This is a genomic window from Streptomyces sp. NPDC054786, assembly GCF_053611685.1.
In genome coordinates this window covers 165,656-216,007 of the sequence record NZ_JBSHAW010000007.1, presented here as the reverse complement: position 1 = coordinate 216,007, position 50,352 = coordinate 165,656, and the positions used below count along the sequence as shown (strand labels likewise).

The 50,352-nt window shown below is 67.3% G+C and carries 37 protein-coding genes and 17 pseudogenes; 25 read left to right on the top strand and 29 right to left on the bottom strand.

The features are described 5' to 3' along the window. Window positions 1–603 precede the first annotated feature (603 nt). Together ACWGI6_RS09025 and ACWGI6_RS09020 are read right to left on the bottom strand one after the other, a co-directional pair. Window positions 604–1,926 (bottom strand): VanZ family protein, encoded by a 1,323-nt coding sequence (locus tag ACWGI6_RS09025; protein ID WP_453266859.1) that lies wholly within the window; start codon window positions 1,924–1,926, stop codon window positions 604–606. 636 nt (window positions 1,927–2,562) lie between these two features. Continuing rightward, complete coding sequence (locus ACWGI6_RS09020; RefSeq protein WP_453266858.1) at window positions 2,563–2,823, bottom strand: hypothetical protein; 261 nt, start codon at window positions 2,821–2,823, stop codon at window positions 2,563–2,565. Between the two features lie 428 nt (window positions 2,824–3,251). Here ACWGI6_RS09020 and ACWGI6_RS09015 point away from each other — a divergent pair. Beyond that, a pseudogene (locus ACWGI6_RS09015) lies at window positions 3,252–3,986 on the top strand (NF041680 family putative transposase); the annotation flags it as partial. A gap of 8 nt (window positions 3,987–3,994) precedes the next feature. Here ACWGI6_RS09015 and ACWGI6_RS09010 read toward each other — a convergent pair. The 3 genes and pseudogenes from ACWGI6_RS09010 to ACWGI6_RS09000 all read right to left on the bottom strand — a co-directional run bounded on the left by ACWGI6_RS09010 (window position 3,995) and on the right by ACWGI6_RS09000 (window position 6,535). Beyond that, the gene (locus ACWGI6_RS09010; RefSeq protein WP_453266857.1) at window positions 3,995–4,270 is read right to left on the bottom strand and encodes a hypothetical protein; all 276 of its coding nucleotides are present in this window, start codon (window positions 4,268–4,270) and stop codon (window positions 3,995–3,997) included. Between the two features lie 84 nt (window positions 4,271–4,354). Next, window positions 4,355–4,750, bottom strand: a pseudogene (locus ACWGI6_RS09005) (transposase); the annotation flags it as partial. A 285-nt stretch (window positions 4,751–5,035) separates the two neighbouring features. Beyond that, complete coding sequence (locus tag ACWGI6_RS09000) at window positions 5,036–6,535, bottom strand: MFS transporter (RefSeq protein ID WP_453266856.1); 1,500 nt, start codon at window positions 6,533–6,535, stop codon at window positions 5,036–5,038. Window positions 6,536–6,910: 375 nt separating this feature from the next. Between ACWGI6_RS09000 and ACWGI6_RS08995 the strand changes: the two genes are divergently transcribed. Together ACWGI6_RS08995 and ACWGI6_RS08990 are read left to right on the top strand one after the other, a co-directional pair. Continuing rightward, window positions 6,911–7,069, top strand: a complete 159-nt coding sequence (locus ACWGI6_RS08995) for a hypothetical protein (RefSeq protein WP_453266855.1) — start codon at window positions 6,911–6,913, stop codon at window positions 7,067–7,069. Between the two features lie 388 nt (window positions 7,070–7,457). After that, window positions 7,458–7,892, top strand: coding sequence for a hypothetical protein (locus ACWGI6_RS08990; RefSeq protein WP_453266854.1), 435 nt, complete (start codon window positions 7,458–7,460; stop codon window positions 7,890–7,892). 125 nt (window positions 7,893–8,017) lie between these two features. Here ACWGI6_RS08990 and ACWGI6_RS08985 read toward each other — a convergent pair whose 3' ends face one another. From ACWGI6_RS08985 to ACWGI6_RS08970, 4 genes are all read right to left on the bottom strand, one after another. Beyond that, entirely contained in the window at window positions 8,018–8,968 is a 951-nt protein-coding gene (locus ACWGI6_RS08985; RefSeq protein WP_453266853.1) for an NAD(P)-dependent oxidoreductase, read from the bottom strand. 228 nt (window positions 8,969–9,196) lie between these two features. Further along, entirely contained in the window at window positions 9,197–10,528 is a 1,332-nt protein-coding gene (locus ACWGI6_RS08980; RefSeq protein WP_453266852.1) for a multicopper oxidase family protein, read from the bottom strand. Window positions 10,529–11,432: 904 nt separating this feature from the next. Continuing rightward, window positions 11,433–12,047, bottom strand: coding sequence for a hypothetical protein (locus ACWGI6_RS08975; protein ID WP_453266851.1), 615 nt, complete (start codon window positions 12,045–12,047; stop codon window positions 11,433–11,435). Window positions 12,048–13,141: 1,094 nt separating this feature from the next. After that, entirely contained in the window at window positions 13,142–14,059 is a 918-nt protein-coding gene (locus ACWGI6_RS08970) for an endo-beta-N-acetylglucosaminidase H (protein ID WP_453266872.1), read from the bottom strand. A gap of 596 nt (window positions 14,060–14,655) precedes the next feature. Between ACWGI6_RS08970 and ACWGI6_RS08965 the strand changes: the two are divergent. Continuing rightward, window positions 14,656–14,784, top strand: a pseudogene (locus ACWGI6_RS08965) (Lrp/AsnC ligand binding domain-containing protein); the annotation flags it as partial. A 48-nt stretch (window positions 14,785–14,832) separates the two neighbouring features. Beyond that, window positions 14,833–14,967 (top strand): annotated as a pseudogene (locus ACWGI6_RS08960) (helix-turn-helix domain-containing protein); the annotation flags it as partial. A gap of 369 nt (window positions 14,968–15,336) precedes the next feature. Here ACWGI6_RS08960 and ACWGI6_RS08955 read toward each other — a convergent pair. From ACWGI6_RS08955 to ACWGI6_RS08940, 4 genes and pseudogenes are all read right to left on the bottom strand, one after another. Continuing rightward, complete coding sequence (locus ACWGI6_RS08955) at window positions 15,337–16,164, bottom strand: SCO6745 family protein (protein ID WP_453266850.1); 828 nt, start codon at window positions 16,162–16,164, stop codon at window positions 15,337–15,339. A gap of 273 nt (window positions 16,165–16,437) precedes the next feature. Then, window positions 16,438–16,803 carry a hypothetical protein gene (locus tag ACWGI6_RS08950; RefSeq protein WP_453266849.1) on the bottom strand — a complete coding sequence of 122 codons (366 nt, stop codon included), beginning with the start codon at window positions 16,801–16,803 and terminating at the stop codon, window positions 16,438–16,440. Between the two features lie 127 nt (window positions 16,804–16,930). Continuing rightward, window positions 16,931–17,692, bottom strand: a complete 762-nt coding sequence (locus tag ACWGI6_RS08945; protein ID WP_453266848.1) for a MerR family transcriptional regulator — start codon at window positions 17,690–17,692, stop codon at window positions 16,931–16,933. A 173-nt stretch (window positions 17,693–17,865) separates the two neighbouring features. Beyond that, window positions 17,866–18,043: pseudogene (locus ACWGI6_RS08940) on the bottom strand (helix-turn-helix domain-containing protein); the annotation flags it as partial. 392 nt (window positions 18,044–18,435) lie between these two features. On the opposite strand from ACWGI6_RS08940, the gene ACWGI6_RS08935 reads away from it, so the two are divergent. Then, a complete protein-coding gene (locus ACWGI6_RS08935; protein WP_453266847.1) occupies window positions 18,436–19,011 on the top strand; it encodes a dihydrofolate reductase family protein in 576 nt (191 codons plus the stop codon). Here the strand turns inward: ACWGI6_RS08935 and ACWGI6_RS08930 are convergent. Together ACWGI6_RS08930 and ACWGI6_RS08925 are read right to left on the bottom strand one after the other, a co-directional pair. Next, complete coding sequence (locus tag ACWGI6_RS08930; protein ID WP_453266846.1) at window positions 19,008–19,337, bottom strand: hypothetical protein; 330 nt, start codon at window positions 19,335–19,337, stop codon at window positions 19,008–19,010. The genes ACWGI6_RS08935 and ACWGI6_RS08930 overlap by 4 nt on opposite strands. 15 nt (window positions 19,338–19,352) lie before the next feature. Continuing rightward, window positions 19,353–19,613, bottom strand: a pseudogene (locus tag ACWGI6_RS08925) (hypothetical protein); the annotation flags it as partial. A 536-nt stretch (window positions 19,614–20,149) separates the two neighbouring features. On the opposite strand from ACWGI6_RS08925, the gene ACWGI6_RS08920 reads away from it, so the two are divergent. Continuing rightward, on the top strand, window positions 20,150–21,193 hold the full coding sequence (locus ACWGI6_RS08920; protein ID WP_453266845.1) for a S66 family peptidase: 1,044 nt from the start codon (window positions 20,150–20,152) through the stop codon (window positions 21,191–21,193). A 181-nt stretch (window positions 21,194–21,374) separates the two neighbouring features. On the opposite strand, the gene ACWGI6_RS08915 is transcribed toward ACWGI6_RS08920, so the two are convergent. The 3 genes from ACWGI6_RS08915 to ACWGI6_RS08905 form a co-directional block, all read right to left on the bottom strand. Next, window positions 21,375–24,155 carry an AAA family ATPase gene (locus ACWGI6_RS08915; RefSeq protein ID WP_453266844.1) on the bottom strand — a complete coding sequence of 927 codons (2,781 nt, stop codon included), beginning with the start codon at window positions 24,153–24,155 and terminating at the stop codon, window positions 21,375–21,377. Between the two features lie 72 nt (window positions 24,156–24,227). Continuing rightward, the gene (locus ACWGI6_RS08910; protein ID WP_453266843.1) at window positions 24,228–24,386 is read right to left on the bottom strand and encodes a hypothetical protein; all 159 of its coding nucleotides are present in this window, start codon (window positions 24,384–24,386) and stop codon (window positions 24,228–24,230) included. 1,134 nt (window positions 24,387–25,520) lie between these two features. Continuing rightward, window positions 25,521–26,243 carry an alpha/beta hydrolase gene (locus tag ACWGI6_RS08905; protein WP_453266842.1) on the bottom strand — a complete coding sequence of 241 codons (723 nt, stop codon included), beginning with the start codon at window positions 26,241–26,243 and terminating at the stop codon, window positions 25,521–25,523. Between the two features lie 458 nt (window positions 26,244–26,701). Here ACWGI6_RS08905 and ACWGI6_RS08900 point away from each other — a divergent pair. After that, a pseudogene (locus tag ACWGI6_RS08900) lies at window positions 26,702–28,301 on the top strand (ISL3 family transposase). A 119-nt stretch (window positions 28,302–28,420) separates the two neighbouring features. On the opposite strand, the gene ACWGI6_RS08895 reads toward ACWGI6_RS08900, so the two are convergent. After that, window positions 28,421–29,137: an SDR family NAD(P)-dependent oxidoreductase gene (locus tag ACWGI6_RS08895; protein WP_453266841.1), complete on the bottom strand. Its 717-nt coding sequence runs from the start codon at window positions 29,135–29,137 to the stop codon at window positions 28,421–28,423. Between the two features lie 430 nt (window positions 29,138–29,567). On the opposite strand from ACWGI6_RS08895, the gene ACWGI6_RS08890 reads away from it, so the two are divergent. Further along, window positions 29,568–30,383 carry a class I SAM-dependent methyltransferase gene (locus tag ACWGI6_RS08890; RefSeq protein WP_453266871.1) on the top strand — a complete coding sequence of 272 codons (816 nt, stop codon included), beginning with the start codon at window positions 29,568–29,570 and terminating at the stop codon, window positions 30,381–30,383. A gap of 163 nt (window positions 30,384–30,546) precedes the next feature. Then, window positions 30,547–30,795, top strand: coding sequence for a transposase family protein (locus ACWGI6_RS08885; RefSeq protein WP_453266840.1), 249 nt, complete (start codon window positions 30,547–30,549; stop codon window positions 30,793–30,795). A gap of 24 nt (window positions 30,796–30,819) precedes the next feature. Here the strand turns inward: ACWGI6_RS08885 and ACWGI6_RS08880 are convergent. From ACWGI6_RS08880 to ACWGI6_RS08865, 4 genes and pseudogenes are all read right to left on the bottom strand, one after another. Continuing rightward, window positions 30,820–31,458, bottom strand: a pseudogene (locus ACWGI6_RS08880) (MFS transporter); the annotation flags it as partial. 127 nt (window positions 31,459–31,585) lie between these two features. Then, a pseudogene (locus ACWGI6_RS08875) lies at window positions 31,586–32,056 on the bottom strand (SDR family NAD(P)-dependent oxidoreductase); the annotation flags it as partial. A 188-nt stretch (window positions 32,057–32,244) separates the two neighbouring features. Then, the gene (locus ACWGI6_RS08870; RefSeq protein ID WP_453266839.1) at window positions 32,245–33,660 is read right to left on the bottom strand and encodes an MDR family MFS transporter; all 1,416 of its coding nucleotides are present in this window, start codon (window positions 33,658–33,660) and stop codon (window positions 32,245–32,247) included. Window positions 33,661–34,626: 966 nt separating this feature from the next. Next, window positions 34,627–35,240: pseudogene (locus tag ACWGI6_RS08865) on the bottom strand (histidine phosphatase family protein). Between the two features lie 198 nt (window positions 35,241–35,438). On the opposite strand from ACWGI6_RS08865, the pseudogene ACWGI6_RS08860 reads away from it, so the two are divergent. The 3 genes and pseudogenes from ACWGI6_RS08860 to ACWGI6_RS08850 all read left to right on the top strand — a co-directional run. Continuing rightward, window positions 35,439–35,704: pseudogene (locus ACWGI6_RS08860) on the top strand (IS630 family transposase); the annotation flags it as partial. Window positions 35,705–36,058: 354 nt separating this feature from the next. Continuing rightward, window positions 36,059–36,379, top strand: coding sequence for a hypothetical protein (locus ACWGI6_RS08855; protein ID WP_453266838.1), 321 nt, complete (start codon window positions 36,059–36,061; stop codon window positions 36,377–36,379). Between the two features lie 636 nt (window positions 36,380–37,015). Continuing rightward, window positions 37,016–37,636, top strand: a pseudogene (locus ACWGI6_RS08850) (IS256 family transposase); the annotation flags it as partial. A 60-nt stretch (window positions 37,637–37,696) separates the two neighbouring features. On the opposite strand, the gene ACWGI6_RS08845 reads toward ACWGI6_RS08850, so the two are convergent. Continuing rightward, window positions 37,697–38,437, bottom strand: coding sequence for a class I SAM-dependent methyltransferase (locus tag ACWGI6_RS08845; protein WP_453266837.1), 741 nt, complete (start codon window positions 38,435–38,437; stop codon window positions 37,697–37,699). A gap of 245 nt (window positions 38,438–38,682) precedes the next feature. Here ACWGI6_RS08845 and ACWGI6_RS08840 point away from each other — a divergent pair. The 3 genes and pseudogenes from ACWGI6_RS08840 to ACWGI6_RS08830 all read left to right on the top strand — a co-directional run. Next, window positions 38,683–38,857 (top strand): annotated as a pseudogene (locus ACWGI6_RS08840) (IS5/IS1182 family transposase); the annotation flags it as partial. A gap of 154 nt (window positions 38,858–39,011) precedes the next feature. Next, entirely contained in the window at window positions 39,012–40,556 is a 1,545-nt protein-coding gene (locus ACWGI6_RS08835; RefSeq protein ID WP_453266836.1) for an FMN-binding glutamate synthase family protein, read from the top strand. A gap of 120 nt (window positions 40,557–40,676) precedes the next feature. Further along, window positions 40,677–41,435: an alpha/beta hydrolase family protein gene (locus ACWGI6_RS08830; RefSeq protein ID WP_453266835.1), complete on the top strand. Its 759-nt coding sequence runs from the start codon at window positions 40,677–40,679 to the stop codon at window positions 41,433–41,435. Window positions 41,436–41,499: 64 nt separating this feature from the next. On the opposite strand, the pseudogene ACWGI6_RS08825 reads toward ACWGI6_RS08830, so the two are convergent. Beyond that, window positions 41,500–42,055, bottom strand: a pseudogene (locus tag ACWGI6_RS08825) (IS701 family transposase); the annotation flags it as partial. Between ACWGI6_RS08825 and ACWGI6_RS08820 the strand changes: the two are divergent. Further along, window positions 41,984–42,205, top strand: coding sequence for a hypothetical protein (locus tag ACWGI6_RS08820; protein WP_453266873.1), 222 nt, complete (start codon window positions 41,984–41,986; stop codon window positions 42,203–42,205). The pseudogene ACWGI6_RS08825 and the gene ACWGI6_RS08820 sit on opposite strands and share 72 nt — an antisense overlap. A gap of 203 nt (window positions 42,206–42,408) precedes the next feature. Here the strand turns inward: ACWGI6_RS08820 and ACWGI6_RS08815 are convergent, their stop codons facing one another. Beyond that, window positions 42,409–42,786, bottom strand: coding sequence for a VOC family protein (locus ACWGI6_RS08815; RefSeq protein ID WP_453266834.1), 378 nt, complete (start codon window positions 42,784–42,786; stop codon window positions 42,409–42,411). Between the two features lie 192 nt (window positions 42,787–42,978). Here ACWGI6_RS08815 and ACWGI6_RS08810 point away from each other — a divergent pair, with 192 nt between their 5' ends. From ACWGI6_RS08810 to ACWGI6_RS08795, 4 genes and pseudogenes are all read left to right on the top strand, one after another. After that, complete coding sequence (locus tag ACWGI6_RS08810; RefSeq protein WP_453266833.1) at window positions 42,979–44,019, top strand: vWA domain-containing protein; 1,041 nt, start codon at window positions 42,979–42,981, stop codon at window positions 44,017–44,019. A 611-nt stretch (window positions 44,020–44,630) separates the two neighbouring features. Beyond that, window positions 44,631–44,779, top strand: a pseudogene (locus ACWGI6_RS08805) (transposase); the annotation flags it as partial. Further along, window positions 44,771–44,917: pseudogene (locus ACWGI6_RS08800) on the top strand (IS701 family transposase); the annotation flags it as partial. The pseudogenes ACWGI6_RS08805 and ACWGI6_RS08800, both read left to right, overlap by 9 nt. Before the next feature lie 164 nt (window positions 44,918–45,081). Beyond that, entirely contained in the window at window positions 45,082–45,312 is a 231-nt protein-coding gene (locus ACWGI6_RS08795; RefSeq protein WP_453266832.1) for an e9imm peptide, read from the top strand. A gap of 703 nt (window positions 45,313–46,015) precedes the next feature. Here the strand turns inward: ACWGI6_RS08795 and ACWGI6_RS08790 are convergent. After that, window positions 46,016–46,555, bottom strand: a complete 540-nt coding sequence (locus ACWGI6_RS08790) for a 2'-5' RNA ligase family protein (RefSeq protein ID WP_453266831.1) — start codon at window positions 46,553–46,555, stop codon at window positions 46,016–46,018. A gap of 52 nt (window positions 46,556–46,607) precedes the next feature. Between ACWGI6_RS08790 and ACWGI6_RS08785 the strand changes: the two genes are divergently transcribed. Continuing rightward, complete coding sequence (locus ACWGI6_RS08785; protein ID WP_453266830.1) at window positions 46,608–46,868, top strand: hypothetical protein; 261 nt, start codon at window positions 46,608–46,610, stop codon at window positions 46,866–46,868. Here the strand turns inward: ACWGI6_RS08785 and ACWGI6_RS08780 are convergent. Continuing rightward, window positions 46,852–46,950 carry a hypothetical protein gene (locus ACWGI6_RS08780; RefSeq protein ID WP_453266870.1) on the bottom strand — a complete coding sequence of 33 codons (99 nt, stop codon included), beginning with the start codon at window positions 46,948–46,950 and terminating at the stop codon, window positions 46,852–46,854. The genes ACWGI6_RS08785 and ACWGI6_RS08780 overlap by 17 nt on opposite strands. A 260-nt stretch (window positions 46,951–47,210) precedes the next feature. Here ACWGI6_RS08780 and ACWGI6_RS08775 point away from each other — a divergent pair, with 260 nt between their 5' ends. Beyond that, window positions 47,211–47,390: a hypothetical protein gene (locus ACWGI6_RS08775; protein WP_453266829.1), complete on the top strand. Its 180-nt coding sequence runs from the start codon at window positions 47,211–47,213 to the stop codon at window positions 47,388–47,390. A 188-nt stretch (window positions 47,391–47,578) separates the two neighbouring features. On the opposite strand, the gene ACWGI6_RS08770 is transcribed toward ACWGI6_RS08775, so the two are convergent. Beyond that, entirely contained in the window at window positions 47,579–48,784 is a 1,206-nt protein-coding gene (locus ACWGI6_RS08770) for an MFS transporter (RefSeq protein WP_453266828.1), read from the bottom strand. A 64-nt stretch (window positions 48,785–48,848) separates the two neighbouring features. Between ACWGI6_RS08770 and ACWGI6_RS08765 the strand changes: the two genes are divergently transcribed. Together ACWGI6_RS08765 and ACWGI6_RS08760 are read left to right on the top strand one after the other, a co-directional pair. Then, window positions 48,849–49,226, top strand: a complete 378-nt coding sequence (locus tag ACWGI6_RS08765; RefSeq protein ID WP_453266827.1) for a MerR family transcriptional regulator — start codon at window positions 48,849–48,851, stop codon at window positions 49,224–49,226. 3 nt (window positions 49,227–49,229) lie between these two features. Further along, window positions 49,230–49,427: pseudogene (locus ACWGI6_RS08760) on the top strand (hypothetical protein); the annotation flags it as partial. Window positions 49,428–50,352 lie beyond the last annotated feature (925 nt).

Below are 50,352 nucleotides of genomic sequence, written 5' to 3'. Positions count from 1 at the left end.
AGAGCCGCGCCACACCACGGCCAAAAATCCGGAAATGATCACCAGATCCCAAGGTCAGCGCTTCGCTCATGGAGTGATCGGCAACGGATTTGTCAGAGGGTGGGGCAGTCACCGTCGTCGGATGCCGTGCCGATGAACCTGAGCGTCATGGCCGTGCCCTTCTGTGAATACCCGTCAGGTTTCAGGATGCTGCGCCGTGCGGGCCGCGGATGAAGGTTGCGGGACATTGCGTGAGCACAACCGGATCGCGCGGTTGCGCGCAACCGCCTGCGGCAGGTGCGTCCATCAGCTTGATCGATTTGGATCCGCTGACGTAGTGGGTGCCGCTCCAGGTGCTGTTGCTGTGGGTCGCCGCGCGCATCTGCGCGTCAGCGCGAGAAGGTGCCGCATGATCTTTATCGGCGCATGTTCGCCTGAGCGTCATTCGCCCAGCCCTCCCCTGTACAGGACTTCACCATGCGCCTCCTGGTTTGCTTCCCTCGCCCTCTGCCAAACGCCGGCTTTTGACAGGCTGCCGCCGAACGATGCAAAGCAGTCCCCGCACCGCTCCGGGGTGCGGGGACTGCTGCTGGCCGGGCTGCGGAGTCGCCCGGAGCTCGTTCGTCAGGCCGGATTTTGGTGCTTTTCCTTCATCTCCACGGCGCCGGAGGATGCATTGATATGGACGAGTACGCTTGATCGCTCGCAGGTGACCACGATGCGCCAAACGGCATGCCACTTGGAGCCTTTTTGCACAGCCAGCAATTCTCCCACTTCGGCTTTTTGGCATCCTGGCACAGAACTCTTGGCGAGCTTGAGTGCCTTTTGCTTGTTGATGCGAGTGGGTGGGATTGAGACATCGGATGCTCTGCGCGTCGAGAGTTGAGACACGCGCCCCGTGCGATCGATCTGGACGTCCAATCGCATAGGCATGAGTACGGCATCGCGATGCCTGCGCCAACTAACGAGCCAGCCCAGGGAGGCGTTGTCGCCGACTGGCGAGATTTCTATTTTACTGTCTCGGATAGCCCACGGGAAATGCGCATCGGCGTATGTGGTAGCTGTCTGCTTCGCCTGCATCGAATTTGCGACCTGCGCCGGCGCTCCGGGTACTGGAAAACCGGACGGCTTCCCACTGTCCGACATGTCCAGGCTGGCCGTGATCTCATTACCTTCTGGCCAATTGATTTGGACGAACCCCACAGGCAAACTCGCCATAACAGTTCCACTGTCAGAATCCGGGGAGGATGAGAATTGCACGTTGCCAACCGTGTAGTGATTTCCGAATGCCTCACGGACGGCCTTGGCAACGGCATTGCGCTGATCGCCAGCCGCCGCCCCAACTGCCTCAGTAGCTTTCACGGGATGCGGCTGGATAGAGGTCACCCAGACGGCCCCAAGAATCACAGAGAAGAATACACACGTGATTACTGCCCACGGACCCCGAATTCGCCAGGGCGGCACGTCGCTTTTCTGCCATCGCACGATAAGGAATGCTATAAGTGCACCCAGCAAGCTACCAGTAGAATTAGATACGAAGTCGCTGGTGTCGCATGCTCTTCCGATGGCGGGCAGCGCGCCTTGCGTAGTCTCGATCACGGCTGAAAGGGCCACGCCACAGGCGACGGCGGGAAGAATCTTGCGTGTTACGAGTACGCCCATGAAGCCCACTGGCGCGAACATGAGGCAGTTCAATATGCCCTGCTCGGTTCCGAAGGGTTCAAGGAGCTTGAGATTTACAACGCACCTGCCTGACCCTTGGCTGCCGCCTGTGGTCCACAGCGTCAAGATACTTACACTCAGCATCGAAGTGCACCAGAGCGCCAGCGAAAGCGGGCGATCCGTTCTCTTCTTCGAGGCGAGAAGAACCGCAATAAAGAAGACCAGGCAAATAGCGGTCGCGGTAAGGGTGAATGCTGTATGGCCTTTGAAGACGGCTTCAAGCATGGGCAGCTCCCCTGGGATGGTTCTGTGAACGTGCGGCGCCCCCCGGCGATTTCCGCAAGGGGGCGCGAAAGGCATCACGGCGCAGTCCCGTGAAACCTTGAGCTGGCTGACTAACTCTCGATGAGAATAGGCCGTACCAGCATGAAAAACGTCAGCACTTCCTCGTGGGCGGGGTCTGATAAGTGGTTCCACCGGAAAGGAGAAGGCCAACGTCAGGGCTGCAGGACGCCGAAGGGGACCACTGTGCCGAGGCGGTCAGCGAAGTACTGCACGTCTTGGTCCCACTCCAGTGATTTGTACCACTCCGGAGATAACCGACCTTGCAGGAAACGGAACCGCCTGCAGTCTTGTCGTATGAGACGTCTATATAGGTTCCCTTAGTCGCCGAGTTCATGAGCAGAACACCATTACCGAGCGAGGTACACACGTCCCAGTTCGTGATATACCCGTCGTGCGGGCAGCTGTAGGACGAGGCGGACGCCTTAGCCATCCCCGGCTTTACCTCTGCGGCACTTGCGCTGGCGGCGGTCATGAAAGGCATAAGAGTAACGACGGACGCAATGGCAGCGGCCACGCGATAGCGCGAGTTCACAATTCCCCCTGGTTCTTTACACCGTCTTTACGGCGAGGAGGAGTCTAACATGTGTTCGATCTTGCTGCGGGAGCATTTTCGGCCACCAGGTGTCCCGTACACCTTCCGAGCCAACATTCCCCATCCGGTGCACAGGCGTCGGTCAGCAGGCCGCCGTGCTTCGCCAGCGCGACGGTCAGGACGTCGATCACGGTCAGGGCGTCGCCTGCTCTGAAGGGCGACCAGCCCGGATCGACCGAAGTGTCCAGGACGGCGATAGCGGCGTCGGCCAGCCCGGCGAGCCGGTCGGGCAAGGAGTCACTCACGGTCCGGACAACCCCGGATGCCCGGGCACCACGCCGCACAACGGATACCCGAATGCTCAGATGCTGCCGTCACACCGCCTCGCAGCCTCGGCCGGTATCGGCGCCGGCCTGGAGACGGCAGGCGTCCGTTCCTGCTGCGGTGATGGCCAGAGAAGAAAGGGGCGAGTCGGTGGGGACCCGATGCCGGAAGATGTTTCCACGCACAGGGAGGAAACCGGATGACCAACGTCTTCGAATCGCGGCTGGCAGAGATGGTGAACGCAGCCACAGACAGCATCCGTCAGAGGGTTGCTGCGGCTGTCGCACCGGGACCGAAGGTGCAGATTCCCATGCCGGCGTTGGAGGGCTTGGCCAAGCCCTCGCTCCTTTGCAGGCGGCGCCGGAGCGCGTGGACGCGATGATGCCGGGCAACTGGCGAGGCGAACGCCTCGATTTCACGGCCACAGGGAGGACGCCCGCCGAAGCACGGCAAGGAGTTCCGCTTCGCCAAGCCGGATTCATGGGGCGATCCGTACGCGGAGACCGTGCAGGTCACCGACCGCTACGGCACCGCTCGCGTGATGGCCTGGGACCGCATTCACCCGAGGCTGACCACGCGCTCGGCAGGGATCGACCACAACGGCGAACTCCCCGTCATCGGGGGCACGTTGATCCGTCTGGAGGTCGACCGTCTGCCCGGCGGTCACGATCCACTGCCGGTCTGGCTGTGGTCGTCGGCGACCAGCCTGTCGGGTGAGGACGTCGATCTGCGCCGGCAGTCGTTCTTGCGCAGGTTCGATCTGGAGCACACCTTCCGGATGATCGAGCAGACGCTGGGCTGGACCCACCCGAAGCTCCGCACGCCCGCGGCGGCGGACCGGTGGACCTGGCTGATCATCGCCGCCCACACCCAACTCCGCCTAGCCCGGCCCCTGGTCGCCGACCTTCGCCGTCCGTGGGAGAAGCCGGCCGAGCCCGGCCAGCTCACCCCGGCTCGTGTCCGCCGGGGGTTCAGGAACCTCCGCCCGAACTTGTCCTGCCCGGCCCGTGCGGCAAAACTTAACCGGCCCGGCCCCAGCAGGCCGCTCGGCTCGAAGAACCGGCGCCCAGCCACCCGCTACGGCGTCGGCAAGACCACCAGACGCCCCGAAAGCATCACCGAACGCGACCAGCTCAGACGCTGAACACGGCTTCAGAACGGAACGACCAGCCCGGCTTCCCGCAACCCAAGCAACGCTCTGCCCATGCACTCGGCGGCCGAGGTCCCATCGGCCCTCATCCCGCCATCCAGGGGCCCGCCAGAGGCTGCGAATGTCCACGCCGGCTGACCGTCACGTATGCGCTCCGCGTCGACCCGGATCATGGCACCTACACCCTGCTCGCCGAGCCACTCCAGGATGAGCAGCGTCGCGTCCTCGACGCCGCTGTCCAGATCCACCTTGAGCCGCCGCCCCATTCCCTTGGCCATGGCCACAACCCTACTCAGGGGCTGGATTGGCCTCGTCCCACGCTTTCAGGCGGCAGACCTTAAAGAACAAGCTAAGACAGTGTCCTATGCGGTGAACCGGTCGAGTCGCTTGTAACAGCAGAGTGCGACGGCGAGGCCGAGAAAGGCCAGGTAGTTGCTGGGTTGGACGTTCGTAGCGGGGGCTGAGTCTGCGGTAGCCGGAAAGCCACGACATGGTCCGCTCGATCGCCCACCTGCGAGGCCCCAATCGTTCGCTGGACTCGACACGCTTGCGAGCGATGCGGACCCCGATGTGCTTGCCCAGAGCCATCGCCGCAGGTGCGGGATGTCGTAAGCCTTGTCCGCGTGGAGACGTTGGGGCTTGAAGTGGCGTCGTGTCTCGTTTGGTGACCCTGGACCATGGGCTTCAGTGTGAGGCTGTCGTGGACGTTCGCGGCGGAGAGGCCGACGACCAGGCCATCCGTTCGCGTCCGACAAGATCGCTCGTTGGAGGTCCGCCGCCCGTTCGGCGATCTCGTAGGCGGTGGCGTTGGAGGGCCCCTCCGGCGGATCATGGTGGCTTCGGAGGCCGGCTCTGATCTGTGGTGGTGAGCGGGGTCGATGGGGTCTCCCCTGCTCGAGCGAAGTCGAGGGCTTGGGGAAGATTGAGGACAACGCCGCAGGTGGGCGTGCCAGACCCCGCGGCCCAGGCATGATCCGCCGGACAGGTCCTAGCCGACCTCGGCCTCCAGCTCACCTAAGAGATGGTTCGCAGCCCGACGAGTCTCAGCTTTGGGTGGCATGACAGTGCCCGTGGGCGACTTCGGGCGGGCACGGGTCCGCTGTTGCGCCACGGTCGGTACGCCACTCGATCAGTGCGATGCCCAACGCCGTCAAGATGGCGGCGATGCCTACGCCGACGGACGCTGCCACGGCCAACCGGTAGTCGTCCCCGCTTGAGGTCAGTACCAGGTAGTACGTGCCGGGAAGTGCGGCCGTGCCCACTGCGCCGCCCAGGCGCTGTCCGGTCTGTAGCGCACCGCCGGCGGCGCCCGCCATCGGCACCGGCACTTCCCGCAGCGTCATCGTCACATTCGGGGAGATGACGAAGCCACTGCCGATACCGCCCACGAGGAGGGCGGGGACAGCGGCCCAGACGGCGACCGACGGCGGGGCGAACCTGAGCAACAGCGCCGCTGCGGCGAGCCCGACGACGACACCGACCAGGCCGAGCACGGTCAGCAGCCTGCCCATCCGCTCCACAAGCCGTCCGGCTACGACGGCCGCTCCCGCGGAGCCCACCGCGAATGGTGTCACGGCCAGTCCGGACTGCAGCGGCGAATAGCCCAGGCCGTTTTGGAAGAAGAGTGCGAACACGATCCACACACCGCTGAATCCCATGAAGTAGAGCGTCGCCAGGCTGGCACCGGTCGCATAGCCGCGGGTTTCGGCAATCAGCCTTGGGTGCAGCAGCGGTTCGCCGCCTTGGGCTGCGACTCGGCGCTCCCACCACCCGAAGCCGAACAGCAGCAGTGCCCCTACCGGGAAGAGCCACCACAGACGGCGCACGCCGCCGGAGTCGGCTTGGACCAACGGCAGCAGGACCGCCAGGACACCGCAACCGATCAGGGCGACGCCCGACAGATCGAGGTGTCCCTTCTTGCCCGGGGCGACGCGGGGCAGCAGCCGGTAGCCGAGTACGAGTGCCACGGCACCCACGGGAACGTTGACGAAGAAGATCCAGCGCCAGCCCTGGGGTCCGGTGGCCAAGGCGAGGATGACGCCTCCGGTGATCGGACCGACCGCACTGGAGATACCGACAGTGGCGCCGAACAAGCCGAAGGCGCGAGCACGCTCGACTCCAGTGAACATCTGCTGGATCAGCGCAGAATTCTGAGGAGCAAGGCAGCCTGCGGCGATTCCTTGCGCCATGCGGGCGATGACGAGCAGGGTGATCGTCGGGGCCGCCCCCGCTGCGATGCTGCACAAGACGAAGGCCGCGAGCGCTCCGAGGAAAATCCGGCGTCGGCCGATCGCATCGCCAAGACGTCCGGCCGGCACGAGTGCAAGTGCGAACGTCAGCGCATACCCGGACACCACCCATTGGACTGCGGCCGGGGAGGCACCCAGATCCCTTTGTATCGAGGGCAGCGCGACCGCGACGATCGTCACATCGAGCAGGATCATGAAGCCCGCCACCAGCGTGACCCACAAGGCACGCCACCGGCTCGGATCTGGCCGGCCTGCTGACGTCGCCCTGCCTGGTGGTCGCCTCCTCGGTCCCACGGGGGCTCCTTTCGACGGAGTCACGACCCAGTGTCCGTGCACACGGCAGGCCAGACATCGAGTGAATAGGTACGACGACTCATCCGATCAGAGCTAGGACCTGCGGTTTTCCGGTCTCAGGGGAGGAATTCAGCGCCAACCAGCACCGGAATCCGGCATGCTGACTACCAGAGCTCCACCACCTGGAGTTCCCGCGGTACAGCAGCAGGGACATCTGCCACTGACGATCATCACTGATCGTGACGATGAGTGGAGTCATCATCACCTGAATATGGGCGTGGTGGCACGATCTTGCGGTCATGCGGCGGCCTGGCGCCAGGGCTGGCCGGCCGGGGAGACAGTCGTACGACGTAGCGGGTGCCGAAGGCGTTCGCCATGGTGGAGAACTCAAGGGCCGGTGACGTCCAGCAGCTGCTCGCCGTCGAAGGCGGCTACCACGACCACGCGGTCGCTGCTTCACTCGTGGGCTATTCGGCCCACGGGGAGTCCAGGATGGTGCGTACGAAGTCCCCCCGCTCGAAGCCGGGCACGTAGTGTGCGAGGACGTCGGCTTTGACGTTGCCGAACGTGGTCTGTGGCCTGGGCCGAATCCCCTCGGTGAAAGCCTCCAGGATGCGCGGCTTGAAGCCGGGGCGCGGGTGCAGAGCCGACGACTGCGGCGAGGTACGCCTCGTCGACGTCGTGGTGGCCGATGCCGAGGACGTCAGCCGGGACGGAGTCGTCGACCACGAGGTCGGGGAGGTGACATCGGGGCTCAGCCACCTGGCTCTGCCGGCGTGCGGCCCCTGCAGGGACAGCATGAACTGTACGGAGCTGCCCGGCGCTGTCCATCCATCCGCCGGATACGGGGACATGGCAGCGGCAAGAGCGGCGTGACCACGCGCCCGTACCGGATACACGTGCTGCATCCGGAACGCACCGGATGCAGGAGTTCGATCACGTGGAAAAGCGCAAGGGAGCCGCCGCGGGCTGGGCCACGCAAATCGTGGGAGGGCTGTTGTGTCTGGCCGTATCCGCGATCCACGTCGTGGACCAGGGTGGTGTACCCGGTTCCAAGACCCCCACGTACATCGCTGCCCTCTATTGGGTCTTGGAAATCGTCGGCGTTGTTACCGCCGTGCTGCTCTTTGCGGGCCATGTCAGGCTTGGCTGGTTTCTCGCGATGGGCGTGGCCGCCGGTCCCATCGCGGGCTATGCGCTCTCGCGTGGACCGGGTCTGCCCGACTTCCGCAGCGATGTCGGAAACTGGACCGAACCTCTGGGGCTGGTCAGCCTCGCGGTCGAAGGTGTCCTGCTCTTCCTTTCGGCTACATGCTTCCTGCTCGGGCTGCGCGGCCCAACGCGCCACATGCCCTGAACGAACGGCATCTCGGCCACGAAGGCTGCCGGCGCATCCACGTCGCGGAGGAGCTGAGTCGAGTCGACAGGCGAGCGCACCGTCGGTCGGGCCGGCGGGCCGCACTGGTGGTGCCGGTCGGCAGGTCAGCTTTGCGGTGACAGACCGTCGTCCACTGGCACGTTCTGGGCTTCCAGCGTGATGCCGGAGTTCCTGGCCTGCTCAAGGATCAAGGAGGCGAAGTCCTCTTCGACATGCCCCGCACCGATGGCACCCGCGACGAGCTGAGCGGTGGCGGCGGCGAGCGGCATCGGGACCTCCAGCTCGCGGGCCGCGGACAGCCCCAGGTCGAAGTCCTTGCGCAGTAGCGGCGCGGTGAACGTCGGCGTGAAGTCCAGGTTGACCAGCGCGGGCGACTTGTAACGGGTGAAGGTGGAGCCCATCACGGAGTCGTTGAGGAATTCCAGGAAGGCGGCACGGCTGACACCGCCCTTCTCCGCCAGGATGGTGATCTCGGCGAGCGACTGGGTGACGACGCCGAGGAAGACGTTGTGCGCGATCTTGACGAGACGGGCGACTTCGCCCTCGCCGACGTAGGTCACCCCGCGCCCCAGCACTGCCAGCAACGGCTCAACCCGGCCGAACACCTCGGGTGAGCCGGAGACCGCGACCGTCAGTTTGCCCGCGGCGATCACCTTCGGGTTCCCGCTGACCGTGGCGGCCAGGAAGTCGGTTCCACGCCTGGCGGCTTTGTTCCGGATCAGCGCGGACGCCTGGGTGGACACCGTGGAGCAGTCGATCAGCACCTCCGGCGTGGCATCCGGCGGCGAGGTCAGCACGCCGCCCGACCCCGTGGTGACCGCCTCCAGGGCGGCCGAGGCGGTGACCATGGTGAAGACGACGTCCCGGTCGGCCAGATCAACCGGCCGGTCGGCGATCGTCGCTCCCCGTTCAGTCAGCGGTTCGGCCTTGGCGCGGGTCCTGTTGTAGACGGCTACGTCGTGCCCCGCATCCAGCAGCCGGGCCGCCAGTTGGAAGCCCATGCGGCCGACGCCGATCCAGCCGATACGCAGGCGGTCCTGGGCGGCAATCGTCATTTCCGTACCTCAATCCTGGAAGACGGCTCGACCGATGCGGCCCTGCAGCTGACCGACCGGACGCGGTGTACGACCGACGAAGAGCCGACGGGCGACGGCCAAGCCCTGTGGAGAATGCAAGGAAGTCCGGTGAGTGGGAGGGGCGGCCGACGGCGCCGCCACGGTCCGCGCATCCAGGGGCACGGAGGCAACCTGGGGCTGCCCGCCGGTAGCGCGGCCCAGGTCGGCTCAGGCATGCGGCCGAGCGTGGTGAGGAGGAATTGGTTCTTTACCGGCCCCGCCGGCTGGCTGGTCGCCGACGATCTCGAGAGTGGCCATCATGCCCGCATCCTCGTGATTGAGGATGTGGCAGTGCAGCACCGTCCTTCCGGTGTAGTCCGAGAATCGGATCCGGAGCACGGATTCCCCGCGGGGCGCAATGTCCACCGTGTCCCGCCAGCCGTAGAACCTCACCGGAACGCCGTTCTCGCTCATCACCTGGAAGTCATCGGTATGCGTATGGAACGAGTGCACTTCGTCGGTATGGTTCTGGACCGTCCACTCCTCGACGGTGTTCAGCTTCGCCGTGAAGTCCGTGCGGTTCATGTCGAATTGCCTGCCGTTGATGAAGAACTGAGTCCCTGCCGGATTCTCGGTATACGTGATCGTCTTCCGAGCGGCGATCCTGGCCTTGGACAGGTCCTTCGTCGGCGCGAAGGCGGTGGGAATCTTCACCGGGGCCATTGTCTTGCCCTGCGAGACAACCGTGGCGAGGGTTGCCCGGGGGAACTGGTTGCCGGCCGTACCCGTGTTGTACGGGAGCGTCTGCAGCTCGGACGTACCGGGCGGGCCGCCTTCCACCAGCACGTCGAAGCGCGCCGCGGCCGGGATGACGATCGATTTCGCGGAATAGATCGTGTTGACGGGATTCGCGTCCCTGGCGATCACGTGGAACTTCCGGCCGGGCAGCGCCACCTTGTAGAAGATGTTGGCGCCGATGTTCGCGATCCGCCAGAGCTGAACCTCGCCTGGCCGGATATCGATGACGGGGTTCAGCTGGCCGTTGACCGTGCGATTCGTGGATCCGCCGATCTTGAGACCCTCGGTCTTGACCTGATCACCCTGGACCTGGAAGTCCTTGAGCGCAATGACCCGCTCCCTGATGCCCTGCAGTGATTTCGGCAGGTACTTCTTCAGCCCGTCGACGATGATGAGGCCGGACATGCCCCCGGCCGTCTGAGGGCCACTCTGCGTGTGTGGGTGCGGGTGATACCAGTAAGTCCCCGCGGCGAGGTTGCTCGGGAACTGGTACGCGTAGTGATACGTCTGCCCGGGCTCGATCGCGACGAAGATGTTGTCGGAATTGCCGCTCGGTGAAACATGCAGGCCGTGAACATGCAGGTTCGTCACCTTGTCGATGTTGTTCACCACGGCCAGCTCCATCCGATCCCCGGGTTTGATGCGCAGGGTCGGCGGCATGTACTGCCCGTTATAGGTCAGGGCCCACAGCTTTCGGCCGGCGAGCTCCACCTTTTTGCGCTCCACCACGATCCGCGTGCGCAGCAACCCGTCCTGGCTCACCACTTCCTCGGGGTTCCGCAGCGCATTTCCCGGCCGGGCCGAGGCCCATGACGAGGAAGCCGACGGAGAGGATACCGGGGCGTGCTCCGCACCCGAAGTGCCACAGCCCGAGACAAGGGCGAGAACGGCGAGGAGCGCCCCGGCAAAGGACTTTCTCCCCTGGGAATGAAGCCGCATCACTTTCCTCCGATGTGACGTAGCGCCAGGAATGCGGCCAGATCGCTCCCCAGCCGAAATTGGTACCTTTCGGCTCATCCTGGCGCGAGAGTCCCGCCAACCGGACCCACGACCCGCTGCCGAAGGGAACGGCCGACCCGAACAGCGTCAGGCCGGGCCAAGCGCACGAAGCAAGCGGGGGCATTTATGGGCACCAGGGCGGGATTCGAACCTGCGTCCACACCGTCCTGGGCCGGGGCCGGGCTCGCCGCTCGGCTGCCCCTGTGGGCCCCGCTTCACCAGTGGACGTCCTCGATGATCTCTTGCAGAAGCGGCTGACAGGTCGCTGTCGAGCGCCGCCGCCCTGCTACTGCTCCGGTGACTTCGTACGGCCGGGACCGGAACGACGGCCCGCATACGGACTACGACGGCGGCTTCCTCAGGTAGTCGACGGCGGCGAGGTCGTCACGGTCATGGCCGGCCGCGACGGTTGCTTCCAGGCGGTCTCGCACGGCCTGCAGCAGAGGGCTGGGGGCTGCGGGTGAAGCACACTGATCCACTTCGCCCCTGGGCGCCGCGGCCACCGTGGTGTCGTTGGTGCCGCAGGACGAGGACATGGCCGAGACCGCCATGCGCAACGCGCCGGCCACCCGGTCCAACACGGTCAGGCCGTTTGATGAGGGAGTTGGAACAGCCTCGTAAATCTGAGACCTCAGCCGTGGTGCGGGGCGCCATCGTGGCTGCGGTCCTACCAGCCGGTCAGGTCCACGAGGAGATCACAGTGCGGGTCGTCCGGGGCCGGCTGGTGGCGCTCCTCTTCCCTGACGAGGGAGGGAAGCGAAGCGATCAGCGCGGTGAGCATGTCGGCCAGGTGGATGTCGGCGCCGATGATGCCGTCGCCGCCGGGATGCTGCACGTACAGGCGCAGTCGGCTGTCACCCCTCATCAGGAAGCCGATCAGGAAGGGGTTCTCGTCATCGCCGGGGTCGGACAGGGCGCGCAGAATACTGAGCGCCTGGCCCTCTTCGGGTTCGGGCGCGGGGGTGATGTCCTCCGGGTTGAGGCGGATGAGGGTCATCCCCATGGTCTTGCTGATGTCGTCGCTGCTGTAGAGCTGGGTCCCGGCCAGGGTGGTGCGCAGGATGCCGGGGATGTAGGCGGGGGCCACGGCGTCGTAGGGGATCTCGTAGAGGAAAGTGGCGCCGACCTCGTCGTCGTCCCCGGCGTGGATGGCGATCCGTACGGCGCCAGGGGCGGGCAGGACGCCACGCAGGTGGCAGCCCTCGGCGATGGGTGCGTTCAGGTAGTCCAACAGCAGACGGCTGATGGACGCCTGCTGCTCTCGGTCTTCGGGGTGCGTCACTCGTTCATCCATGCGGGGCACTTGTTGTTGGCTTGGTTGCGGCAGAACGCGTTGACAACGCCGATCGTCTGCCCCTTGCCGGCGTCGTACTTCTTGTCCTTGGTCTTGCGGGCGTACTGGACGATGACCTTGAAGTGGACCTCCTGGGCCCCGGGGCCTGTCTTGACGGCGACGCCGTCGTATTCCAGTCGCCCCTGATGGTCGTTGTGGTCGACTTTTCCATGGATAGCGGCGGTGAGGGTCTTACAGACGCGGATGTTGTGGCGGTAGGTGAAGTGATTCCAGCCGAGGTGGGGGTTGCCTCACCGGGTCACTATGTGGCGCCCTTCGGGGTCCGTGGCCTTGCAATGAACGTTCTTGTTCCAGGTCGGTCCGGCTGCGGCCTGGGCCGTGTGTACGGTGCCGGACAGCAGAGACGCGGTGGTCAGCGCGATGCCGCCCGACCCTCTCCACCCCGGCCCTCCGCATGGCGCCCAACCCTCGGGTCATCTTGAGCAGGTAGCGGTATCCGGCCGCGGTGGCTGAGAACCCGGGTGCCGACCCTTGTCCCCAGCAAGGAGAGCACGGCGGCGACATGAGCGTCCCGGTGCGTGTCCACTCCAAGAACCACCTCTCCCGTGGCCGGCGACGGCGGGCAGCGGAGCGGGGGACATACTGGTCATGCTCGTCCACCTCCCGACCCGATGGCACATCGCGTCGCCGGCACCGGACCGCGCGGGCGGTCAGAACTGTGGCAACGTCGGGCTGGTCGGCAAGCCCCTATCGGGACACACCCGCCCGGCCCGGCACCGGCACCGGCACCGACACCGACACCGACACCGACACCGCACCATCCCCGGCCACCATCGGCACAGCGTGAGCAAGACACCCCGGTCAGCGCGCTGTCAGCTCTCCTGAGTCAGGGCCCCGGCCCGGGACAGCACTTACCCATGGTCGCAGCACAGCAGCCGCGTCGCGGGGGCGCACGAAAGTGAATGGTCAACCCGCGCCGCGCCCCCCGACATCGTTGTCGAAAGCGCGGCCTGCACGGATCACAGCCCTATGGGATGCGGCAAGCCCCGAGGGAGCGCCGCGCACTGGGGCGTGCGGTCACCCTACGGCGTGTAGACGGCGTCACTGCCGTACAGCTCCCTGGTGAACGCGGAGACATCGGCGCTGCGGTCGGCGCCGTCGAGGTTGTACGTCAGATAGACGCCGTACCCCTCGCTGACGGTGCGGCGGGCGAGGTCGGCGACCGTGCTCTGCGAGGTTCGGCCGATCTCGACGGCCGCCGGCGACAGCTTCGACTTGGGCAGTGCGATGCCGGGGACCTGCCAGGTGCCGTAGTACGGGTTCCAGGCGTAGTCGAACTTGGACGAGACGTCGACGCCGCCGTAAGAGAGACGCGACGCGGACGGGCCGATATTGTAGAGGCTGATGATCTTGCCCGGCATGTTCGCGCGCAGCGCCGTCACCAGGTACACGAACGAGCTGTCGTTGGGCTGGCCGGTGCCGTTGTTGCCGTACTCGGCGTACTCGTCGTCGAAGTCGATGCCGTCGAGGCCGTACTTGGCCACGATGTCCGACAGTTGTTTCGCGAACGCCGAAGCCGCTTGCTGTGAAGGGAAGTTGGCGAAGCCCGCGCCCTGGTGGTTGCCGAGCACCGAGAGGACGACCTTGATGCCCTTCTGCTGCAGCGGCCGTATCTCCGTGGCGGCGTTGTCGAGGACGCGCTGCACGTTCTCGTTGAAGTACAGATGCGCCGCCTTCGTGCCCGTGTCGTAGTTGATGTTCGCCGCGAAGATCACGGCAACGTCGAAGACGTTGCCGCCGCCGTTGGCAAGGGTGTACTTGCCGACGTTCAGCATGCTGTTGTTGTTCACCTCGACGTACGCCACCGAGGTCGGCCCCTGTTTCGCGGGTGCGGGAACCGCTGCTGCGCCGGTCGTGGCGGTCGCGCCGAAGGCAAGAGCCGCGACGGCCGAGAGCGCGAGCGCGGCCATCCGCACTCTGCTCCGTACCAGAGTGAACATCATTGATCGGTCTCCCATCGCATAGGTCGGCGCCCGACCTGTCCGAAAGCGCCGAGTGAGTCCTCCGAGTTTTCCGCTCCCGTGACCGAATCCCGAGAGTCATGCCCGAACTCTTCACAGCCCCCACGCACGTCGCGCCACAACCCGACTTCTGGGCAACGGAGTTGGTGCGTCCCGATCACGGTCGACATGTGCCTCCGCCCTGGCCGACCACCGACGACGGCGACGGCGACGCGAGGAACCCACACGCGCCAGAGAACAACGCGCCACCATGTAGCCAACGTCCGGGTCCGGGTCCGGCTCCCTGACCCCGTCGTGGGCATTCGCTAGGACCTCCTCCGCGCGCAGCAGAGCCCGCGCCGCCTCCAGGCTGCAGCCATTCGCGGCGAGGGTCCGCGCCTGCACCGCACCGAGGAGCGCTCGCTCGCGTGGGGTGGCAGCCGCGTACCGCTCGCCGTGCACTGAAGTCTGCCGCGTTCGCGCAGGGGGAACCCGAAGCAATGGGATGATCTTGATGTGGCTGGTGTGATCACCGCGTCGGAGTCGTCCTGGATAGGCCCTTCACCGGGTTGAGCCCGCGGTACTTCGCGAAGCTCGTGACGGGCGAGGTGCTGGACGTGTTCGTGGTGTCCGGGAAAAACGAATTCCAGGTGCTGGTGACCGTGCAGGACGCACAGCACCTGGAGGACTTCGTCCTGGACCACATTGAGCAGAACCCGTCGGTCGCCGATCTGCATGCCTGGCCGCCGCTACGAGACACCACCGCGACCGTCGCCACAGTGGCCACAGTGGCCAAGAACGTCGGATACCAGGACCCCTTCGCCTTCAGCGTCGCCTTCAAGCGTTGCCGCAACTCCACCCCATCGAGCTGGCGTCGCACGAGCCAAGCCGCTAACGCCACAGCGTAACCACGGCCGTGTCACGAACGTCGCGCCCCGCAACACCCAGCGGGTCGGCGTCGGTGGCCGGCTCGTGGCGGATGCCGGGCCGGACCACGACCGCGACGAGATCGCACGCTCGTCGACGACGAGGCGGTGCCAGCACCCCCGGGGGGACCACAATCGCGGTGCCGGGACCTGGCTCAACGAGCGCTCGGGTCCGCTCCGTGTGGCGGCACGCAGCTACAGGCGGGCCCGGCGGTGCCCAGGCCGACCAACTCGTCAGCATCGGGATGCGGCCAGGAAGTCGACGGTCGGTCGAGCACCTCGGGCGCGAACACCGGGCCGGGAATTCGCCGTACCGGACGGCGGACTCCTCGTCCCGTCAGTCGCTGCTCGTCACTGCGACCCCGCGGCCACCAGCGTCGCGGTGATGGGTTCGAGCTCGGCGGCCAGCTCGTCGAGCTCGGCGGGAGACAGGGCGTCGTACGGCGGGGCGGCGAGCTCGTCGGTAAGGGCTTCGATGCGTTGCTTGGCCTCGCGGCCGGCGTCGGTGAACCGGCCGTCGGTGTCGACGAGCCCGCGCTCGCGCAAGCCGTCCATGACCGCGGCCAGCCGCTCCTTCGGCAGGTGATGGACGCGCCCGAACGACTCCGGCGGGTGGATGCCCTGCGCCAGCGCGTCGAGCAGGTGGGCCTCCGTGCCGCCGATGCGCGCGCCGACGAGAGCGGCGACGTGCCCGTCACATCGGTGCTCGCGCAGCATGGTCGCGGAATGCCACAGGCGGGCGACCGGGTCGCTCGGCACCGGAAGGGTGCGCATCCCGGCGTACATCACCCGACCTTCTGTGGGCGCGTTCGTCGCGGCTTTGGTGGTCAGGTCGGCGGCGCGCACCAGGCCCGGGGAGTCGGCCAGCTCGTCGCCGAGGATCCGCCGTACGGAGGCCGCGCTGCCCCGCTCCCGCGCGGCGACGGACGCCTCGGGCGGGATCGTCTCCCACGCGCTCGGGATGTGCCGCTCGGCCTCCCCCTCGGCGAAGCTGTAGAAGGCGGCGTGCACGACCCGCGCCGGCACCCGCCCCAGCGGCGCGGCGCGGCTGGCGAAGTAGCCGTCCCAGTAGGTGCGGTGGCCGAGCGCGGCCAGTTCCTCGTTGCACTCGTCGGCGAAGTAGGTGACCAGGCAGATCGGCTCTAGCAGCTCGAACATGCGGCGGGCGGTGTGAGTCATGGCCTCCATCATGCCTGCGGTGACGCCCCGTGGAGCAGTATGGGCCGCTAGTGCTCTGACCGGGATGGTTCACCGCGTAGGGCGGTGAACCATTGAGCGACAGGGTTGGGTGTGGATCCTCAGCTTGAGTGCATGGGCGATTGAGCTGTGGGCGATTCTGCCCACGGCGAGGATCGGTTCCCACACCGGTGCTTGGTCGGGCAGAGTCGATGTGGTACCGCCGCGCTCGTCCCGTCCAGCGTCGCCGACGCGACCGGGGCTGCTGGGCTGGGGTCAGCGTGGGTGGAGTTGCCCTGCGGCGGCGGGGACGTCGAGGACGAAGATGTGGCCGATGTCCGCGTCTGGGTAGCCGTAGTCGACGTTTTTCACCCTGAGCTGTTGCGGGGTGGCTTCGACGATCTGGACGGCGACGGGGTCCGGGCGGCCGGGCAGGGACAACATCCAGTCCTGGGCCAGGTAGCTCAGCCCCATGCGGTCCAGGCACTGGCGGGCGTGATGCTCTTTGGTGGGTGCGCCGAGCGGGTGGCCGAAGACGGTGACCGGGGTGAACACAAGCGGGTTGTCGTCGACCGGGCGCAGGTAGCCGAGGAGTTCGTTGTCCTCGCGGCGGTGGTGGCGGGCCCAGTGGGCGGGGATCACGGCGGTGCTCCAATGGGTATGCGGCGATGCCGCATCGCGCGGACGGGGCACAGCCAGGCGGTGGATCAGATCGGGTGGACGATGCCCGGGGCTGGAGGTCTGCAGCCCTCCAGCAGCCGGTGGCCGGTCAGCTCAGGCGGGCGTCCGCGTAGGCGGCCATCGCGTCCCGCTGGTAGGCGGCGAGCCCGACAGCGACCTGGTCGTAGGCCGCGCGCCACTGCACATCGTCGACATAGGTCTGCCCGAGGGCCTTGAACGCGGCCGCGTTCGGGGTCCACATCCAGCAGATGCCCCGGTAGTGGGCATCGACCTCGGCCTGCACCGCCGGGTCGGTCACCGGCGTGCCGGATGCCGCGAACTCGGCCATGCGGACCATCGCCGCGGTCGCCTCCCGCTGCAGCCGCGCCTGGTCCTCATCGGTGAGGGTGCCGGCGAACTGCCTCGACTGCTCCCCCTCGTGGGGCCACTGCTCGCGGGCGGCCGCCTCGTGTCGGGCGGCATCGAAGCCCTCGAACAGGTTCTCCGGCATGCTGATCTTCGTCATGTCGTGGATGTCCTTGTCTTGTTCAAGTGCGGCGATGGTGCGGCCGACTGTGGCGGCCAGCACATCCAGCCGCTCCCGCTCCGCCAGCAGCCTCCTGTGGTGCTCCCGCAGTGCGGCCACCTGGTCGACCTGGCGCTCCAGGACCGCTGCGATCTCACGCAGTCCCAGACCGAGTTCCCGGAGCAGCAGGATCTGCTGCAGCCGCAGCAGCTCTGCCTCCTCGTAGTAGCGGTGGCCGTTGCTGCCGATGTACGCGGGAGCAAGCAGCCCGATCTCGTCGTAGTGCCGCAGCGTCCGGGACGTCACCCCGGACATCCGGGCCACGTCCGCAATGGACCAGGCCATAGCCGTGCCTCTCATCGCCGGGCCGGTCTCTCCGGCCACACCAATGACCGTAGGAGTTGACGCAGCGGAAAGCGCAAGCAGGCCCCGGCACGCATCACGCTCAGTAAGCACGACGGGCCCGCCGCTCGCATGAACCAATGATCACCAACAGCCGCTGTTCGAACCACCTACTGCCGGGCCCTCTTAGGCAGGCAGTCGGCGAGCTTGCGGATCGACCAGTGGGTGAAAGGGCTGGCCCAGCGTGGTCGGACGTGTAGTGGCCGTCTGGACGACGAAGCCCTCGTCGTCGGGACTGAGCAGCCGGGGACGACCTCCCGCCCAGCGAGGGTCCAAAGCGGCCAGGCCGATCTCTTCGTGAACCAGGCCGGCCAACTCACCGCAAGGGCTCTCGCCCTTGTTCTTGTCGGGCTGGTCACCGGGCAGTCCCTCCTCGCGCTCCTCGGCCGGTGAGAGGCTGAACAACGCCGCGGGCCTGGTTCGCCGAACGCGACCGGGCCCGGGGAGTCTCGACTGCGGATCAGGCCGCTCACCGCATCTGGTACAAGCGGCTTCGGTTCTGACGCTGCGGGAGGCTCCGGCTGCGGAGCAGCTCTTGCAGCGGCTAAGTGTGTCGTGAAAGATCGCCGCCCTCCGTGATGATCTTCGTGTGGGGCGGGGAAATCTGAGGGGATCGCGCGAGCCGTGATGAGTCCTGCGTCGGCCGGCGGTCGTAGTGTCGAACCTGTTCCCGAGGAGGACTTCAGATGCGCAGCGTGACCTACTCGATGGGCGTCTCCCTTGACGGCTACATCGTCGGGCCGAACGGCGACTTCGACTGGACGGTGCCCGACGAGGAGGTGTTTCGCTTCGTCACCGACGAGATCCGAGAGACCGGCGTCCACCTGTTGGGACGACGGCTGTACGAGACGATGCTGTACTGGGAGACCGCCGATCAGGATCCCACGCTCGACGACTCCATGCTCGAGTGGGCCGCGATCTGGAAGCCGCTCCCAAAGGTGGTGTTCTCCACCACGCTGTCGACGGTGCAGGGCAATGCCCGCCTGGCCTCCGGCGGCCTGGCGGAGGAGATCGAGCGGTTGCGAGCCGAGCCGGGGGATGGCGACATCGCGATCGGCGGCGCGACTCTCGCCGCCGAGGCGGCCGCATTGGGTCTGATCGACGAGTACCGGGCCAGGGTCTACCCGGTGCTGGTTGGCGGTGGCATTCCGTTCTTTCCCCAGCGCGAGCGCCGGGTAGATCTCGAACTCGTCGAGACCCGCACCTTCAGCTCAAGAGTCGTCTACCTCCGCTACCGCGTGGCGCGCCAGGCCCTACTTTAGAAGTTGCTGATGTGCTGGGTCGGCAGTCCGGGAATGTCGCGGGCGGCCATCCAGATCGTGAGATCGCGGGCAATCCGCCCGATGCTGGTCTCGGTGGCGACGTCGTGTTCGCGGCGGATGCTGTCGCGGCAGACGACTTCGTAGCCGCCTTCGTCCAGGGTCGCGACGGAGGTGAACCAGGCCGGGTCGTCTTCGTCGGGCTGAATGACGACGAAGGTGTTGTCCGAGTCGTTGAGGTCGTCGATCAGCATGAACAGCACGTCCTCTGACGGGCCGTCGATGTGGTCGCCGTTCTCGCTGCCGGCGCGGGAGTACGCAGCCCCCATCGCCCCTGTCTCCCCTCACCCCGCTGACCTGACCGCGGCCAAGATGACATGCGGGGCTGACGCTTCCGGCAGGTCACAGCATTCGTTGATCGCGGCGATGAGAACAGTGGCCTCGAAGCGGACTGCCAGTTCGTCGAACCGGGTGGCCACGGCGCGGTTGCGCTTCAGCCGGTTGATGCCGCACTCGACTGCGTGCCGGGCCTTGTAGTCCTCACGGTCGAAGGCCGGAGGCCGTCCGTCGGCCGTTCCCCGGCGTCTGCGGTGGCGGGCCTGATCGATTCATGTTGATGGTTCCTCAAATCACAGGCTGCTCGGTCTGGTGTCCGCAACCAGCGTTGTGCTGGTGCTGTTCAGGCTGGGCCCAGGAGTGTCCGGCCTGGCGGAGCATCTGCACGACGGCAGCATTTCCAGCGCCGGCCCGCAGAGCGAGTAGGCCACGCAGCGGTGTGGGTCGGGGGGCTACGGGCTTGTGGGCTGGAGTACGGACGTTGGCAGTCCCGGTCGTTCCGGCCTTTTCCTGATCCTGCATGGGAATCCTTCGTCTGGCGCGCGACTTGTCGACTTTCCTGGATACACGGCGGATGACGGCGGGTGCCAGGCATGCGCGGGCAGAGTGGACTGGCCGCAAGGGCATGTCGACCCCGCCGGAGGGCTGCAGGTGCGGCCTGAGCCCGAGATCAGGCCCATCGCAAGGGTGATGCTGTTCCGTCACTCCGCGACACAGGGTTGAGAGGGGAAGGACCGAACTCGTTCGCGACGAGCCCCGGAATATCCGCTGTGGCGACAGGTCCACCGGCTCCTATGATCAGCGGATGACGGATCCTCTCTACCCGGCGAAGCCCCGCTCCGGAGACCTGGTCGCGGTGCTGTCCCCCTCATCCGGTCTGCCCGGTGTCCTTCCTCTGCCGTACGAACTGGGGCTACGCAGGCTTCAGGATGACTTCGGGTTGAAGGCCATGGAGTATCCGACGACTCGGAAGATGGGCTCGACGCCCGAAGAGCGGGCTGCGGACATCCACGCGGCCTTCGCGAACCCCGACATCAAGGCCGTGATCGCCAGCATCGGCGGCGATGACCAGATCACCGTCCTGCCCCACCTTGACCGCAGCCTTCTCCGCGCCAACCCCAAGCCTTTCTTCGGCTACAGCGACAACACCAACCTGCTGCTCTTCCTGCGGAACCTGGGCATTGTCGGGTATCACGGCGCCACAGTGATGGTCGAGCTCGGGCGCCCCGGCGCGATGCACCCACTGACCGCCGACTCACTCAGGGCGGCGTTGTTCACCTCCGGCGAGTACGAACTCACTGCGGCGAGCGCCTACGGGGACATCAACCGTCCCTGGCAAGACCTCCGCACCTTCGAGTCCGAACCGGAGATGGAACCCGCTGACGGCTGGTCCTGGCACAACAGCGACCGGGTGGTCGAAGGGATCAGCTGGGGCGGCGAATTGGAGATCATCTCCTGGCTGCTGATGGCCGACCGAGCAGTACTGCCGGTCGACGCCTACGCCGGTAACGTGCTCTTCCTCGAGACATCCGAAGAGATGCCGCGCGCCGAACAGGTCTACCGGATCCTTCGGAACATGGGCGAACGCGGTCTACTCCAGCAGTTCCCCGCGCTACTGATGGGCAGGGCCAAGAGCTGGTCGTTCGAGAACCAGCTCAGCACCCCGGAGAAGGCGCACTTCCGCCGGCAACAACGAGAAGCCGTCCTGCGGGCCCTCCAGCAGTACGCCCCCGACACCATGGTGGTGTTCGATGTTGACCTTGGCCACACCGACCCTCAACTCGTCATCCCCGTCGGAGGACGAATCCGGGTAGACGGCCCGGCGCGTCGGATCACAGTCACCTATTGAGCCAGTTCCCCACCTACACGGAGCGTCGGCCCTGGGCTGGCCGCCTCATTCGACGGTGTGCTCGATCTGGCGGACCGCCGGAGTGCGTTCGCGGACCCGCTCGAGGCGGGCATAGGGGGAGCGGGCTGCCAGCAGCTTCCTGGTCTCCTTGCGGTACATGGCCTCACCCGCTTCTGACCACCTACGTGTCCCGACCACTGACCAGAGATCCGCACGCCGCGTCGCCCCCGGTCAAGGCCGTGCTCAGGGCGCTGCGCCGTCGGATGCCCAACTTGCGGTAGCTGTGCGTCAGATGGGTCTCCACGGTACGGCGGGCCAGATGCAGCAGATCCCCGATCTCCGCGTTGGTGCGTCCCCCCGCGGCCAGTTCGGCGATACGGCGCTCGCTGTCGGTGAGCGAGGCGGCACCGGTCCGCGTCGCCGGGCGGCGCGCGCCGCCCGCCCGCAGCGCCTCCTCCGCCAGGTCCCGCAGCCGTATCGCGCCCAGGCGTTCGGCGAGCCCGGCCGCCTCCCGCAGGATGCCGCGGGCGCGGGACGACTCCCCCGACGCGGTCAACTGACGGCCCAGGGCCAGCAGCGCCGCCACGAGCTCCGGTCCTGCCGGGCCGCCACGCAGCAGCCGTACCGCCTCCTGGGCCAGGTCCAGACCCCGGCGCCCGCCGGTCGCGGTGCCGAGGACACGCAGTGCCCGGCCCACCGTGCGGGGCGTGTTCCACACCCGGGCCAGGCGCAGCTCCTCCTCGGCCAGGGCGAGCGCCTCCCGTGGGACGCCCAGGGCCAGATGGCACTCGGCGGCGGCCGTGCGCCACGGGGTGACGACCGGGCTGAACACCTCCCGGGCCGACTGGCGGCGCCCGCACTCCAGGAAGTCGTGCAGGGCCCCCGCCAGGTCACCGTTCGCGGCGCGCAGCTTCCCGCGCGCGTACAGGAACCGGTTCAGCTCCCAGGACTCCGGCGCCGTCCGCAAGTCGAAGGCCTCGGCCAGGCGTTCGGCCTCGGCGACGCGGCCCGTCTCCACGAGTGCCGTCAGCGCGTGGGCATGGGCGTTGGTCGGGGTCGCGGCGGCGGGCGGCGGGTCGGCCAGGAGGCGCGTGTAGTCGGCCCGTGCCGCGACGATGTCGATGCGGGTGTTGAGCAGCGCCTCGTGCATGGGGTGCAGGACGTCGGGGCGCTGCCCGGTCAGACCGCGCTCCACCAGCCATTCGGCCTCGTCGAGTTCGTCGGCCCACTGAGCGACCGCGGCGGCCGTCCCCAGCAGGTACGGCTCGGACAGCGGGTCGGCCGGTTCCGCCAGCAGACCGCGCAGGCGCAGCATCGCCTCCCGCGCCGAGCTCAGACCTGCCATGACCGCGTACTTCACCAGGAACGCGTGACCGGCCGTGCTGATGGACTCCGGCGAGCGCTCGGCCACCTCGGCCAGCCGCTTGTATGCCTCCTGCCGCACCAGCTGTTCCTTGTCGGACAGTTGCAGAAACGCCTGCCGCAGGATGCGCACCAGGTCGGGACGGTCGGCGAGCGTGTCGTACAGCGAGCGCAGCACCTCGACCCCCGCGCGGGTCCTGCCCCGGCCGGTGAGCGCCGTCCCCAGGGCGACCGCGGCGCGCACCCGTTCCTGCGGCGGCCCCGGCAGCCGCAGCGCCTCGGTGAGCCTCAGGATCGCGGCCGAGGAGCCGGGCACCGCGTACTCCAGTGAGCCCAGTTCGGTCAGCAGGCGTTGTCTGCCCTCGTCGGAGAGGGGTTCGTCCAGAGCGCGGCGCAGGAAAGCCACCGCGTCCTCGATGTGCCCCTCACGCAACGCCAGTGAAGCGGCGTCCTGAAGCACCGGCAGTGCCCAGGGCGCGTCCACCACGTCGGTGAGCAGCAGTTGACGGGCGACAAGCTCGCTGGAGACACCGCGGCGCACCATCGCCTCGGCGGTCGTCCGGTGCGCGGCGCGCCGCCGGGCCGCGGGCACGCCGGTGAGCATCTCGTCCCGCAGCAGCGGATGGGCGTAGCGGGCGCGGCCCATGCCGTCGGGGCGCAGCAGTCCGAGGCCGGTCATCGCGGTGATCCAGCCCGCGACCCGGGCCGGGTCGGCGCCGGAGAGTTCGGCGAGGAGTGAGGGGATGTGGAGGGCGGGGAACCCCGCACTGGGGGCGGGTCCGTGGTCCCAGCCCTCGTCCAGGATCGCCAGCGTCCGCGCCACCTCCGCGGTACCCGGCCCGGCGCAGTCCAGCCACCACTGCACGGCCGCCGAAAACGCTCCCGGGTACAGCGCGGCCGAGGTGTCCGGCACGACCGGGTGACGACCGTCGGAGAGGTCGTCCAGCAGGGCGCGCAGCAGCAGGGGGTTGCCCGCGCCGGCCCGTACGCAGTCCTCGATCCAGGAGTCGTCGGCGTCGGGGAAGGCCGAACGGACCGATGCCACCGCCGAGTTGTCGGACAGCGGGGTCAGGGTGTGGGTGGTGACCAGGGCGGGGGAAAGGCTGTGGGCGAGGCCCTGTGCGGGCGGGTCGACGTCGTACTGGCTGCGCTCGGTGGCCGCCAGGACGATCGGCAGCCGGTCCATGAGCCGGGCGGAGTCCACCAGCCAGCGGCGGGACGCCGGGTCGGCCAGGTGCACATCGTCCACGGTGATCAGCAGCGGCGACCGCTCGGCGTACGAGCGCAGCACCCGTCGCAGCCCCGCGCCGGTCGCCCGTTCATCGCCGTCCCATGCCGGATCGGGGAACTCGGGTACGAGGCAGAGGAGTTGAAGGATTGCGGCGAAGGGGATCGCGGAGTCGCCGGCGGAGCAGCGAGCGCGCAGCACCTGCATACCGTGGGCGGCGGCGTACTCGGCGGCGGCCTCCAGGACCGTGGTGCGGCCCGTGCCGGTGGCACCGCGCAGCAGGACCAGCCGACCGGTGCCCGCATGAGCGCGCTCGGTCGCGGTGGTCAGCAGCCGTGCCGCTTCCTGTAGTGCACTTGCCGGTCGGGACATGCCTGCCTCCTTGTGTGGACGTGCGCGTCCTCACTCACGAGGACGGAGTGGGCCGGACATCGGTGGCGTGACCTACACCGTGAGAAGAACCACCATGGTCGCGCACCTGAGCGACGGAACCGGGATGTCGCTTCCGCCCTCACGTTCCCACTGTCGTGGTTCCGGCCGGCCGATCTCGTGGTCCATGTGGTGGTACTCCACGTTGTGGTACTGCTCGATTGCGCTGGTCACGAGCGTCACATGAGGGTGAACAGCTCCGATGGCGTCAGCCGAGGTACTGGTTACGTCTGTCGTACCTCGCGACGGCGTGGACAAAGCGCCCAAAGGGCGAACACCGAATCAACACCGCGGTGTTGGCCAGTCTGATTCCCGGAGAGGTGCTTGCCGCCACCGAACTGCTCGGCCCTCTCGGCGCCCTGGGCCTCTCGCCCCTGGCCGAACCTCAAGCACCAGCGGCGCACGGTCCCGTAGGAGACGGTCACGCCGCGCCGCAAGGGTCTGTGCGGATGCCGCATCCAGCCACTGCGCATCGTCCACCAAGCACAGCAGCGGCCGTTCCTCGGAGACCTCGGCCAGCAGACCCACCAGCACGCCGCTGCGCCTCGACCGCACGTCCGCGAGTAGCCGTTCGATCGCCTTACGCTCGGCGAGCCGGCCTAGAAGCATCGTTTGGTTCTCCTGTGGGCACCGGCTGACGCTCGGCCGGGCCGATACCCCGTCTGCGTCCCTCTCACGCTCGGCCAACCGAAGCCTGGCGATTCCGTTCCCTTAGGCAATTCGTCGCCTATGCGAAGGCATCTGCCGGACCTGGCCCTTCAGCGCTGGACAGAGGTGACGAGACCCTGCCCCGGCCGCGTGGACGGTCCGGACACCCGCGTGCCGGGCGCGGTCCAGCAGTGCGACAGCGCTCAAGATTTACGTTCGCATTGTATCCGTCGGCGAGTGACCGCTTACGAGGTCGTTCGGCAATCCGGACACGCCGTCAGCCCCTCCAAAAGCAGTTTCCCACCTCGCCTGTCGATCTTCGTGGATCAGGCCGCGGCTCCCGCAGGCCCGGAAGCCGGGGGCCGGGGGCCGGGGGCCGGGGGGAAAGTACGTGAGCGACTCCGACAACGCGGCGAGGTGCGGTGGCCAGCCGCGGCGCCGGCTTTATTCACGAGGACCGACAGCACCCGTACACGAGATTGGGCAGCACGCGAAGCTCTGCCAAAATCGCACAGTTCGTGGCTCAGGGCACCGCGGGCCTCTGCCTGGTTGGCAGAAGCCCGCGGTGCAGAGAGCTGAGGAGAGCCGGGGACCTGTCCTCGACGAGCGGCATCCTGGCCGACACCGCCTACCCTCTGCTGTCGGCCTGGCGGCCCGCCCTCACTTCAGGTGCCGGCCGAAGAACCGGTCCCCGTCCTCCCGCTCGAACCACGGGGTGCCGAGGTGCCCGCCCAGATTGGCGTGCAGCGTCTTCTCCTTGCTGCCGAAGGCGTCGAACAGGTCCAGGGCGCGTTGCCGGGGGTTCCCTTCGTCGTCCCACTGCAGCAGGAGCAGCAGGGGAATGGTGACCTGCCGGGCCTCCTCGCGCTGGGCGCGGGGCACGTAACCCCCGGCGAAGAAACCGGCGGCCGCGATGCGCGGCTCGACCGCCGCCAGCCGAATGCCGAGGGCGGTCCACCCCGAGTACCCGACCGGCCCGCCGATCTCGGGCAGCGCAAGGAGGGCGTCCAGAGTGGTCCGCCATTCCGGGACCGCCTTTTCGACCAGCGGGCCGATGAAGGACTCGAAGATCTCGTCGACCGGCTCGCCGGCCGCCATCGCCCGGCGGAGGTCGGCGCGAGCCTGCTCATCGGCGGCGGAACGGGGCCGGTCACCGCACCCGGCGGCGTCGATGGAGGCCACCGCGTAGCCGTACGCCGCGGACAGCCGGGCCCGGGCCACCAGCCGGGATTCTCCCTTGGGCAGGCCGTTGTTGTGGGCCATCAGGATCAGCGGAGCCGGTGCGGCGGGTGCAGGCGTCCACAGGGTGCCGGGGATCTCGCCGAGGGTGAATTCGCGTTCGAGGACGCCGTCGTCGAGGCGCTGTTCGGAAGTGAATTGCATGGTCGTGCCTTTCGGGAGTGCTCTTGAACGGCGCTCCCGGACGACCTATCGCCCGACCGTGACCCCGGAGGGGAGCACCCATGTCGATACAGCGTTCACGGGTACCACCTCCTCGTTCTCTCGCACGGCCGCCGGAAAGCTAGCAGTGGCCGCCGTGGCCCTGCAACGGGTTTTTGCGGAGGCTCCCTGGCCGGATGCCACGGAGCCGATACGCAAAGCTACTTGGGCCTCATCTCGGCTTCCCGAGGTGAGGCCCTGTGACGGCGCGGCGCGCTGGGGGCGCTGTCGTTACTCGTGAACATCGAACACGACGCGCCGCCGACGCCTCCCAATCTCGGGTTCTGGATCAATTCCTGTGGAGCGCGCACTCTGTGTGACTGTTGATCTTGGTGGTTGCTCTGAGGAGGTCGCCCGAAAACAGCCGTCCCAGACCATGTCGTGGCTGACAGTTCTGGGCCGTGAACGAGGTCATGCTCCGCTTGGAGGAGCTGCTGTTCCTGTCGGGTCCAGAGGTCGCGGTGGTGTCGGCGGAAGAACATGGCGAGGCGATTCGTATTGGGATCCGATGCCGGGCACCCGGCGCCCTGTGTCCGGGCTGTGGAGCCTGGTCGAGCCGGGTGCACGGCTCCTATCTGCGGTTTCCTGCTGATCTGCCCAGCGCGGGACGGCGCGTCGTGCCGTGTCTGCACGTCCGGCGGTTCGCCTGCGCGGATCCCTCGTGCGAACGCCGGACGTTCGCCGAGCAGGTCCCGGGGCTTACCCGTCGATACAGCCGGTGGACCGAACGGCTGCGGTCGGCACTGGCCGAGGTCGGCCTCGCGCTCGCCGGTCGGGCCGGCGCCCGCATCGCAGATGTCTTCGGGATCACGGTCAGCCGCAGCACCGTGCTGCGGCTGGTCGACGCCCTCCCAGAGCCGCAGCCACGGACTCCGCGGGTAGTTGGCGTCGACGAATACGCGATGCGCAAGGGCCGGGTCTATGGGACCGTGCTGGTCGACGTCGAGACAGGCCGGCCAGTGGACCTGTTGCCTGACCGCGAATCGGCGACGCTCGCTGCCTGGCTCAGCGAACGTCCGGGGATCGAGGTGATCTGCCGCGACCGTGCCCCGTTCTTCGCCGAAGGCGCCAGAGCAAGGGCGCCGACGGCTCTCCAGGTCGCCGACCGCTTTCACCTATGGCGCTACCTTGGCGAGGCCGCCGAGCGATGTGTATCGCAGCATCGGACCTGCCTGCCCGCATCGTTCACCCTGCGACGTCCCGAGTCCACCAAGGCGCCTCAGACCGCAGCTGGATCGACCACATCACCGTGGCCAACAGGGCACCGGTTCGCCGACCGCACCCGCGAGAAACATGCAACCGTCCACAGGTTGCTGGACGAGGGCCACAGCAGGCGAGCTATCGGCCGCGAGCTCCACATGACCCACCGGACGGTCAAACGCCTCGCCGACGCCGCAGCCCCGGAAGACATCTTTCAAGGTCAATGGCAGAACCGGCCCACGAAGCTCGACGACTTCAAGCCCTACCTGCACGAACGTTGGGCCGGGGGCTGCACGAACGCATGGACCCTCTGGGAGGAGATCAAGGCTCATGGATACGCAGGCGGATACGGAACCGTGCGTGCTTATCTTCGCCCCTTCCGCGGATCTACACCGACGGACGCTCGCCCACCAACCCCTCGGACGGTCACCAAGTGGATCCTGACCCGCCCCGATGCTCTCCAGGAGAATGACCGGCTCAAACTCAAGTCCGTCCTGGTGCATTGCCCTGAACTGGACGCTCTGACCAGGCATGTCCGTGCCTTCGCCCAGATTCTCACCCAGCTCCAGGGCGACCGACTCCTCGAACGGATCACGGCGGTCCGCGCCGACGACTTGCCCAGCATGCACACCTTCGTCAACGGACTTGTAACGTGATCTCGATGCTGTCATCGCGGGCCTCACCCTGCCCTGGAGCTCGGGAATCGTGGAAGGCCATGTCAACCGCATCAAAATGATCAAGCGTCAAATGTACGGCAGGGCCGGCTTCTCTCTCCTCCGGAAACGCGTCCTCCTGGCGTGAAGCGTGCGCGGAGGCGTGTTCGGCCATAGAAATTAATCCAGAACCTCAGCTTCCGTGGGGCGAGTCGATGGCCCCGCTGATGCGAATCGCCCAATCAGACTCGCCCGGAGCGTCACGCGCTACCAGCAGATCTCTCCCGTGGAGTCGAAAAGCCGCCCGCTCGGCCCACTCACCGATAGGGCAAGCTGCACGATCGTTCCGGCACTCTGCGTAGCAGTGCTGGTGCCCGTGTGTCCGTTCAACGCGGTTGCGGTGAAGCCCGGGTCGACGGCGTTGATCAGAAACCTCGGCAACGCACGGGCGTACTGGTAAGTCAGCATATTGAGGGCCGTCTTTGATACGGGGTAGACCAGTCCCTGCAGTCGTGACTCCATGCGCTGCGGGTCGTCGTTGACCGCGAACGATCCCCGGCCGCTGGTCACATTGACGATGCGCGGGTGCTCCGCCTTGCGCATCAGCGGCAGCAGGGCGTGGGTCGTGCGGACCGCGCCCAGCAGGTTCACGTCCATGACAGCCGTGAAATCGTGGGCGGTGGTTTCCTCTACCGTGGGACGGCTGCCGCCGGTCCCAGCATTGTTGACCAGCACGTCGATTCTGCCGAACTGCTCGCCGATCTTGCGCGCCACAGCATCGACCTGCGACTGGTCCGTCACGTCGAGTTGAACGAACCGCACATCCGCTCCGTCACTCGACAGCTCATGCGCGGCCGCGTGACCCCGTTCATGATCTCGCGCGCCGAGATAGACGACCATCCCCTCGGCGGCCAGCAGTCGGGCGACTTCCCGCCCGATCCCTTGGTTGGCACCTGTCACCACGGCTATGTCCGCACTGGTCATAGCTCAGCATGATCCCCCGATAAAGGCGCCACGTCCATCCAGGCCATGGTTCGGTCAGGCTACTTGCGGTGCGTTGAAGAGCAGCAGTGGCTTCGTCCAGGGCGAAGACCACGTCCACAAGAGCGAGGTGCGCTGCGACGAAGTCCGCAGGCAGTTGTCACTCAACGTACGCGCTCCACAGGAATTGATCCAGAACCCAATCTCGTGTACAGGTGCTGTCCGTTCTCGGGTTCTGGCCCACTTCGTGTGGTCGCGTACAAGGGGTGACTGTTGGTCTTCGCCCAATGGTGGTTTTAGTGGTCGTAGGCGGTCAGTGCGCGAGGGACTGGCTGGCCGCGCATGAAGCAAGCTCCCCTCATCAGGCCCCTTGGAATCGATCATCTAGGCTGGCGCGGTGACTGGTGAGCAGGAGCGGGTGCAGCCGTCGGGAGTGTGGGCCACGGCGGTGGGGGTGGCCAGGGTGCGGGCGCTGGAGACCGAGCGGGAGAGCGCGCTGTTTCGCGACCCACTGGCGCAGGCCTTCGCCACCGCCGGCGGCTTGTGGCCCGCCTCGCCTCCGCTGCCCGATGACGAGGCCGCGCGACGCCGACGGCTGGCCGTGTCGTTCTCCATCGTCATCAGGACGAAGTTCCTCGACGACCTGTTGCAGCAGGCCTCCGCGTCCGGGGTCCGGCAGGTCGTGCTGCTCGGCGCCGGCATGGACAGCCGGGCCTTCCGGATGGACTGGCCCGAGGGCACCCGGCTGTTCGAGGTCGACACCGCCGCGCCACTGGACTTCAAGGCTTCGGTGCTGCGCCAGGAGCGGGCCGTCGCGCGCTGCGAGCGGATCACCGTCGCGGTGGATCTGCGTGAGGACTGGCCAGGCGCGCTGGCCGCAGCAGGGCACGACCCGGCCGTGCCGACCGCGTGGATCGCCGAAGGACTACTGATCTATTTGCCCGAGGATGCGGTGGAGCTACTGCTGGCCCGGGTCAGCACGCAGTCGGCGGCTGGCAGTCGGATGGGGCTGACATTGGGCTCGCGTGGCGTGATCGAGCGCTTCGGCGCGGACGCCGCGCCGGGATCGGCGGCGTCCATGTGGATCTCGGAGATGCCCGACGACCCGGTGGGCTGGCTGGCCGGGCACGGCTGGGAGGCCGACAGCCACACCCTGCACGAGCGCGCTGCCGCCTACGGACGCCCGATCAGCACCCCGCCGCAGCGCGAGGAGCGGCCCGGCGGACTGATCTCGGCGGTCCGCCGGTAGAGCGCCTCCCGGTTCCCTGGATGATCGGTTCCAAGGGGGCCTGATGAGTGGAGCTGGCTTCATGCGCGGCCAGCCAGTCATGCGCGCACTGACCGCCTACGACCACTGAAGTCCGCCAGAAAATCGCCTGGCGGGACGGTGGTGTGGTCGACAGTCCTTCGCCGTGAACGAAGTGCTGCCGCAGTTGAACGAGCTGCTGTTTTCCTCGGTCGAGGGCGTGTTGGTGGAATCGGTCGAGGTGATCGACACGGTCGTCCGGGTCGAGGCCCGTACGACCGCAGGGCGGGCGGCCTGTCCGGGGTGCGGGTGCTGGTCGGGGCGAATACACGGCTCCTACCTGCGATTTACTCGTGATCTGCCGACGGCGGGCAAGTTCGTCGTGGTGTCGTTGCGGGCGCAAGCGGAAGCTTGACCCCGATCTGCCCACCGTCTACTGGTGGATCATCGCCCCGGTCGCCGAGGCCATCGAGACCGCCAAGTCCAGCCGCGCGGGCAGCCGCGGGGAGGCGTGCACGCGCGCGAGCAGGGCGAGCGCCAGCAGGCCCCCCGGGAGATTGACGAAGAAGATCCACCGCCAGCCCACGGAAGCGGTGAGCGCCCCGCCGACCACCGGCCCGGCCGCCACCGCGACCGCGCCGCCCACGGTCCAGATGGCGATGGCCCGAGCCCGCTTCGCCTGGTCGGGAAAGCCCTGCCGGACCAGGGCGAGGGACGCCGGCATCATCACCACCGCCGCACCCCCCTGCACCAGTCGCGCCGCCACCAGCACGCCGAGCCCGGGTGCGAGCCCGCACGCGGCCGAGGCCAGCGCGACGAGCACCAGGCCGCCGCCGTACGCCTGCCGGGCCCCGATACGGTCGGAGAGGGCGCCTGCGGAGAGCATCAGGGCGGCGAATATCAGCGTGTAGCCGTCCACCACCCACTGCCGGCCGGACATGCCGCCGCCGAGGCTGCGGCCGATGTCGGGCAGTGCGACGGTGACGGTCAACGCGTCCAGCGAGATGAGGAAGAAGCCCAGCAGGGCGGCACCCTCCTGGATGCCGCCGACCTGCGGCGGGCAGAGACGCGTGCGGATTCGCCCGACGGCCCGCCAGCGAGACGGCGTCGACCTGGGCGTCCGTGATCCGGGTGGCGTTGTCGATGCCAGGACCGCAGAGGAACGGGTTCTGCCTGCGCTGACAGGTCCCGCGCCGCCCTGGACCTCACTGAGTGTCGAGGTCCGTCCCTCGAGAGGCCTTCTCCCACACGGCGAGCTCGGCCCGCACCGAGTCCAGGTGCCCGACGAGGAAGTCCACCGCGTCGCCGCCGAGGGTGAGCCGCAGCGGGGTCCTCTCGGCGTCCAGGGCCAGCCGGATCGCCGCCGCGGCCTTCACCGCGTCCCCGGGCTGGGTGCCGTCGCCATCCTGCAGCAGCTTCCGGGTGGCGCCGACCTTCTCCCCGTACGCCGGGTGCTCCTGGGAGAAGTAGGCCGCGCCCTTGCCGAACAGGTTGGTGCGGAACGCGCCGGGTTCCACGATCAGCACCTTGATGCCGAACGGCGCCACTTCGTCGACCAGGCCCTCCGACAGCTGCTCCAGCGCCGCCTTGGTCGCGCTGTATGCGGAGAACCCGGCGAAGGACAGCTGTCCGCCGAAACTGCTGATGTTCACGATCGATCCGCTGCCCCGCTCCCGCTTGTTCGAGGTGCCGTCTTGTGAGATCGCGCGCCTGTCTCACAAGATGTCTCCGGTGCGCAGGCCCGGGACAAGGCCAAGTGCACAAGTCCGGCCAGGTTCAGGGCGAGGCTACGGACTGGTTGGCCGGTTTGCCACGGCCTGCGCTGTGGTTTCCGCAGCTCCGTGGCCCGGGCTCCACCCAGCCCTCATGATCCGGTGGGCTGGTCCGCGGCGCTGCCGTGTTGGGCGTCAGCGGCCGCGATTCGGCGCGGCAGTTTCGCGGCAACGGCGATCGTCGCCAAGGTGAGAGCGGCGGCGATGCCAAAGGCCAGCTTCGTCCCGCTCAGCTCCGCGGGCACGACGGGGACACCGTCGGCGACCAGGTGACCGGTGCGCGCGGACATCACGGTCACCACAAGCGCGGTCCCGAGCGCCGCGGCGACTTGCTGCAACGTCCCGAGCATCGAGCTTCCGTGCGAGTACAGGTGCGGGGGAAGCGCGCCCATGCCAAGGGTGAAGACGGGGGTGAACGTCGCCGCCAGGCTCACCATCAGCAGCGCGTGCAGTCCCAGCACTTGCCAGTAGGGCATCGTCATCGAGACCTGGGTGAAACCGCCGAGGGCGAGCACCATGCCGATCGAGCCGGGCAGTACCAGCGGCCGACTGCCGAACCGGTCGAACATCTTCCCAACGGTCGGTCCGAGCAGTCCCATGGCCAGACCGCCCGGCATGACCAGCAGGCCGGTCTCCAGCGGGCTGAGCCCGCGCATGTTCTGCAGGTACAGCGGCAGAAGGATCATCGACCCGAGCATCGCCAGGAAGCCGATGGATATGAGGGCCAAGGAAAGGCCGTAGGTGCGGTGCCCGAGGATTCGCAGGTCCATCAGAGGCACGCCGGTGCGTTGCAACTTGAGCTGGCGGATCACGAAAACCGCGATTGCCGCGACCCCGGCGATGACGATGCCGATGCCGATCCCCACCCTGCCGTCGGTCTCGCCGAGGAGGCTCAGGCCGTACACCAGGCCGCCGAAGCCGAGCGCCGCCACGGAGACGCTGAGCCAGTCGATGGAGCTCACCTGCGGCTCGCTGATGTTGTCGACCTTGCGCAGCCCGAGCAGGGTCACCAAAGCCGCGATGGGCAGGACGGCCACGAACAGCATGCGCCAGGAGCCGACCTGCAGGATCAACCCGGACACGGCAGGTCCGAGCGCGGGTGCCACCGAGATCGCCAGGGTGACGTTGCCCATCACCCGGCCGCGGTCATGCTCGGGCACCACGATCATCAACGTGGTCATCAGCAGGGGCATCATCACGGCTGTACCTGCGGCCTGCACGATCCGCCCCAGCAGCAGCACCTCGAAGGACGGCGCGACGGCTGACAGTGCGGTACCCGCGAGGAACACCCCCATCGCGATGGCGTAAGCCTGGCGGGTGGTGACCCGCTGCAGGAACCAGCCGGTGATCGGAATCACGGCGGCCATGGTCAGCATGAACGCAGTGGATACCCACTGCGCCGACTGCTGGGTGATGCGCAACGAGTCCATCAACCGCGGGATGGCGTTGATCAAGATCGTCTCGTTCAGGATCACCACGAACGTGGCCAGCACCAGCAGCCGCACCACGGTCGGTATGCGGCCCGCCTGCACGGCCGGTCGTTCTTGTATTGCAGCTGACATGGCAGCACCTCGCTGGGGTTCCTGGTCACAGTCGCCCCTCAGCCAAGGGCCGGCGGCACGAACGTGGGGGTGATTGTGGGAAGAGACCGGCATGCCTGGCAGAACTCATCGGTCGGCGCGAGTGTTTCGCATCGTCGCGCCAATCTCACCCGAATTTTCGCCTGCTCACGAGGGCATCCGTCGGCGACGCCGTGGCCGACGGCCCGCAGTCTATCGACGCCTGCTACGCCGCAGGGAACCTGCTTCAAGGGCACCTCCCGCCGCCTCGTCGTGAGGACCTCCAAGCCCGCGCAGACCACCGGCCGCTTCGCCTACGCCAACTGGGAGGAGCGCCCCCTCACCCCGAGCGAGGCGGCCCGTAACTCGCCCACGTCGCCACGACCAACACCGTCGACGGCGGCATCGAGGCCGCCGGGACCACCTGCGAGTACGCCATCGTCTACGTCACGGCCACTACACGTACGTTCACCGGCATATAGGTGCTGGTCGGGGTACATTCAGGCGGGTGTATGCCCCTGATTGCTTGCATCACGAATTGGTAAAGCGCTCCTAACGTTGCAGGTCGGGAAGGGTGCTTTCCGCCCAGGCGTTGGTGAGCCGACAGCTGGCGCGCGGCGCTGGCAAGTCTCCTAGTGCTCTCCGCGCAGGCGGTGGTGAGCCGACCTGCGGTTCGAGTTCCTGGACCGCCAGACCCAAGACAGCACTCGGTGGGGTCGTCGACGGGGTCGTATGAGGCGTCGTCCCATGGGGGCTCAGGATCTTGTGGCCGCAGCCGCTCGAAGCGCTCGATGACGATGAGGCGCGATTGCTGGCCAGGACGAGGTTCTGCCGGGCGGTCGACTGCTGGTCGGTGGAGAGCTGCTTGTAGATCAGGTTCGCCATTTCGGCCCCTTCCGCACGGAGGAACGGGCCTCAGACGTGGAGCTCCTGCGGGAAGCCGGTCCAGCGGAGCTCGGTGGGGAGGTGGCTGGTGTCGTTGAAGAGGAGGACCGCCGGTGGGCGGTCGGGTGCGTAGCGGATGACGGTCAGGGCCGCGTTGGCGTGGTTGATGCCCAGCCACCGCCACTTCGGCGCATCGAGGGCGGCTCGGACGAGCCAGCCGACGAGGAAGTTGTGGGTGATGACAAGATCGTGGCGCGGCTCGTCGCCGACGACAGGTCCGGTGAAATCCGCGAGCGCCGCCGCCGCGAGCCCGGTGCCCCGCTCACGTTCTTCTGCCGTGAACTGGTCCAGGAACTCGAGCCAGGCGTCGGCGGCTTCCGGCGGCAGTTCCTCGCGTGTCGGCAGGTAGGGAATGAAGTCGCCAGCCGCTTCGGAGCGACGCCGTCGAGCTGTTCACCGACCAGCTGGGCGGTCTGCTCGGCGCGGGCGAGCGGCCCGTGCCGGATCGCCGCCAGCGGGACCCCACGGAGCCGCTCCCCCAGCAGGGCAGCCTGATGACGGCCTGCATCCGTCAGTTCGCTCTCGTCCGGCGATGCCTCGCCGTGCCGGGTGAGATAGAGGTAACGGGTGGTCGTACCAGTCATGGGCGCGTCCTCCAGTGAACTCGATCTTGCGGATGCACGGAGGGACGCCGACCCGCGCAGGCCGGTTCCGCGACGGGCTGGGGTCGCTTCAAGCCGGATCAGCGCGTCGCAAGGTCCTGACGACGGGCCCTCATCCTCGGCGCCGTCGTCCTCGTCCAGCTCCGGCGCGTCCGGATCACGCAGCGGGCGCAGGGCGTCGGCCGCAAGGCGTTACGGTGCCTGCCCTCCCGCCGCGGCGTCGCCTTCCAGCGCACCAAGACGTGGAAGGAGTCTCCGGATTCCGAGCGCGACGCCGACCGCATAGAGCACGTGATGGAGCGGTTCCCGGACTGGGTGTTCGCATTCGACGAGTTCGGCCGTTCGGTATCCGTCCCACCGGCGGGTCGTGCTGGGACGAGGAGGGCCACCCGGAGCGGCACCCCGCGACCTTCCACCGCATCCACGGGGTGCGGGTCGCGAAGGGGGCGCAGCCCCTCGCCCGGCCCGCGGCCGCGAAGTTGCACCAGTAGCGGCCGATGGACTTGATGTGCCAGCCCTTCAGCGAGGAGAGTCCCGCGCGATCGCGGACAAGATTCCGTTCCGGTGGGTGACCGCTGATGCCGCCGACGGCTTCAGCAACTTCCGGACGGGGCGTGCGGGGCTGGAAGCTGTGCGAGAAACCGTGATCTGTGGCGTTCTGTGACAGTGGACCGGTCGGTGGAGCTCGTGCGGCTCCCGGCAGTCGCCTGAAACTCATCAGATTCTCGGTTCCGCAACCCACTCGATGCCCTTGGCGTCCAACTCCATGACGGACGGCTGCCGATCACCCGGGAGAGCACGTGGCGAAGAAGGACCAGAGGACGGACGCGTCGAGGGAGAAGGACCGCGAAAAGTGGATGGCGCGTTTCCAGGTACGGCTGGCCATGCAGCCGGGCGTGGACCGGGCAGTCGTGCTCCAGGCGGTCAAGGATGTCACGGCGCACTGCGCGGATACGGGAGAGCACCCGCGGACGGCCTTCGGCGACCCGGACGCCTGTGCCGTGCAGGCCGCCGCGCGGCTGGTGCCGGCGGACCGGGCGGCGCGCGCGAGGCGGCACGACGCCGTGGTGGACAGGCTCGACTCCGTGCTGAAGAGGGCCGGGGACGTCGCCGGTCTGTGACCGGTTGAAGCGACTTCCGTCATGGCCCGGCGCACGGGTTCTGACACAGCTTCTATCCGACGGGGCTGCCGGGCAGCTCAGACGATTGGCGGAGCGCCGGAACGCCGGAGCGCCGGAGCCCGATGACACCGATTGTGTTTTGCGCGCTGCTGGTGACAGACAGCGTGCCGTCCCGGTGACAACCATGGTGCCTGACGCCTTCAGCAAGCCAGGGAGCACCTTTCCCAAAAACGCAGGCAAGAGTTTGAGCAGCACCGTACCGACGACCGTGCCGCAGAGTAGTACGTGTGCCGCTCTGCAGGGCACCCAGCGGATCGCGAGCAATGCTCAGGACCTGTGGATCGGGGGTCGGGGAGCACCCGAAGGGCGTACCTTCCCGAGTGATCGATTGAAGGTCACCGAGTAGGCCCGCATTCGCAGCGCGGGTCGGGAAGGCACGCCCGTGCTCAGCGTGGTCAATCCCGATGGCAGCACCCAGAACGGCTCCCTGATCGACGAGATCGTCCGGGAAGGCGCACGGCGGATGCTGGCCGCCGCGCTGGAGGCCGAAGTCGACGCGTGCATAGCCGAGTTGGCCGACCAGCGCGACAAGGACGGCCGCCGTCTGGTGGTGCGCAACGGCCACCACCAGTCGCGGCCGATCTGCTGCGCGACTGTGCACGGCGCGGGATGCAGACCCCCATCCTCGCGGTCGGCTACGGCGCGCTCGGCTTCTGGAAGGCCCTCGCGCAGGTGTTCCCCGAAACCCGCCACCAGCGGTGCTGGGTTCACAAAACGGCCAATGTCCTCAATGCTCTGCCGACGTCGGCCCAGCCCGGCGCCCGCAAGGCACTCCAGGACATCTACAACGCCGAGGACCGTGAGCACGCGGTCAAGGCCGTCGCCGCGTTTGAGAAGGCGTACGGCGCGAAGTGGCCCAAGGCGGCCCGGAAGATCACCGACGACGTTGACGAACTGCTGGCGTTCTACGACTTACCGGCCGAGCACTGGGTTCACCTGCGCACGACGAATCCGATTGAATCGACCTTCGCGACGGTGCGGCTGAGGACCAAGGTCACAAAGGGCGCCGGCAGTGCGGCTGCCGCGCTTGCCATGGTCTTCAAGCTCGTCGAGTCCGCCCAAGCCCGCTGGCGCGCGGTGAACGCACCTCAACTCGTCGCGCTCGTCCGGGCCGGAGCCCGCTTCGAACGCGGCACCTCGTCGAACGCCCCGAGACCCTCGCGGCATGACCGACCTCAACCACCCTCACGGTATTGACAATTACCTAGGTGAAGGCCCGCCCATTCCTGAGCGTGGAGTCGGGTCGCTCGCCTGTTCCTACACGTCAGCAATGACAAGCCGGTAGCCGACGTCGAGTGTTTCGCGGTCGAGGAGGTCAACATGACGTTCGTGCCACAGGCCGGAAGACAGGTCGTCGGACAGCCGGGCCAAGCCTGGACGGAGGACCTCCTCGCCAGTCTGGGCGAGCATCGAAATGCCGGCTCGCACTTCCGGATCAAGGTAGGCCTCAGGTCGGCGCCAGAAGGCGGCGCCGAATCCGTCGGTGCAGTCATGCGGGACCGGGACCGTCTCGATGCGGGCGCCTCCCAGCAGTGCAATCAGCCGGTCGACCGCGACGGCCCGCGTGTCGTCGAACGCGGCTACCTCCGGCAGGTACTCGTCCACCAGCCAGAACCTGCGGAATGTGATCTGGTCCCAGGTGAAGATGACGACGCGCCGCCGGGCGATCCGAAGCAGTTCCCCGATACCGGCTTCCAGGTCGGTCCAGTGGTGCACGGTCAGGAGGGCCATCACCGCGTCGGCCGAGTCGTCGGCGAGGGGGATCGACTCCGCGGACGCCTGCAGGGTCCGCACGGATCCGGCCGGACGCTGGGCGATCATCACTGAACTGGGTTCAACTGCCAGCACCGTTTGCGGCGGTTCGTAGGAGCCGGTGCCGGCACCTACGTTGATCACTGTCGCAGCATTGCCTAGCGCCGTGTGGATCTTGACAGCGATCCGGGGATCCGGTCGTCGGGTGTGACTGTAGGTCGCACCAATGCCGTCATAAGTCGTCACGACGGACAGTATGCCGCTTCACCCATGGCCACGTGCCGCTGCCGGTGAACCCGTCCACAGGTATGGACAATTTCTCGCGGATCGCGGCCGTCCGGTCCAAGACCCAAGCCCTCTTCCACGACGCTATATCGCCGATCTGGCCGACTTCATTCACCGGCTCCGCACCGACCGCTCCCCCGGCAGCCCCCGCTTGCAGGACTACGTCAAAGCGAGAAGGCACATTCCAGGCCAACCAACACTGCCAAATGGAGCGCACCCAAGCCCGTCAGAACGCCTCTACCGGCTCGCACGCTGCCACGAACGCCGCACCAGCGTCATCAACGCCTTCTTCGACCTCGCGGATGCCATCGTGACCGTGCGTAGCCTGCTCGACGCGCCTGGACCACCACCGCTGGGGACGACCGCCCACCCGACGGCCCTGACCCCACACCTGCCCGAGCGAGCCCCTACTATCATTTCGCGTTCTCCGACGGACGCTGACGCCCGCGGGGTCGTGCCCGCCGCCCAACACCCGACACGACACGACGGCTCCACCGCATCGCAACGGAGTCGAGCATCGAGGAGAGGAACGTTCATGCGTGCCCGGAGCATCGCCACGGCCACCGCAACAGCATTGGCACTGGTGGCCGCCCGTGACCTTGTCCAGAAGAAGCACGCATTGCTCCGGAACTTCCCCGTGCTCGGGCACGCCCGGTACCTGTTGGAGACGATCGGCCCGGAGCTGCGGCAGTACATAGTGACCTCCAACGACGAGGAGCGCCCGTTCAGTCGTGACCAGCGCACCTGGATCTACGCGTCGGCGAAAGGGGAGAACAACTACTTCGGGTTCGGAACCGACAACGACGTTGAGCACATACAGGGGCACGCATACCTGAAGCAGCGCACGTTCGCCGGCGCGCTGCCCGATGCGCACGACCCGCAGGCCCCACTGCCCTCAGCCAAAGTGCTGGGCGGGCCGCGTGGGCGCGCCAAGGCGTTCCGACCGGCGAGCGTGGTGAACATCTCGGCGATGAGCTTCGGATCGCTCTCCGGCGCGGCGATCACGGCGCTCAACGAAGGGGCGGGGCTGGCGGGCACCCTGCAGAACACGGGCGAGGGCGGTCTCTCGCCGTACCACCGCCACGGTGGCGACCTCGTCCTTCAAATCGGTACGTCCTACTTCGGCTGCCGCAACGAGGACGGCAGCTTCAACATCGACAAGCTCAAGGATGTGGTCGCCGGCGCCCCGGTCAAGGCGATAGAGATCAAGCTCTCCCAGGGCGCCAAGCCAGGGCTGGGCGGGATGCTTCCGGGCGCGAAGGTGACCCCGGAAATCGCCGAGATCCGCGGCATCCCGCTCGGCGAGGACTGCGCCTCTCCGTCGCGACACACCGCGTTCAGCAACGTCGACTCGATGCTCGACTTCGTCGAACTGCTCGCTACCGAGACCGGCTTGCCGGTCGGAATCAAGAGCGCGGTGGGAGAGATGGAGTTCTGGCAGGAGCTGGCCACACTCATGGCGCGTGGTGACCGTGGTGTCGACTTCGTGACCATCGACGGCGGCGAAGGCGGCACCGGGGCGGCGCCACTGACCTTCTCCGACTCTGTGTCGCTGCCCTTCCGGATGGGATTCTCCAGGGTCTACGGCGCCTTCGCCGAGCTGGGGCTGACCGACGACCTGACCTTCATCGGCTCCGGCAAGCTCGGGCTTCCCGAGAACGCCGCGGTCGCCTTCGCCCTGGGTGCCGACATGATCAACGTGGCCCGTGAGGCGATGCTGTCGATCGGCTGCGTCCAGGCGCAGAAGTGCCACACCGACAAGTGCCCCACCGGCATCGCCACCCAGAACCCGTGGCTGGCCCGCGGCCTCGACCCGACCTCGAAGGCCACCCGGGCCGCTGTGTACCTGCGCACCCTCCGCAGGGAGCTGATGAAGGTCTCGGCGGCCGTCGGCGTCGCCCACCCGGCACTCATCACGGCCACCGACATCGAGATCATGAACGGGGACTACGAGGCCCGCACCCTGGCCGGCGTCTACGGCTACAAGGACGGCTGGGGCGAGCTCGGCTCGCACCTCGCCGAGGAGATCACTGCACTGCTCACCACCAAGCCGGCCTCCGTGCAGAAGCCGACCGTCTGACGCGCCGGCAGCGACAAGCACCGCACTCATGCTCTCCTTCTCGGAGGATGCGCGTGGCACCAGCCGGTGTTGCCCTCGTCTCCCCCTGCCCCACAAACAGCCTGTCTAGGTGATCACAACATGACCGAAAAAGTGCGATTCCAGAGCGTCGTCGGCCCCGAACTGGCCGGAGCAATCGACCTGCCGGACGGCAAGATCCGAGGCTGGGGAATCTTCGTGCACGGATTCACACTCGGCAAGGACTCGCCGGCCGCCTCGCGCGTCAGCAAGCAGCTGGCACGCGAGGGGATCGGAATGCTGCGCTACGACAACCTCGGGGTCGGAGACTCCGACGGCGACTGGGGGGACGGTTCCTTCACCATCAAGGTCCAGGACACTGTCCGTGCCGCAACTCTGATGGCGGAGCGAGGGACTCCAGCAGACCTGCTGGTGGGACATTCATGGGGAGGCGCAGCCGTCCTCGCCGCAGCGGCCGAGGCAACCGGCGTCCGCGCGGTCGCCACGATCGGGGCGCCTGTCGACCCCAGCCACGTCGAGCGACAGTACGACGCGGTCATGGATCGCGTGCTCAGTGATGGGTCGCACGAGTGGTTCGTCGGCGGGAGGACCCTGGTGCTCAAGCGTGCCTTCGTCGAAGACGTCCGCCAGGCTCACCTGCGAGATCGGATCAGCGAGTTGAACCTGCCGCTACTCGTCCTGCATTCGCCGACCGACAACACCGTCGACATCGACAACGCCGGGGAGATCTTCCGCGAGGCACGACACCCGCGAAGCTTCGTCTCGCTCGAAGGAGCAGACCATTTCCTGACCGCCCGAGGACAAGCGCAGCGAGCCGCCCACATCATCAGCGCCTGGGCCGACCAGTACATCCAGGGGTAAGGGGCTCGCAGGAAGACATCCCTTGCCGGTGCCCAGGGACGCCTGGAGTGCCCGCCCGCTGGCCTCATGGCACATGTTGGAGCGGTCGGGCAGGTTGTCGGTGCGTAGAAACGGTGTCCCTTGGCGCCGGCCCCTGCCGACAGTCTCTGCCAGGCCCGTTTGGGGACCTTCGCGGCCAGCGCGTCCGCCCGGAACTTCCCACCGGTGGCAATGACTTCGGACGAGCAGGCAATGGCAAGCACGTAGCCGCCCCGCGCTCCTCCAGCGCGGCCCGTAGCCTCGGATTGCCGCCGTAGACCTCATTGCCCGCGACCCAGCCCGCACGGTGCCCGGCGTCCAGGAACCGGCCGATCATGCGGGCGGCCAGCTCCGGCTTGGTGGCGAAGGCGATGTCCTCGTCCAGTCCGGCGGCCTGGCAGCGGTCCGGATCAGCGGTCCACGAGCACGGCACGTAGAGTTCCCGGTCCACCGCCGCGTGCCCTCGGCGGCCCGCGTAGACGAGGTAGACCGCGACCTGGGAATTCTCGATTCTGCCCGCAGTGCCGGTAGTGGCGCTGAACGCCGACCGTGCAGGTTCCCTCATTGAGGTCGCCCGTCTCGTCGACCACCAACACCGCCTCGTCGTCGTGGAGGTGTTCGACGACGTAGTCGCGAACATCGTCCCGGACGGCGTCCGCGTCTCAGGAGGCACGGCACAGCAGATGCTGCATACCGCACGGGGCGGCCTCTCCGGCCCACTCGGCGATCGTCCAGCAGTTCTTGCGTGGTAGGTCCGACAGGAGTCCGAGCACCAGCCGTGCCGCCCGTCGCCGCGGTTCAACCCGTGCGAAGCGGCCCGCCAAGCGCCCCATCAAGCCGTTGAAGCTTTGCTTCCAGCGGGCGGGTTCTATGCTGTGGCCCGCGGCCACCGTTTCATCGTCAGTCCACACAACTTGCGATGATCACCGGTGGCCGCACCCATGTGCGTCCTTTCTCAGTCCCGAACGAGACAGAACGGGTGACCTGCCGGGTCGGCGTAGATCCGCCAACTACGCTTCTGGGCACCAGCGTCGAGCAGTGTGGCGCCCAGCTTGAGAACCTCTTCCTGGGCCTGATCGAGGTCCGTGACTCCCAGGTCGAGGTGGAACTGCTGTGGCCAAGCAGGGTCTGGCCACCGGGGCGGCCGATGGTCTTCCACACGCTGGAAGGCGAGCACGAGCCCGGTCTCGGTGTGGAGGGTCGCCCAATCGTCGCCGAGCGACCACCGTGGGTCCGGCTGGTTCACCACGCCGCCCAGGAGAGACTGGTAGAACCGGGCGAGCTCAAGGACATCAGCACAATCCAGCACGACACACTGCAGCTCGGCGATCACGAAGGGCAGCGTAGACCAGCGACCCATAGGCCACCCCTCCAGCCCTGATCACGATCTACAGCCGGAGTATTAGGCCCGGATCTCCGTGGAAAGTCCGGATTCTTCGTGTCTGCATCCAACCTGGAGTCCAAGATCAATTGTCAGTGGTGGGTGAGAAGATGAGTGCATCGAGTCGGAAAAGGGGGAGCAGTTATGTCCGGAAACCAGAACTACATCAATCACGTTGCTCTTGTGCTGGATGCCAGTTCGTCCATGTCCCACTTGAGCGGCAAGGTCGTCGAGGTCGCCGACCAGCAGATTGCATATCTGGCCCGCCGGTCGGAGGAACTGGACCAGGAAACCCGCGTTACGGTGTACGTCTTCGCAGACAAGGTGGAGTGCGTCATCTACGACAAGGACGTGCTGCGGATGCCGTCCCTGAAGCAGCTGTACCGGGTTGGCGGAATGACCGCTCTGCTGGCGGCCACGTTGAAGTCGCAGACGGAGCTGGCGCAGACAGCTCAACTTTACGGTGACCACAGCTTTCTGACGTTCCTCCTGACTGACGGACAGGAGAACGCAAGTCATCGCTGCCCGGATGCTGCTGCCGGGGATCCGCGTGAACTGGTGCAGGCCGTGGCCAAGTTGACCGAGACGCAGGAGGACAACTGGACGCTGGCCGTCCTTGTGCCGGACCAGATGGGCAAGCGCGAGGCCATGCAGTGCGGCTTCCCGAAGGACAACATTGCCATCTGGGACGCCACGAGCACACAGGGTCTGGAAGAGGCCGGTCAGGTCATCCAGCAGGCAACCGAAAAATTCATGGTGGGCCGCACCCAAGGCATCCGAGGATCGAAGGCGGTGTTCTCCACGGGTGCCGAGGCTGTCAACAAGGACAGCGTAGAGGCAGCCGGCCTCACCCCGGTGCATCCGTCCGAGTACCAGCTGATTCCGGTGGCTCGCGAAGCGGTGATCCGGGACTGGGTCATCGAATGCGGGCACACTTTCCGTACCGGTTGTGCGTTCTACCAGCTCAGTAAATCGGAGAAGATCCAGGCACGGAAGCAGATTGCGGTGCTGGAGAAGAAGACAGACCGGGTATACACGGGGCCGCAGGCCCGAGCCCTGCTCGGCCTGCCGGACCAGGAGACTCGCGTCAAACCGGACCACAACGACGACTTCACGATCTTTGTACAGAGCACCAGCGTAAACCGCAAACTGGTACCGCACACACGGCTACTCCTTATGACCTGACGCCTCAAAAGCCCCGCCGGCCCGACGAGGCGCACCTGCGGCGCCTGGATGCGTCCGGCAGCCAGCTGTGGCTGCCGGGCCTGACGGACGGAGCCCGTTTCGGCTTTGCCCAGCCGCTGCGGGCGGGGTGTGCCCGTGCTCAGAGCGGTATGCGGCTACTCCCTCTGTCCACAGCCCCGCGGCTGCACCCTCTGGGGAGTCGTCGTGATCCACGTGGCGCCGTCAGTCAAGGAGCTCCGTATGCCGTACCTGATTCCGCCCCGTACGCCGCTCACCCCGAAGCAGGTGGAGCGGGCATGGACGAAGTGGACGCGGCGGCCGACCGGATCATCGTGCTGAACAGCCGTTGGGCACACACTAGCCAGGCGCTGATGGACGGCGGCGTGTCCCACTGTCGGACTGTCTGGTGCCGGGGAGTTGGATGCTGAGCTTCGCTCTGCTGGCTGGCTTCGCCTTCCGCCGGGACATCGCGCGCTGAGCACCGGCAGGCGGGCGGACCCGGGGCAGTACCGTGATCGGGCGGCCGGTACGTGTACGTGCCGGCCGTCGGTGTGCGGTGCGCTGCCCGGAAACGCTCCCGTCGGCCCGGCCCGCAGGTGGCCCCGTTCCGGGTGCGTGACTACGTCGTCGAGCACCTCGGCGACCCCGAGGCAGTGCTCATCGTGGATGACACCGTCTTCCTGAAGAAAGGCGTGCGCTCGCCGGGGGGCAGCGGCAGAACTCCGGGAACGCGGTACGGACGGAGAATTGCTACCCGGGGTGGCATCGCCACATCACCCTGGCCATGTCCGCACACACCTGCCTGACCGTCCTGCGCGCCCGTGAAGTCGATACCGGGACAGCAGAAACGGGTCATCCCAGCTCATCGGCCTCAGCCTCGCCGAGATCAGACGCCTGATCACCCGCCTCACCGAACGCCAACACCACGCCCGCATCAGCCACTACACACGACGCGGACACAGCCCATAGAACTGCCCGCCCATCAGCACAAACACCGTTGCAGTACCAGGACTTGTCCGGCCGATCACGCATCTCGTTAGGGTGACCCCAACAGCGGGGGTGATGAGTGCAGTGGAGATGAGCCGGGCCGAGGCCGTTGCCCTCGTGCAGCGGATCATGGATGTGGAATACGCCCCCGAAGAGGAAGTGGATGGGTGGTTGGACATGCTAGACAGAGCCCTGGCGTGTCCAACCGGCCACGTCAGTGGCTTGATTTTCTGGCCGCCGGAGCGGGAGCTCTCGGCCACCGAGGTGGTCGATCAGGCCTTGGTCTATCGGCCGATCTCTTTGTGAGGTCGGCGCTTATCTCCGGAGCCAGATGGCTCCCCCGCATCTGTCATGCGGTATGCATACACACAAGCACCAGCCAGCGGCACGCAATTGAGTCAACTGCCCCTCATCGGGGGCGGACCAGCTACGATCCGATCCCCACGGCCACAGGACCGCGTCGGTTGTAACCGCTCGAGCCTGCCCCTACGTGGGAGCGGAACTTCCGCTCCCCGCGCCCGCAGGGACGGTCCCGGGTGCTGCTCGCCGTGGAGTCTCCTTCAGGTTGCTCACCGACGACCCGCACTGTTCGCACGTGGTCGACCTCAGCGACTGGTGACCACCAGCCACAAAGGGCCCCGCACCCGTCTTGCCGGTACAGGCCGCACGCTGGAGCGATCGACGTCCGCGATATCGGATGGGCGGGGTCATCCATCAGCGGTCGGGCGGCGATGAATGCCGCACGACCTCGGGCAACCGCAGCGTCCCGTCGGCGTCCGCGTAGTCGAAGCAAGCCCCGGCAGCGCCGCACCGGTGGTGGCAGCGGCCAGGGCGTGCGCCGGGCGCCGTCGGCGCCGCGGCTGCCGCAGGGCGGGCGACGAACTGGTGGCCCATCTGCTGGCGGTCCATCACGCGGCCGTCGGTCGCTGGCACGAAGCCCGGGTGTGGCGTGCGATGGCGCGCCTGATGGGCTTCGTCTTCGGCAGATCAGCCAAGCATCACGACCTGTTCATTCGCGGAGTGCGAACGACGCTCGCTCTTGCCACTTCGCACCGTCATGCACCACGAGGTCCACTGACGAGACACGGGACGTGAAGGGCAGTTTGCTGAGAAGGTCGGCCTCAATCCCTTGCAGGACAGCATCATCCTGACCGTCAGCGATGGTCAAGTGGGGCACGACCTCGGTGAACTTGCCGCCATAGGGAGGAGCCTCGGGCCATCGATCAGCGATCGCCTCAGTCAGCCGCCGCAACTGCGTGTCTGGCTCAGGAACGAGATACAGCACCTCCGGAAACCGCCCGCAGCTCTCAAACCGCAGGTCAAAGGCACGATGCTTGCCGAGCACGTCAGCGAGAGCCGAGCAGACCAGCGAGTCTATTCGGCTCTCGTCGAGGAACGGGAAGAGCACAGTGACATGTGCTGGAACCCCGGCTCGGGCCGACGCATCGAACCGACCACGCCATGCGTGGACTGCCGGCTCGGCGTCCGGGATCCTGACGATGAGGCCCGTCTGACCGGCCTGAAACCTACTCGTGCTGTCGTCTGCCATGACACGGCATGCTGCCACCTCCACAGCCTGCCGCAGTGATCATTATGCGCTGATGATCACGACTGATCCCTTCTCGGCGTGCTGGGGCTCGCGCGAGACGCTCTCCGTCGACCTGGCGGAGCCCGCTCTGGTCGCCGGAGTGGGCGCCGAGACGGCGGTGGATGCCGGCCGGCGGCGACACCCCGTCCGGGTGCTGCGGGTGCGGGCCGACATGGTGCCGCAGGACGCCCCGCTGTTCGCGGGGGCCCGATCGTTGTCCCGAGGCTGCTGGGCTGCCCTTGCGATTCAAGCCGTGGTCAGTGCAGCTGCCTGAGAACGGTGTCGGGGCGGCACCCTTCGCAACAGGCGGCGGTCTCGGGGTCGGTGAGTATCGCCAGTGCCTCCTGGTCGGTCAGGAGACGGTCGCTGCGGACCTGCGCGCAGTCGGGCCGGTGGATGAGGCACTCTGCCCGCCGCCACAGGGGCGCGTCGCCCAGGGGCCAGCGCTTGCACTCCTGGGGCGGCGGGGGGGGCGATGCTGCGGTAGTCCCCGCCCTCGACCGGCTGAACTACGGGGTGCGGGGCATTGAAGGCCAGGGTGCGCGTCACCAGTCGGGACCCGTGGCGGCGGTCGCCTTCCTGGTCGGGTATTTCCAGTTCGAGGTCGTACCACCAGGTGCCGGAGCGGTCGCGGCGACGCCGGGTCACCGCCGCGCGTAGGCGCTGCCCGCCGTACACCTGGCCGACCGGACGGATCCTGCCGGTACGCATCGACCTCGCCCGCTCCGCCGGCACCGACTTCGAACGCGTCGTCCTCACCATCCGACTCGCGCTCCCCAAGTCGGCCGACCGCTGACGGCTTGCGACCTGGCGCTGGGCCGGTACTGGGAGCACAACCATCCCGGCGAGCCGCTGGAGGAGTACCTGCGCCGTTGCGGCCTGGCGAGCCGGTTCGGGAAGGCTCTGCCGCAGCGGATGCAGTCCGCGCTCGGCGACGTCGCCCAAGTGCGGCCCGGTGGTGGCATCGGCGGACGGGCCGAGGATTCAGCTTGATCGCTTGACTGGGAAGCCGTGGGTGCGGGTGCTGACGACGACGATCAAAGCCGGTGCGACAAGGGCAAGAACGCTCCAGGGGAACGAAGTGGCGCCGAGTAGGTCGAGCAGGACACCACCGACGACACCGCCACCGGCCATGGCCACGTTCCACAGGGTGACGAGCATCGCCTGCGCCGCGTCGGCCTGGTCACCGCCGGCCTGCCCCGCAGCCGTCTGCAGGAGCGTCGGCACGCCGCCCCACCCAAGGCCCCACAGCAGCACGGCGAGGTAGACCAGAGCAGGGCTATCGGCCAGGACCGCGAGGATGGCGGCCGCCGCACCGACCAGAAGCGTGCTGGCGATGGTCAGACTGCGCAGCCGACGGTTGATGAGGGCACCGGTGATCCAGATGCTCAGCAGTGAGGCGCCGCCGAAGACCAGCAGCGCTAGGTCGGCGCTGTCGGCCATGCGTACGTGGGCGAGGAAGGCGGCGATGTAGGCGTAGAGGATGGTGTGGGCTAGGACGAAGACCAGCGTCACGAAGAGAACCGGAGCCACACCGGGGACGCGCAGCGCCTGACGCATAGGGGCGCGGTGCTCCTGGCGCTTCCCAGCGTAGTCCGGCACGACAGCCATGATCCACACAATCAGGGCGACAGCGAGAGCGCTGATGGCCAGGAAGGCCGCCTGCCAGGTGACCGCCTTGCCTATGAAGGTGCCTGCAGGGACGCCCAAGGAGAGGGCAACCGGGATGCCGGCCATGGCGATGGCGATGGCCTTGCCCTCGAGGCCGACCGGGACCATGCGGCGGGCGTAGCCGGCCAGCAGGGCCCAGCCCAGGCCGGCGGCCACACCAGCCACGAAGCGGGCGACCATGGTGAGGGGGTAGTAGGTCGACAGGGCGGTGACGGTGTTGGCGACGGCGAATCCCGCGATGGCGGTCAGCAGCAGATGCTTGCGGCGCCATCCGGCGGTGGCCGCGGTGAGCGGAATGGCGGTGAGCGCGGTGCCGAGCGCATAGATCGTGACGGTCTGTCCCGTGGCGGACCCCCTGACGTGCAGGTCGGCGCTCATCTCGGGCAGAAGTCCGGCAGGAAGCGTCTCCGTCAGGCTGGTGATGAACACCGCCGTGGCCAACGCGAGCAGCGCCGCCATAGGTAGTTTGTGTTTCTGGTTCTGCGCGCCGGAACCAACGGGCAACTGCTGTGTCGTCATGCCGGTATGCTCAAACCTTCACATAGATGTGAAGGTCAACCCGACATGGTGTGAGGTGGAACACATGCGCATAGGCGAGTTGTCGAAGTTGACGAACACCAGCCGCAGGCTGCTGCGTTACTACGAAGAGCAGGGACTCATCGTCGCGGAGCGCTCCCCGAACGGCTACCGCGAATACGATGAGCGCTTCGTCGATCGCGTACTGCAGATCCGGGGGCTGCTCGACGCCGGGCTGCCGACTCGGATCATCAAGCAGATCCTGCCGTGCCTGGATAAGCCACGAGTGATCTACTTCCCCGACGCCACCCCGGAGATGATCGCAACCCTGGAAACGGAGCTGGAGCAGTTGAACCAACGCATCGAGTGCCTGACCCGCAACCGGGACGCGGTGGCTGAGTACTTGGAGTCGGTGCGGGACTACCGCAGCTCCGACGCCGCCTGAACGCCGCACGGGCACCGAGGGCCCCCGGCAATGCGACTTGCCCCCGGCCAGTGGGTGCGCTGGCAGCTCAACTATCGCTTCAGCAGCATGGCAGGAATGCAGGACTGGTCGTACCAACATCGCCTACGGACCGGCGAACGCCGATGTATTCCTGTCCCGACACCCACCGTGTTTGTCGACGAGCAAGGGCCGCTCCGATAACCACGTCCTGAACGTCGACCAGGCCCCAAATGACGTCACGCGTGCTGTTCACCGAGACCCCGGATGTCGTCGCCGTATGGAGAGCAGACGCGCCACCAGCACCGTGCTCAATGGCATCGGCGTCCACCTCTACCTGGAGAACGCCGAGCCGACGGGAGGCGCTGCTCGGTCTGGGCCACCCCGACTCCGCCTACGCAGGATCGACGTGGCACTTCCTGGCAGACCACTGCGAGCAGGAGTCCGCCCTCTCCTGCCTCGTCCCTTAGGCGGAGAAAGAAGCGGGGCTGCTGATCGAGCCCGGTGACGTCGAACTCACCCACGTCGTCGACCTCGTGGACACACCCGGTGGCCGGCCACTCATGCAGATGGTCTTCCGAGCCCGTCACTGGTCGGGAACTCCGGAGGTCCGGGAGCCCGACGAGTGCACGCGCCGGGGCTGGTGGCCCCCGAATGACCTCCCGACGCAGACGGTGCCCTGCACCCGGGCCGCCGTCGAAGGCATCCGCGCAAGGCGCCTCTGCACGGAAATGGGCTGGTCATGACCACTGAGACGTGCCCAGGAACGGAATCGCAGGTCTATCGGCTCAACCTTGAGCCCCGGTGACGAGCAGCGGGTGAGCACCGGCCCCGGGCAGGGCGCCTTGACCTGGTGGCTTCCCGCACCACACGCCCTCGCCGAGGAATCAGCACCTTGACCACACCACCACAGGAGATGAGCCGATGAGCACAAGGCCGGACAGCACCCTGCGGTCCGGCGGGTGCCTGTGCCGGATCTGACAAATGATCTCTGCGGAGCTTTGGTGTCCGAGCCGATGCAGCGTGGGGGGGGGGGGCCCGGCCGGCGGCCGGGCCCCCGGAGTGCAGGCCGGAGAGTCCGGTGGGGGTGGTGGGGAACCGCCCGGGGGGCCGCGGGGGCAGGGGGGGT

What these genes read in the sequence shown, in the direction of transcription:
- ACWGI6_RS09025 (WP_453266859.1), bottom strand. Translation starts at nt 1,926, where the DNA reads ATGCTTGAAGCCGTCTTCAAAGGCCATACAGCATTCACCCTTACCGCG.
- ACWGI6_RS09010 (WP_453266857.1), bottom strand. Translation starts at nt 4,270, where the DNA reads ATGGCCAAGGGAATGGGGCGGCGGCTCAAGGTGGATCTGGACAGCGGC.
- ACWGI6_RS08995 (WP_453266855.1), top strand. Translation starts at nt 6,911, where the DNA reads ATGGTGGAGAACTCAAGGGCCGGTGACGTCCAGCAGCTGCTCGCCGTC.
- ACWGI6_RS08990 (WP_453266854.1), top strand. Translation starts at nt 7,458, where the DNA reads ATGCAGGAGTTCGATCACGTGGAAAAGCGCAAGGGAGCCGCCGCGGGC.
- ACWGI6_RS08985 (WP_453266853.1), bottom strand. Translation starts at nt 8,968, where the DNA reads ATGACGATTGCCGCCCAGGACCGCCTGCGTATCGGCTGGATCGGCGTC.
- ACWGI6_RS08970 (WP_453266872.1), bottom strand. Translation starts at nt 14,059, where the DNA reads ATGTTCACTCTGGTACGGAGCAGAGTGCGGATGGCCGCGCTCGCGCTC.
- ACWGI6_RS08955 (WP_453266850.1), bottom strand. Translation starts at nt 16,164, where the DNA reads ATGACTCACACCGCCCGCCGCATGTTCGAGCTGCTAGAGCCGATCTGC.
- ACWGI6_RS08945 (WP_453266848.1), bottom strand. Translation starts at nt 17,692, where the DNA reads ATGGCCTGGTCCATTGCGGACGTGGCCCGGATGTCCGGGGTGACGTCC.
- ACWGI6_RS08935 (WP_453266847.1), top strand. Translation starts at nt 18,436, where the DNA reads ATGCGCAGCGTGACCTACTCGATGGGCGTCTCCCTTGACGGCTACATC.
- ACWGI6_RS08930 (WP_453266846.1), bottom strand. Translation starts at nt 19,337, where the DNA reads ATGGGGGCTGCGTACTCCCGCGCCGGCAGCGAGAACGGCGACCACATC.
- ACWGI6_RS08920 (WP_453266845.1), top strand. Translation starts at nt 20,150, where the DNA reads ATGACGGATCCTCTCTACCCGGCGAAGCCCCGCTCCGGAGACCTGGTC.
- ACWGI6_RS08915 (WP_453266844.1), bottom strand. Translation starts at nt 24,155, where the DNA reads ATGTCCCGACCGGCAAGTGCACTACAGGAAGCGGCACGGCTGCTGACC.
- ACWGI6_RS08905 (WP_453266842.1), bottom strand. Translation starts at nt 26,243, where the DNA reads ATGCAATTCACTTCCGAACAGCGCCTCGACGACGGCGTCCTCGAACGC.
- ACWGI6_RS08895 (WP_453266841.1), bottom strand. Translation starts at nt 29,137, where the DNA reads ATGACCAGTGCGGACATAGCCGTGGTGACAGGTGCCAACCAAGGGATC.
- ACWGI6_RS08835 (WP_453266836.1), top strand. Translation starts at nt 39,012, where the DNA reads ATGCGTGCCCGGAGCATCGCCACGGCCACCGCAACAGCATTGGCACTG.
- ACWGI6_RS08830 (WP_453266835.1), top strand. Translation starts at nt 40,677, where the DNA reads ATGACCGAAAAAGTGCGATTCCAGAGCGTCGTCGGCCCCGAACTGGCC.
- ACWGI6_RS08810 (WP_453266833.1), top strand. Translation starts at nt 42,979, where the DNA reads ATGTCCGGAAACCAGAACTACATCAATCACGTTGCTCTTGTGCTGGAT.
- ACWGI6_RS08795 (WP_453266832.1), top strand. Translation starts at nt 45,082, where the DNA reads ATGAGTGCAGTGGAGATGAGCCGGGCCGAGGCCGTTGCCCTCGTGCAG.
- ACWGI6_RS08790 (WP_453266831.1), bottom strand. Translation starts at nt 46,555, where the DNA reads ATGGCAGACGACAGCACGAGTAGGTTTCAGGCCGGTCAGACGGGCCTC.
- ACWGI6_RS08785 (WP_453266830.1), top strand. Translation starts at nt 46,608, where the DNA reads ATGATCACGACTGATCCCTTCTCGGCGTGCTGGGGCTCGCGCGAGACG.
- ACWGI6_RS08770 (WP_453266828.1), bottom strand. Translation starts at nt 48,784, where the DNA reads ATGACGACACAGCAGTTGCCCGTTGGTTCCGGCGCGCAGAACCAGAAA.
- ACWGI6_RS08765 (WP_453266827.1), top strand. Translation starts at nt 48,849, where the DNA reads ATGCGCATAGGCGAGTTGTCGAAGTTGACGAACACCAGCCGCAGGCTG.